The organism is Flavobacterium psychrophilum DSM 3660 = ATCC 49418 (assembly GCF_002217405.1).
GTDB classification, from domain to species: domain Bacteria; phylum Bacteroidota; class Bacteroidia; order Flavobacteriales; family Flavobacteriaceae; genus Flavobacterium; species Flavobacterium psychrophilum.
Genome location: NZ_MUHE01000002.1, coordinates 1 through 57,671 on the forward strand (window position 1 = coordinate 1; position 57,671 = coordinate 57,671).

The window sequence follows — 57,671 nt, forward strand, 5'->3', positions numbered from 1 at the left end:
CTTTAAAACTTTATGACTTTCGACTTTAAGATTAATTTAACTAAAAACAGGAATTATAACCATTTATCAAACTATCATTTGTAGTATTTTTGTATCAAAATAAAAATAAATGGCTAGGTTCGTAGAAAACGATTTACCAAAATCGAAAATAAATGCAAGTTCACTAAATAAAGCAAAATTAATCTTCAAATATGCTGGAAATCATAAATGGAAATTTTATGTAGGCTTATTTTTCTTACTACTAACGAGTATTACCGCATTAGCCTTCCCGAAATTTTTAGGACTCTTGGTAGATTGTGTTGCTAATAAAGATGCCGCTAAAGCCAATAAAATCACTTTGGGATTATTCGGAATTTTAATCTTACAATCTTGTTTTTCTTTTTTCAGATTGTCATTATTTATCAATTTTACCGAAAATACCTTGGCAAATTTACGATTTGCCTTATATCAAAACCTGATAAAATTACCCATGTCTTTTTACGCTCAAAAGCGTGTTGGAGAATTAAATAGTAGATTAAGTGCCGATATTTCTCAGCTGCAAGATACCTTAACTAGTACAATTGCCGAATTTTTACGTCAATTTATATTAATTATTGGCGGATTTATCATTTTAGCAACCATAAGCCCAAAATTAACTTTAATGATGATGTCTATCGTTCCTGTAGTTGCAGTTGCGGCAGTAATTTTTGGAAGATTTATCAGAAAATACGGAAAAAAAACACAAGACAAAATTGCCGAAAGCCAAGTAGTTGTTGAAGAAACACTGCAAGGCATAACCAATGTAAAAGCATTTGCAAACGAATGGTACGAAATAGAACGTTACAAAAATAAAATAAACGAGATTGTAAAAATAGCCATAAAAGGCGGGCAATATCGAGGGTTTTTCGCTTCATTTATTATCATTTGTCTTTTCGGAGCAGTGGTTTCGGTGGTTTGGTATGGCGTTACATTAACCATTTCTGGCGAAATGAAAAATGTAGGCCAATTAATCTCATTTGTACTGTATTCTGCATTTATAGGAGCATCTTTTGGAGGCATTGCCGAATTGTATTCGCAACTACAAAAAGCAATCGGATCGACCGAAAGAATTTTCGAATTGTTAGAAGAAACTCCAGAAAAAATAAGCGGTATCCAATCATCAATCAAAGAAAAAATAAAAGGTGAAGTTACTTTTCAAAATGTAGCTTTTACTTATCCTTCTCGAAAAGAAATTCAGGTTTTAAAAGATGTAAGTTTCAAAGCAACTTTTGGTCAAAAAATAGCCATTGTTGGACCAAGTGGGGCAGGAAAATCGACAATTTCATCCTTATTACTACGTTTTTATGATATAGAAAGTGGAACAATTCTTATAGATGACAAAAATATTTATGATTACGATTTAGAAAATCTTCGTGGCAATATGAGTATTGTGCCGCAAGATGTGATTTTGTTTGGTGGAAGCATTAAAGAAAATATTGCTTACGGAAAACCCGATGCCACCGAAGAAGAAATTATCATTGCTGCCAAACAAGCCAATGCACTCAATTTTGTAAACGGATTTCCTGAAAAATTTGATACCATAGTTGGCGAACGAGGCATTAAACTATCTGGAGGACAACGCCAACGTATTGCTATTGCTCGTGCTTTACTAAAAAATCCTAGTATATTAATTCTAGATGAAGCCACTTCTTCTTTAGATAGTGAAAGCGAAAAACTAGTTCAAGAAGCACTAGAAACCCTAATGGAAGGACGAACTAGTATTATCATTGCACACAGGCTATCGACTATTAGGAATGCAGATGCCATTTTAGTTCTCGATAATGGTATCATTGCAGAACAAGGAACGCACAAAGAACTTATCGAAATTGAAAACGGAATTTATAAAAATTTAAGTAATTTACAATTTCGGGATTATTAAAATTTACCTTTTTAGGAAACAATAAATTTAAACTATAATCTTAATAACAACTATGTGCTTTTTTTTGAAGATGAAATGTTGTCTTTAACTCATTAAAGACAACATTTCATTTGCTATATTAATCCTCATTAGACCATAATATATAAAATACACTGGCTAGATTAAAAGCGTTTGGTCTGTTTCTAATTTTAAAATTTGTTTTTACTGACACCGAGTTTTTCGTTGTGTCAATCAGCGTGTCAAAAATCCTGTCTTGTTGGGTAAATAGCATAAATCAAAGTTGTAAAAAAATTAACAAAAAAGCACATAATACAAGGCTTCCCGAGTATTGTGTGCTTACATTGATTTGCTTATTTAAAGGCAATAGTGATCGCGCCAGGATTCGAACCTGGGACCTACTCATTAGAAGTGAGTTGCTCTATCCAGCTGAGCTACGCAACCATTAAAATTTATTCTCTAGACAACTAAAAATTGTCGGGGTGGCAGGATTCGAACCTGCGGCCTCCTGCTCCCAAAGCAGGCGCGATAACCGGGCTACGCTACACCCCGAGAGCTAAAAAAAGCGGAGAGTAAGGGATTCGAACCCTTGGTACAGTTTCCCATACGCATGTTTAGCAAACATGTCCTTTCGGCCGCTCAGGCAACTCTCCTGTAAGGAAGTAATTCCCTTCTCTTAAGCGGTTGCAAATGTAAGACATCAAATGAATACTACCAACATTTTTTTCGTTTATTTTTATTTTATTTTAAAAATAAATTCAAACTATTTAATAATCAATACCATACAACAAACACAAATAATTTATTAAAACATAAATAAGTCTTAAATTTAAAAAAAATCATTAAGAAGCGCAAAATCTTTTTAAATTTAGTAAATTCGCAACTGTAATTTAAGAACATTTCAAAAATGAAAAAAGTAGTTATAGTATCAGCAGTTCGTACTCCTATTGGAAGTTTTATGGGAGCGTTATCTAGCGTTCCTGCGCCACAATTAGGCGCAATTGCCATTAAAGGTGCATTAAACAAAATAAATCTTGACCCAGCTTTGGTTAATGAAGTATATATGGGTAATGTAGTACAAGCTGGTGTCGGACAAGCTCCTGCCAGACAAGCAGCCATTTTTGCTGGTTTATCTAACGATGTTGCTTGTACAACTATAAACAAAGTATGTGCCTCTGGAATGAAATCTGTTATCTTAGGCGCACAAGCTATTATGTGTGGCGATGCAGAAATCGTTGTAGCTGGTGGTATGGAAAACATGAGTATGATACCGCATTACGTTCATTTAAGAAATGGTGTGAAATTTGGACCTACTTCTATGCTTGATGGTATGCAAAAAGACGGATTGGTAGATGCTTATGACCAACAAGCTATGGGTGTTTTTGCTGATTTATGTGCTACTGAATATAAAATTTCTCGTGAAGACCAAGATAATTTTGCCATTCAATCTTACGAGCGTTCTTCGAAGGCTTGGGATGCTGGAAAATTTGATAACGAGATTGTTCCCGTTACTATCCCACAAAGAAAAGGCGATCCAATCGTAGTTTGTAAAGATGAAGAATATACTAATGTAAAATTAGATAGAATTCCAACACTAAATGCAGTTTTCACCAAAGACGGAACGGTTACTGCAGCCAATGCATCAACAATAAATGATGGCGCAGCAGCCATGGTATTGATGAGTGAAGAAAAAGCATTAGCAATGGGATTAAAGCCATTAGCGTATATAAAAGGGTATGCAGATGCAGCACAAGAACCTAAATGGTTTACAACTGCTCCTGCAAAAGCATTACCATTGGCTTTGAAGAAAGCTGGATTATCTACATCTGATGTGGATTTTTTCGAGTTTAATGAAGCTTTTTCAGTGGTTGGATTGGCAAATGCTCAAATTCTTGGTTTAGATAATGATAAAATTAATATAAATGGTGGTGCCGTTTCTTTAGGTCATCCGCTTGGCTGTTCTGGAGCAAGAATAATTGTTACTTTGATAAACGTTTTAGAACAAAACAACGCCAAAATTGGTGCAGCTGCTATTTGTAATGGTGGTGGTGGTGCTTCTGCCATTGTAATTGAAAGAGCTTAATAAATTTTGAATAATAAATTTTAAAATTTACTGTGCTCCCCTAGCCCTGATTGCAGCGAAAATCCTTTTTGTTTTTTCCTTTAAAAAACAAAAAGATTGTAGCGAAAAGCAGGATTAGCTTCAAATAAAAATAATACAAATGATGAATTTTGGGTTTTAATTGATTCAAAATTCATCATTTAAAATTTAAAATAATTTTAATGTTTGGAATTTGTAATTTAGCCAATATCCCTTTAAGAATAGAACCCAGCGACCGAAGCGAATTGGTTTCGCAAGTTTTGTTTGGCGAACATTTTAGTATTTTAGAAAAAACTCAGAAATGGTCTAAAATTCGTTTGAATTTTGATGATTATGAAGGTTGGGTAGATAATAAACAATTTACAACAATTACCGAAGAACAGTCTGAGCAATTATCTAAAGACAGTATTATTTTGAGCTCCGATTTGATAGAATATATCACTTGTTCAAAAAACTCATTAATTCCTATTCCTCTCGGATCGTCATTGTCTTTTTTAAATTATGAATCGATAAATAAAGATAATTTTTCGTTTGATGGTTTGAAAATAAATGGCATAAAACAAAAATCAAACCTAATAAATACCGCTTTTATGTATATGAATGCACCCTATTTGTGGGGAGGAAAAACACCTTTTGGCATTGATTGCTCTGGTTTTACACAAATGGTTTACAAACTAAATGGCTACAAGCTATTTCGAGATGCTTCGCAACAAGCAACTCAAGGGGAGGCCTTAAGTTTTATCGAGGAAAGTGAACCTGGAGATTTGGCTTTTTTTGACAATGAGGAAGGAAATATTATACATGTTGGCATTATTATGGACGATAATTACATCATTCATGCCAGCGGTAAAGTGCGTATTGATAGACTAGATCATTTAGGAATTTATAATGCAGATGCTAATAAACATACACATAAATTGAGAGTGATTAAAAAAATCATTTAACCTTTGCAAGTATATGGAAGGAATACCAACTAACAAAAAAATAATTATTTTTGATGGCATTTGCAATTTGTGTAATTCGTCTGTACAGTATATTATAAAACACGACAAAAAAGATGTGTTTAGATTTGTTCCTATACAATCTAAACTAGGACAAAACATCATAAATTATATAGGAATTTCTTCAAAAAATATAGACAGTGTTATTTTGTATAACCCAGGGAAAGCCTATTACTACAAATCGACTGCTGCATTAGAAATTGCAAAAAGTCTTGGTGGCTTTTTTACTTACGCTACCCTTTTTAGGATTATTCCTTCAGCAATAAGAGATATACTTTATGATTATATTGCTAAAAATCGTTACAAATGGTATGGCAAAAACGAATCTTGTAGCATTCCTACACCCGAATTAAAATTGAAATTTTTAGAGTAAATGATATTTATCATAAAAGTATTCCTATTATCGTTTTACTTTTACCAAAACTTAAAAAATTAAACAATGAAAAATTTAATATTACCATTATATTCATGGGGAAATGGCGCATTTATCATGATTATTGTGTTCGGACTTGTTATATTTGGTTTAATTGGGGCTGTTATGCTTATGATGAATACTGATAAAAAGAAAAAAGATAACGATTTATAATATAAACCGTTATCTTTTTTACTTAAAAGATGTAATTTATTCTTTTTCCCACTTCCCTACAACACTTGTAGCTAATGCGTTACCTAATACATTTGTTGCGCTACGAAACATATCACAAAAATGATCTATTGGTAATATTAAGGCAATACCTTCAATAGGAATATCAAACATGCCACAAGTAGCTGCAACAACAACTAAACTTGCCCTTGGTACACCTGCAATACCTTTACTGGTAAGCATTAGAACGAATAACATGGTAAGTTGTGTGGGTATATCAAGATGTACGCCATAAGCTTGCGCAATAAAGATACTTGAAAATGTCATATACATCATACTACCATCTAGATTGAAGGAGTAACCTAGTGGCAACATGAAAGAAACAATTTTATCTTTTATACCAAAACGCTCTAATTCTTCTGTCAATTTTGGAAAAACAGCTTCAGAACTTGTAGTTCCAAAAGCAATAATTAATGGACTTACGATATGTTTTAGCAAAGTTTTCATTCTGTGTCCTAAAAAAACAAATCCAATTAGCAACAGAAAAATCCACAGAGTTGAGATTCCTACTAAAAATGATCCGAAGAATTTAGCATAGGTTAACAAAAGTTCGTTTAGATCTCGAATTGCAAAAACGCCCGAAATAGCACCAAAAACACCAATTGGAGCAAATTTCATGACATAGGTTACCATTTTTAGTACAATATGTGATGTTTTATCTAAAGCATTTACAACTGGTTTTGTAAAATCACCTAATGATGCGGCTGCTAATCCGAAGAAAATAGAGAAAATTACGATTTGTAATATCTCGTTATTCGCCATGGCTTCAACGATACTTTTCGGGATAATATGCTCTACAAAATTTTGGACTGAGAAGCTTTGTGTTTTTTCGGTTACTTCGGTCGCTGCCGAAACATCTATATTAGAAAGTTCTAAACCTGCTCCTGGATGTAAAATATTTACCCAAAACATTCCTATTAATAGTGAAATAAAAGAAGCTGTAAAAAACCAGACCATTGCTTTTCCTCCTATTCTTCCTACAGATTTTATATCTCCTAATTTTGCAATTCCTACAACTAATGTGGTAAATACTAATGGCGAAATTATCATTTGTACCAAACGTATAAAGACTGTTGCTAACATTTTTATATAACCACTAAACTCTTTGGCTGCTGCTGCTGAATAATTATTGTGAATAAAAACACCTAGAATAGCACCTAAAATCATGGCTATTAGAATTTGAACTGTTAGGTTGCTGAAGAATGTTTTTTTTGTTTCGATTGTAGATTCTGTTGAATTCATAGATTATGGTTAAATGTTATTGTTGTTATTTTAGCTCAGATAGCTCCAGAAATTATCTTGCTTTAAAAAGCAAAAGATTATTTCAATTAACGTTTATTTTAATTACAGTTCAGTGAACTTCGCTTGGAACGAATAGCGAAAATAACTCTTAATGATTATTATAAATTTTATTTAAAAGAAAAAAATCAGCCATTACTATTGCTGCCATTGCCTCGACAATAGGAACTGCACGTGGTACTACGCAAGGATCATGACGCCCTTTACCTTGCTGCTCTATTATTTCATTTGTATTTGTGAGTACTTCTTGTTTTTGAATTAATGTGGCCACGGGTTTGAAAGCGATTCGAAAATAAATATCCATTCCGTTAGAAATTCCGCCTTGAATACCTCCTGATAAGTTAGTTCTCGTAGTTCCGTCTTTGTTATAAGGATCATTATGATTGCTTCCTTTCATCTTTGCCCCACAAAATCCGCTACCATATTCGAAACCTTTTACGGCATTTATAGAGAGCATTGCTTTTCCTAATTCGGCATGAAGCTTATCAAATACAGGTTCTCCTAAACCTATTGGTACGTTTTGTATAACACAAGTTATGGTTCCCCCTACTGTATCTCCTTGCTTTTTTATTTCTTTGATATAGTTTTCCATTTTCTCTGCCGAAGCCAAATCTGGACAACGAACGGCATTGGTTTCTGTTAATGAAAAATTTAAATCTTGGTAAGGTTTATCGAGAGAAATATCGCCTACAGAAGATACGAAGGCATTTATTTTTATTTCTGGAATAACTTGTTTTGCAATCGCTCCTGCTACTACTCTACTGGCTGTTTCTCTGGCAGAACTGCGTCCGCCACCACGATAATCACGAATTCCGTATTTTTTTTCGTAAACATAATCGGCATGAGATGGTCGATATGAATCTTTTATGTGCGAATAATCATCAGATTTTTGGTTTGTATTCTTAATTATAAAGCCTATTGAGGTTCCTGTGGTTTTTCCTTCAAAAATTCCTGAAAGAAATTGCACTTCATCTGCTTCTTTTCGTTGGGTAACTATAGAGGATTGTCCTGGTTTGCGGCGTTGCATTTCGATTTGAATAGCGTCTAAATCTACTATTATGTTTGGCGGACAACCATCGATAATTCCGCCTAAAGCTTCTCCGTGGGATTCGCCAAAAGTGGTGATTTTAAAAATTTTTCCGTAACTATTTCCTGACATTATTTTAAGTTTTAAACAAATATAACCTAATCATTAAAAATTATAAAATAATATTTAAATTTAATTTAAAATATCATAATAAAACCTCTAAAACCTCTATATTTAGAATACTCGTTTTATGCCATTTCAGGTAATTTAGATCCTAAAAAAAAGCTAAGCTTCTAAGGCTTTAAGTTTCGAAAAAATCGTACTTAAATCTTAGTTGCTTAGCTTTTTAGAATCTTAGCTGTTTGAGTTTATTTGTTTAAATTCAATTGGTTTAATAATTTCTCAACAACCAGTTTAGATGAAGCTGGGTTTTGCCCTGTAATTAATAAACCATCTTCAACGGCATACGGGTGCCAATCGGCAGCTTTGCTATATGTTGCTCCATTTTCTTGAAGTGCATCTTCTAATAAAAAAGGAACAATTTTAGTTAGCCCAACAGCTTCTTCTTCGGTATTTGTAAATCCAGTTACTTTTTTACCTTTTACCAAAAAATCTCCATTTACTTTTACGTTTTTTAAAACTGCAGGTGCATGACATACAAAGGCAACAGGCTTTTTATTTGTATAAAATGACTCAATAAGAGCAATAGATTTTTTATCCTCTACAAGATCCCAAAGTGGACCATGACCTCCAGGATAAAAAACAGCGTCATAATCAGCTTGATTTACGTTGGCTAATTTTTTGGTGTTTTTTAGTTTTTCTAATAAAACCGTATCGGCATCAAATCGTTTGGTGTCTTCCGTTGCCGATGATGCATCGGCACTTTTTGGATCAATAGGCGGTTGTCCTCCCTTTGGTGTGGCAATGTCTATACTTACGCCTTGGTCTAGTAAAGCATAATAAGGAGCAGCCAATTCTTCTGTCCAAAATCCTGTTTTCTCTCCTGTGTTACCCAATTGATCGTGACTGGTAACTACAAATAATACTTTTTTCATCTTTTTGTTTTTTTGTTTTTGTGCTGTTGCCATAAAGCAACTCAAGGTTAATGCTAGAATAGTGAATGCGGTTATTTTTTTCATTGTTATTTTTTTAAGAATGCAAATTTAGAGCGAATATGGTATTATTAAAAATAATTTAAATTATGTTTGTAATAAATATATTTATATCATGGTCAATCTCGAATGGTACAGAACGTTTAAGTCGGTTTATAAAAACGGAAATTTTTCTTTAGCCGCTAAAGAATTATTTATTAGCCAACCTGCTGTAAGCCAACAAATAGTCATGTTGGAGGCACATGTAGGGTATAAACTTTTTAATAGAAAGTCTAAAGGGGTTGAACCTACTGAATATGCTAAGTTGCTTAATAATCTAATCATTGATGCCTTAGACCGATTGGAAAATGTAGAGAACGGTTTTCGGTCTAAAGCTTTCAATGCAAATAGAGTACTTTCTGTTGGCATTTCCAGACATTTGATGAGTAGTATTGGGAGTGCGTTACTTATAAAATTTGATTTTATCGATTTTACTTTCCATAATAATGATGCGTTGTTTGATTTGGTTAATTCTAAAAAACTCGATTTTGCAATTGTTACCAAAAAGTTTGACACCTTTGATACCATTCAGAAAAAAGTGGGAGCCATCAAACAAGTTATTGTAGGGTCTGCAAATATTGATCTTTCTGTAATAAAAACAAAAATTAAAACAAAAGAGTTGGAAACAATCGAAAATTGGTTGAATGAGCAAAAATGGTACAGCCATGATGCCGAAATTCCTCATATTAAATTATTCTGGTTGCATGTTTTTGCTAAGAAAAGACCCTCGATGATTGCCAATTATATTATTCCGTCAGAATATGAAATGCTGGAAATCCTTTCTAAAAACACAGGAGTAGCAGTTACCTGGAACATTAATGCAAAAAATATGATTGAAGAAAAGAAATTGCAAATGATATGGAACAGTACAGAAATTCCGAGTACAGATGTGTTTTTATTATCGGGTAAAAACGATAATTTGAGTGATTTTTTCGAAGATATTGAATTGGAATTGAAGGGGATTTTTTAAATTAACGATTCTCGTATTGCATACATGATACAGATTTTTTTTACCCTAATTTTGTGTTTATTCTAAAAAAATAGAGCCTAGTATAATATAAAAATATCTTTAATTTAAATTTGATTAAAAATGTTTTTTTTAGATTCTGCTATAGCTTCTAAATATAAATTTTCGTACAAAGGAACTATTTTTTCGACCGAAAATTGTTTGGCAACTTCTAGTGCTTTTTTCTTAAATAAGTTTAAATTATCTTCATCTGAAATAATTTTAAGTGCATTTTCTGCCATTTCGTTTACCGCACCAATATTACTTAAATAGCCCGATACCCCATCAATATTTACCTCTGGCAAACCACCAGAATTACTAGAAATTACAGGAACACTACAAGCCATAGCTTCGAGTGCTGCAAGACCAAAACTTTCTGTTTCTGATGGCAATAAAAACAAATCAGTAAGGGTTAAAATTTGGCTTATCTCGTTACTATTTCCAAAGAAAATTACTTTATCGCTTATGCCTAATTTATCACATAACTTTTCGGCTTTGGCCTTTTCTGGTCCATCGCCAACCATCATTAGCTTTGCTGGTATTTTTTGCTGAATTTTATAAAAAACTTTTACAACATCAGGAATATTTTTTACTTTTCTAAAATTAGAAATATGTGTAATAATTCGTTCTTCTGGTCTTGCCATTACTGAACGCTTGCAGGGAATATTGTCGAGTATTTTATTTTCTAATTCTATAAAATTTGGAATTACTTTTATCTCATTTCTAATATCAAAAAGCCTGAGTGTATCATCTTTCAAACTCTGAGAAACCGACGTTACTTTGTCTGATTTATTAATACTAAAAGTTACTGCCGTCTTGTAATTAGGATGATTGCCTACTAAAGTAATATCTGTTCCGTGCAATGTGGTAACCATAGGAATAATAATCCCTTGGTCTTTTAGCATTTGCTTTGCCATATAACCTGCATAGGCATGAGGAATAGCGTAATGCACATGTAGCAAATCTATTTTATGCAGTTTTACCATATCGACTAATTTGCTGGACAAAGCCAACTCGTATGGTTGATAATGAAACAGCGGATATTCTGGCACATTTACCTCGTGATAATGCACATTTGGGTTTAATAATGCCAAACGAACGGGTTGCCTATATGTAATAAAATGAATTTCATGACCACGACGGGCAAGTTCTAGTCCTAATTCGGTGGCAACAACGCCACTTCCTCCAAAAGTTGGATAACAAACGATTGCTATTTTCATTTTACGAAATTAGTTAAAAATAAAAAAAGCATAGGCGATTTTAGAGAAAATTAACTTAATTTTTTTTTAGATATTACTTGGTTTCTCAATTTCATAAATGGCTTTTCGATAATTAAATTTAGTAAATAAGCACAAATTATACAAGTTACCATACAAATAAACATCATTAAACTACTTTCGGTTTTTACATTTAGATTTTCGAATACATTTTGGGTAATGTGAATTATTCCTTTGTGAGTTAAATAAATGGCAAATGATAATGTTGCTATAAATGTTGTGGTTTTTGAACTCCATTTATACAAAAAACATGTAGGACTTATGGCTCCAATTACTAAAAACCCGTAACCAATGGCAACTAAAGGAAAACCAAAAACAGAAGCATAAAATGTTTGCTCCTCATAACACAAGAAATAAGCAAGTACTAAAATTACTAAACTTAATACTACATTTAGATTTCCTAATGTAGAAATTTTGTTCCATAAATTAGGATAAAACTGATAAATTCCTGCAATTGAAACACCTACTAAAAGCCCATCAAGTCTATTATATGTTGGATAATAAATGTATTTGTACCAATATAACCAGGAATTTTCATCGTTTATTTTTGGAATATAAAAGTTGTTCCAACTATAAATTCGTACTATAAAACCCAAAATAAATAGAATAATTAACAACCAATATCCTTTTTTTAAGTAATTTGAAATTTGAAGAAACATTAAAATTATTGGTAAGAAAAAATAAAAATGTTCCTCTACACATAACGACCAAGCGTGAGAAAAAGTACCGTAATCTTTTAAATTAGCGCCTAAATTTTGAGTAAATGTTAAGAATTTCCAAATAGAAGGCAAACTTTCTTTTTCTCGAAAAAGTGGAAAACAAAAATAAATTGCCACAACAACTAAATAGGCTGGAATAATTCTGAAAAATCTTTTTAAAAAAAAATCTTTGTACAAAATTTTATTTCCTTTTTTAATTTCTAAAAATAATTGTGATGAGATTAAAAATCCACTCAAAACAAAAAACAAATCGACTCCTGTCCAACCAAATTTTGCATAATCAGGGAGCCATTCTGGATATCCAAAAATTGGAATTTGATAATGAAACCAGAAAACCAATACAATAGCTAATGCTCTTAAATGATCTAATCCGTAAAATTTTTGTTTGTTTTTGTTTTCTACAATCACTATGATTTATTTATTAATCTGCTCTTATGAGTAATCTTTTTCTAGTTTTGTTATCTCCAATAACCAAAGTATCACCTCTAAAAGAGAATGGTCTTGGCTGGTCTGTATCAATATAATAAGGTATCGTTCCGCCTTTTACGTGATGTGTTATAACTGATTTTTTTAAATTAACTGAATAACTACCGAAGTAACCAAAAGAGTGATGCCAAATATAATTGTCTAAATTTATTTTGCAAGTTTCACTTGAATCTGCCGAAATATGTAAAGGTTCTTCTGCTGATACATTCAAGTTAACTATCATATTTTTTGTATAAGTAAAGTAGCCTTTTGGTGTTTTCCCAAAAGGGTATATCCACTTGCCTGTTACTGTATCTAAATCCGCAAACGCTACCAGCTTCCAAGTACCTACAATTTTATTTGTTTCTATTTTACTATTTTCAGACTTATTTACTTTCCAATTATTTTGAACGTAAGTATAAAAAAATGCTACATTTAATAAAATCGAAATAGTAAATAAAATTCTTTTCATTGATTTTATTATTAAATTCTATGAGTTCCTAATTTTATTTTACAATTTTATTTAAAAATATTTTCAAAACCAATAGCTACAAAATAAGCTGCTGCTGCTGCGATTAGTCCAATTAAAGTAACTTTAAATGCGCCTTTTACTGGATTTTGTCCAGTTACTTTTGCTTTAAAAAAACCAAAAACAAAAAGGCATATTGTTGTAATTAACAAAGAAAGCTTTAGTCCATTTGACGGTGAATTTGTTAAAAAATAAGCTGACAAGGGCAATAGTCCTCCTATAAAATAAGCAATACCAATAGTTAATGCAGAATTTCTAGCACGTTGAGGATGTGGCGCTTCTAACCCAAGTTCAAATTTCATCATAAAATTAACCCATTTGGTTTTATCCTTTGCCAATTCAGTGGCTAAAATATTTTGTCCTTCTTTGCTTATACCATAATCCGCAAAAATATCCATCACTTCTTGCATTTCTTTTTCGGGAACAGTTTCTACTTCTTCGTATTCTCTTATTAGCTCACTTTGGTAATGCTCTTGCTCGGTTTTTCCAGCTAAATATCCTCCTAAACCCATAGCGATACAACCTGCTACTATTTCTGCAATACCCGCAGTTAAAATTATAGAATTGCTGCTTACCGCACCACTTAAACCTGCGGCAAGGGCAAAAGGAACTGTTAAGCCATCGCTCATTCCAATAACGGCATCAGTAATAAAATCTGAGCTTTTCAGGTGTTTTTCGTCGTGTAACATAGTCTTATTTTATAATTGCCTCGTAAATAATTTTTTGAATATCTTCTCTAATGTTCTCTTTAGACAATTTATTTGATGCGTTCGAATCTGGAAAAGTTCTGTTTGACAAGAAAACATATACAATTTCTGTTTCTGGATCTACCCAAGCCATTGTTCCTGTAAAACCGGTATGCCCAAAGCTTGTTAATGAAGCGCAACCACAAGTTGGCCCTGATGTTCCTGATAACTGTGGCTTATCTAGCCCTAGTCCCCTCCTATTGCCTTGGGCGCAAAAATAACAGGTATTAAAATCATTAAAAGTTTGTTCCGAAAAATATTGAATCCCGCCGTAATTTCCTTTTTGCAAATACATTTGCATCATTTTTGCAATATCTATAGTATTAGAAAAAATTCCTGCATGTCCGCCAACTCCTCCTTGCATGGCTGCCCCCATATCGTGCACATAACCCTGAATTATTTGATGACGGAAATAAGTATCAACTTCCGTTGGTGGGATAACACTTATATCAAACTTACGCAAAGGATTATACAAAGTATTATTCATTCCTAGTTTAGAGAAAAAATTTTCTTGAGATAAGACATCTAAAGTTTGATTGTTTGATTTTTCTAAATATTCTTTAAGCAAAATAAAAGTAAAATCGCTGTATTTGTATTCTTTTTTATCTAACAATTTACTACTAATAATTTTTTTAATTATAGTATCATTGTAATCATTTCTAATAAATAAATTTTCTGAAACTTGGTTTTTAAAATTCTCTGAATAAGTATTATTATAATACTTTTTTAGAGGAATTTTATTAGAATCTAATGTCGATTTATAAAAAGGAATCCAAGCTTGCAAACGGGCGTAATGTGATAATAAATCTTTAAATGAGATAGAATCTTTATTTGTGCCTCTTGCTTCTGGAATCATAGTACCCAATGTGGTAGCTAAATTTATTTTTTTTGCATCATATTCTAGCATTACATTAGGCAAGGTTGATACTATTTTTGTTAGCGATGCTACGTCATAAATATCTGAATTTTTAACTTTTGTTTCATTTTTATAGGTGTGATAACCAAACGATTTTTGGTAAACTACTTTTCCTTTTTTGGCGACCAGAATTTGTGCGCCTGGTGTCATTTTTCCGTCGATGGCTTTTTTTGCAATGGCATCAATTTTAGATAATATTTCAGAATTCATACCCACATTTTCTGGTGTTGTAAATCCTAATCTGTTTGTCATTTTTGTAGTTAATCCATCTCCTTGATTAAAAAAATTGGCAATTGAAACTGGAATTTTGCCTTTTGCTTCGATAGATCCAAAAATTAATTCGGCCGAAACTTCTTGTGCAATATCGCCATTTTGATAGGTTAAAATTAAACCTTTTATATTATCAAAATTCTTAATTTGTAACAAAGTATAAGGTTTTGCAAATATATCGAGAATTACAGTATTGTTTTGTGCTATTTTTTGAATCCAAAGTAATTCTTTTTCGGTAAATTCATGTTTTTTCCAAGCTTTATCAGATTTATGAAAACCTATAATAACGGTAGTATATTGCTTCAAATCCTGATTTAAACTATCAATATTTTCATTAAAAACTTCTGTAACTTCGGCATATTTATTTAAAGTTGATAAGAAAACGTTTCCTGAATCGTCTCCTAATTTTACATAAGCAATTTTGCTTTTAGCCAAATCATTTATGGGCAAAATCGAATCTTTATTTTTTAAAAGTGTAATCGCATTTTCATACAATTTATACTGTAATGAATTGGTAATTGGTTTGTTTAAATCTTTATACAAAGTACTGGTTTCTATAGGCTTGTATTTATCTAAACCTGCTTTATGTTTGTATTTTAATATTTTTTTTACCGAAAATTCTATTCTATCATCTGTAATTAATGTGTCTTTGTAAGCTTGTGTAAATTTCTGAATCGCCGTAGGAACATCTTCTGGGAAAAGCAAAATATCGTTTCCAGCAAGGAAAGCCTCTAGGTCTATTTCGCCTGGTTTTTTAAAATTACTAGCTCCTTTCATGTTTAGTGCATCGGTAAAAATTAAACCTTTAAAACCCAAATGTTTTTTTAAGATATTGGTAACAATATTATAGGATATTGATGATGGATAATTGGCCCTAGTTTCTAAACTTGGTACGTTAAGGTGTGCCACCATTACCGATGCCAATCCTAAATTAAACATTTTTTTGTACGGATAAAATTCTACATCTTCTAATCGTTCTTTAGAAAAATTAATTATTGGCAAACTATGATGAGAATCTGTTTCAGAATCACCATGTCCTGGAAAATGCTTTCCTGTTGAAAAAACACCTTGATTTTGAAAACCTTTCATTAATGCAACGGCTCTTTTAGTTACTTCTTCTTTGTTTTCGCCAAAAGAACGATTGCCTATAATTGGATTGTTCGGATTTGTATTAATGTCTATTACTGGTGCAAAATTAAACTGAATTCCCATTCGCTTGGTTTCTTTGCCCATTTGCTCACCTAATTCTTCAATTAGTTTCATGTCCTGAATGGCACCAAGTGTCATATTCCAAGGATAGCGATAGGTAGAATCTAGTCGCATGCTTAATCCCCATTCGGCATCGTTCCCTATAAATAAAGGAGTTTTAGATACTGCCTGAAAACGGTTGGTTAGTTTTGCTTGACGAACTGGACCTCCTTGAAAGAATATTAGACCCCCAATTTTATAATTTTTTATTAATTTGTCTAACGAGTTAAAATGAATAGAATCTTTGTTAGAGTAGGCTGCAACCATAAATAATTGTCCTAACTTTTCTTGAAAAGTCATGGTGTTGTATATGCTATCTACCCATTTTTTTTCTGAATGATTGTCTTCAAAAAGGTTAAATCCAACTTTCGAAGGATCGATAAATTTTTCAGTTTTAGATTTTGCTTCATTGTTATCGACAGCAATATTCTCGTTACCTCTATTTTTATTTACAGAACAATTGACCATAAATAAAGTAAGTATAGAAAACAATAGAAATTTAAAAACTGAATTTTTCATTATAATATTTTATGATTATCCGCTTTACGGACTATGCGTATTTTACTGCAGATTGCTTTGCCTATTGGCTGTTTCTCGGGTCGCAGATTTTAAAAAAATCTAAATTTATTTAAATAATCTTTTAAAATCTTCGAATATCTGGTAAAAAAAATTAAAAGAAACGACTATGCCAGCTATCTTCTGCGGCAACTTCCCAAGATTCGTTAAATTCTTCGATCGAATTTACTAGGTTATTAAAAACAATAGTAGATCCTGTAACGGCTTTATCTTTGGCCATTTTTTTGAATTCGATTAATGTTTTATGAGCTACAAACTCTCCGTTTTTGAAAGTTACGTTCATTTTGTCTAACAAATCGACTTTGTATTTTTGTTCTAGTTCTTGAATAAACTGAACAGATTTATCGATAGAACAACCTGTTGCAGGTTGCACTTCTGGATTTACTGCAAAAATAATAAATCGATTGTATTTTAGTAAATAGGAGGCTTCAAGACTTGCACCGTGAGCAGACCAATTTTGTATAAATGCTTCTGCTGCAATCTGAATTTCGGTAAATTCCTCATCGGTAAATTTACGGTTGGATTGGTAAATCCAAATTTTAGATTCTAATGGTAGATTTTCGAACGGTATGTACATTTTTTTTTATTGTTAATTGACAATTATCAATTGATAATTATCGCTTAATCCTACAATATACAGCTTTTTTAGATTTCATTATTTTGGCTTTACCAAGAGTTGGGCATTAGGTTGCAAACGAAGTGCACTAAACTCGGATAAAAACAAAAGTATTGTGAGGTAATCTTTTTGAGGCAGAAAAAGTCTCGAAAAGGATGTTTTCTTCAATCTCTAACGCAAAATACTGTAATTAATAGAATTAAGCCGTTGTTATTAAAGGTCTTGGGCGTTTGCTATTAGTTCGGCGATATCCATCACTTTTACATCGGCTTCTCTTTCTTTATTTTTAACACCATCTGTTAGCATGGTGTTGCAAAATGGGCAACCTGCGGCTATGATTTCTGGTTTGGTTTCTAGAGCGTCTTCGGTTCTTTCTATATTAATTTCTTTGTTTCCTGGTTCGGCATCTTTAAACATTTGTGCGCCACCTGCTCCGCAACACAATCCGTTGGCTTTAGATCGTTTCATTTCGACTAATTCGGCGTCTAATTTTTGAATTAATTCTCTTGGTGCTTCGTATATTTTGTTGGCACGTCCCAAATAACACGGATCGTGAAAAGTGATTCTTTTTCCTTTAAATTGTCCGCCTTCAATGGTTAGTCTTCCATCGTCTAGTAATGATTTTAGAAATTCTGTGTGGTGTACTACTTCGTATTGTCCGCCCAGGTCTGGGTATTCATTTTTTAGTGTATTGAAACAGTGTGGGCAAGCCGTTACTATTTTTTTGGCTTCATAAGCGTTTAGCACCTCGATATTCATCATGGCTTGCATTTGAAACAAGAATTCGTTTCCTGCTCTTTTTGCGGGATCTCCTGTGCAACCTTCTTCGGTGCCTAATACTGCAAATTCTACTTTTGCGCGGTTTAGGATTCGTACGAAGGCTTTGGTTATTCTTTTTGCTCTGTCATCGAAACTTCCTGAGCATCCTACCCAAAATAATACTTCTGGTTGTTTGCCTTGGGCTAGCATTTCGGCCATTGTAGGCACTATTAATGTTTCTTGCATAATATTTTGTTTAATCGTTTTTTGCTTAATCGTTTAATCGCTCAATAGATTAAACAGTTAAACAAATAACCAAATTTGTATTGGTGTTGTGCGTCATCGAAGACTTGTATTGTTACTTGTTTGTTTATTAAATTGGTAAATTTTTCTTGGTAACGTGTTGCTTTTACTAAGTGATTATCTATCCAGTGGTAATTGCCTCCTCGTGGTTTTCCCATGAGTATTCTGTGGTATTTGAATCCGTGCTTGTCGAGCCAGATTTTGGTATATTTTCGATATTCTTCGGTTCTTGAGGTAAAAAAATAGATGATGTGTTCTTCGTCGTACCATTTGTTTAGTGTTGCTAGTGCCTCTGGATATAATTGTCCTCTTAGCATTCGTTCTGGTTGTTCGTTTAGAATATCATCGCAAATGGTTCCGCCTATGCCTATTAGATAGTTTTTTATACCCTCAGAAAGTATAGGACTTATGGTTTGTCCGTTTTCTGAAATTGCTATTAGGGTTTTATCTAAATATTCGATGCTCATTGTAATGTTTCTTTACGTTGTATGCTGCATGAGGGATTACTTTGCCAGTTCGCTGTTTTAGGCTCTAGTGAGACGGTATCCTTTTTTTGAGGCTTTTCGCCGAAAAAAAAGATATAGCCCAAAGCCCACCCTTTTCGGGTTACCCCAAAAATATTATTTTATTCATTTTTCCAATTTAGTCGGTCTTGTTGGTTGTATTGCCATGGGGCGCTGTTATTTTCGATATTTGTCATCATAGCATTTAGTGGCTGTGGTGCAGCACTTTGCTCCATGACAAGGTAACGACGCATGTCGATAATAATTGATAATGGGCTAATGTTTACGGGGCATTCTTCAACGCAAGCATTGCAGGAAGTACATGCCCAGAGTTCTTCGGGTGTGATGTAATCGCCTAGTAGGAATTTTGAGTCTGGTATGAATACACCTTTGTTGGCATCGATATTATTTCCTACTTCGACCAAACGGTCACGAGTATCCATCATGATTTTTCTTGGCGATAATTTTTTCCCCGTTTGGTTGGCTGGACATGATGAGGTGCATCGACCGCATTCTGTACAAGTATAGGCGTTTAGTAACTGAACCCAATTTAGGTCTTGCACGTCTTGTGCTCCAAATTTGCTTACAACGGCATTGCTCTCTGGTGCTGGTGCTGCAAATGGATCGGCATTAGGATCCATCATTAGTTTTACTTCTTTTGTTACACTTTCTAGATTGTCGAACTGTCCTTGTGGCTTTAAGTTTGCAAAATAAGTGTTTGGGAAGGCTAGTAATATGTGTAAATGTTTTGAGAAGTATAGATAATTTAGGAATACTAAAATGCCGCAAATGTGTATCCACCATGCACCACGTTCGATCATTATTACTAATGATTCAGACATTCCGTTGAAGATTGGTTCTAAAAATTGCGATATCGGGAATGAACCTACTTTGTGGTATTCACCTACGTTTAATAGTTGTAAGTGATAATCGGCGGCGTTCATTAATAGGAATAATGACATTAAAACTATTTCGAAATATAAGATGTAGTTTGCGTCTGATTTTGGCCAGCCTTTTAAGTCTGAATGTATGAATCTTTTTAGTTTGATGATGTTTCTTCTTATCCAGAATGCGATTACTGCTACTAGTACTAATAGGGCTAGTATTTCGAATGAACCAATTAGTAGGTTATATAATGTGCCTAAAAACGAGAATATTCTGTGGGTGCCAAATAATCCGTCGATAATGATTTCTAGCACTTCGAGATTGATTACTACGAATCCTACATAAACAAATATATGAAGGATTCCTGCTACTGGACGTTTGACCATTTTTGATTGTCCGAGTGCGATCATGGCCATGTTTTTCCATCTTGCTGATGGATTGTCAGATCTGTTTATCTCCTGTCCTAATTTTATGTTTCGGATTATTTTTTTGACATTGATGGCAAAATACCCGATTCCTATAGACAGGATAATGAAGAATAATATATTATCTAAATAGCTCATAAATAGTTATTTGTGTTTTATTTTTTTTGTACTGCTTGTTCTATATATGGTTTTTCTTTTTTGCCAAAAAGAGAAACATTGACATATCTTGTTGGGTGTAATCGTACGTCTTGTAATAATAACTCTAGCTCTTTTGATGCTTTAGATAGGTTAGTGTACATGGCGTCGTCTTTTAATAATTTGCCCATGGTTCCTTTTCCTGATTCTAGATTAGCCACAATAGCATTAACATTAGTTAATGTTGCATCTAGATTTTTTACTGTTGCACCTAGATTTGCTTTGTCTAAATCGGAAGAAATTTTGGCAAAATTTTGGGTAGTTTTGTCTAAATTACCTAGTGCGCTTCCTAATTTTACTTTATTCTCTATTAAAATACCATCAATATCCGATGAAACTTTACCAAAATTAGTCATTGTTTTATTTAATCCTGCAATTGCATTTTTTAAATTTGTTTGTGTTTGAGCATCTAAAACTGTATTTACGTTTGTTATTAGTGCGTCTGCATTTGCTAAAACTTTATCTAGGCGAGCTTGAAGTGGTTCTAGTTTTTGTCCTAAAGCGTCTGTAAGTCCTAATTTTATTCCTGATAACAACTTATCGCCATCGTTAGTTATATTGGCATCTTTATAATTAGGAATAATTGCTATTTGTTTGCCTGCAATAACCCCTGGCTCATAAATTTGTGCGATACTTGTTTTTGAGATTGGAAACTCATCATCGTCTATTTGAAGCTCAACCAGTAGTTTTCCGTTTGTATTAAGTGTTATCGAATTTACTTTTCCTATTACTTTTCCGCTTACTGTTATTGGTGCTGATGTTGCCAACCCTTCTACATTATCGTATTCGACAAATAGTTTTTTGTGACTGTTAAACAAATTTTGTCCTTTTAGGAAGCTGTACCCCCAAATAAATAACAAAATGGAGGCAATAACTAATATGGCGGTTTTAATTTCTCTAGTGATTTTCAAGGTAAATATTTTTAACAAAATTAATAAATTCTTATTACGATTACTTTTTTAATGCTTCATTTAGGCTAATTTTTATTCCGTTTTTAAATACTACTATAAATGCGGAATCATAGCCTTTAGTTTTTGCTTCTAGCAATTGCATTTTGGCCACAAGATAATCGTTTGTTTCTCCATACATGTATTTGTAGTATTCTTTTTCTAAAACAAATGAAATCTTATCTAAACCATTAAAATTTTTCGGTTTTGCTTCAATTTTAGAGGCACTTGCTTTTAGTTGAACTTTAAAAATTACTTTACTTGTATCTATTTTTTTAGTATCTACTATTTTTTTTTGTTCTTTTGATGTGTCTTTAGCCTGAACTGGTAGGGTTACTTTTGGTGTAGAATCTTTTATTTCTGGTTTTTCGTATTTTTTAATATCAATAACTGGTACAGTTCCGCCAAAATATTCGGCTTTCATTCTAAAAACTGCATCGGCAATAGTTTTTGCGATATTTTGTTGTCCTTCTTCAGAATTTAGATAAGTTCCTTCGTCGAGATTAGAAATAAATCCAGTTTCTACAAGGACTCTTGGCATAAATGCTTTGTGTAATACCATAAATGGTGCTTGTGCAACACCACGGGATTTTCTGTTTAACTTATTTTCTAACCCCTCTTGAATTTTACTTGCTAATTCGATACTTTGATCTAAATATTCTTCTTGTGCTATTGTTGCGCTAATTAGTGATTCTGGAGAATTAGGGTCATATCCTGAATATTTTTTCTTATAATTATCTTCTAAAGTAATTACTGCATTCTCTTTTTTTGCAATAGCAAGACTCGATGCGCTTTTAGAAAGTCCCATAACAAACGTTTCAGAACCGTAAGCGTCATTGTTCTTATTTGCATTACAATGTATAGACACGAAAAAGTTTGCGCTTGCTCTATTGGCAATATTAGCTCTTTCAACTAAATCTACAAAAGTATCATTGTTTCTTGTATATATAACCTGCACGTTAGGATCTAGTTCTAATATCTTGCCCAATTTAAGAACTATTGCTAAATTTATATTTTTTTCGACAAAACCATGATATGTTGCACCAAAATCATGATTACCATGTCCGGCATCTAAAACAACTTTAAATTTATAATTTGTTTGTGCTAAAGCATTTGCAACAAAAAATAACGATAAGATAAAAACTAAAGGTTTAATTTTTAATGTAAATTTCATACTTGTCTTTTTTATAAATGACCATAAAAGGTTATAATTTTACTAAATGCTTAATTTTTTTAAAAATAGATTGTAAGTTTGTCACTTCAAAAATTAAGACATATTTTTACAAAAATAGTATTTATAGCGTTGCGTACAAACTTATTTCATATCGTTTTTTTAGCTTTTTTATTAACTTCTAGTTATAACACTTCTTATAGCCAGGAGTTACGAGAAAAAAGCACTTCAATACCCTCTAAAAACCAGAAAGATAGCATAAATATTGGTATCAAAAAAGATAGTGTTACTAAAAAAAAGGCACTACTTGAGGGTCAGATTAAATACAAATCGAAAAATTATGCTAAAATAAATCAAAAAAAGAGGCAAATTACCTTGTATGACAAGGCAGAAGTTTATTATAAAGATATCGAACTCAAAGCTGGAACTATTGTTATAGATTACGAAAAAAGCGAAGTTTATGCCGGAAGAATAAAAGATTCTGCCAATTCATATTCTCAATATCCTTATTTTAAACAAGGAAATAATATTGTCGAACCAGATTCGATTCGATTTAATTTTAAAACAAAAAAAGCCTTAATTTGGAATTCTAGGACAGACCAAGACCAATTTAAAGTAAAAGGAGAAATTACCAAAAGAGAAAATGATTCTGTTTATTTCATAAAAAATGCTCGTTTTACCACTTCGAAAAATTTAGAAGACCCTGAATATTATTTTTTGGCTCGAAAAATAAAATTAGTACCTGGAAAAAAGGTCGTAACAGGATTTACAAATATGGTTATTGTAGGAGTTCCTACTCCCCTTGCCATCCCATTTGCTTATTTTCCGTTATCGAAAGAACGCAGTGTATCAGGAATAATTATTCCAACTTTTGGAGATTCTAATGCGCAAGGCTATTTTTTACAAAACGGAGGTTACTATTTTGCCTTAAGCAAGCACTACGATTTAGCAGTTTTAGGCGATTATTATACAAATGGAAGTTTTGCTTTTAGGGCAGAAACTAGTTATGCAAAAATTTATAAATACCGTGGTAACTTTAGTTTTAAATTTGAAAATCAGATTGCTGGCGAACGTGGTTTGCCAGGATACCTAAAAAATAATATATATAATTTGCAATGGAGTCATGCTCCAGACCCAAAAGCAACACCAAATTCTAGATTTTCGGCATCGGTAAACTTAGGAAGCACTAAATATTTTAAAAACTCATTTAATCAAATAAATACTTCAGCCTCTTTAAACAACACTTTAAGTTCATCTATATCCTACTCAAAAACGTTCAATACAGTACCACAAGCTAATATTGCCATTATTGCAAACCATAGCCAGAACACGAATACAGGTCAGATAAACATGACACTGCCAACTGTAACGGCTAGTTTAGACAGAATATATCCTTTTGCAAAAAGGGCAGAATCTAAAAAAGGTTTTATAAAAAACATTAACTTTACTTATGGCTTATCTGCACGAAACGAGATACAAACAGTCGAATCGTTATTTTTTAAACCACAAATGTTTAATGATGCAAAGAATGGCATGCAACAAACTATTCCTTTAAGTAGTAGTTTTAAAGTTTTAAAACACCTAAACATATCTACATCAAGCAACTATACAGAAACCTGGTATATAAAAACAATCGAAAAAAAGTATAATGCACTAACAAATCTAGTCGATGAAACAACAAAAAATGGTTTTGATGCCTTTAGAACCTATAATTTTAATACAGGCTTAGCAACTACCATTTACGGAACTTTCAACATTAGTAAAGACAAGAAAATTCAGGCTATTCGTCATGTAATGACACCAAGTTTAAGCTATACTTATAAGCCGAGTTTCGAAAAATATTATGACACTTATGCCTCCGATGGAAGCGGAAAAATGGCAGATTATACCCGTTTTGAAAAAGGAATTTTTGGTGCACCAGACAAGTATTTTTCTAATAATTTAAATTTTTCAGTAAATAATACTTTTGAAGCAAAAGTTAGAGATCGTGATTCGACAAAAGTAGAACCAAAAAAAATTATGCTACTCAATAATCTTCAGTTTTCGACAGGATATAACATGAGTGCCCAAAACGGAGCGCAAGCTTGGCAACCTGTTCGAGTTAGTGGTGGTACAAATCTATTTAAAGAAAAAATGAATGTCAATTTTGCTGCCACATTAAATCCCTATGCGATAGACGCAAATGGAAATCCTCTAAATATACTTAATATTAATAATGGTGGGAGTCTTTTTAGAATGACCAGCGCAAATATGACTCTTAATTATTCTTTATCTAGTAAAAAAGATGACAAAAAGAAAGAAGATCCCCTGCATAATAAAGGATTGCAAAACGGAGGAAGAGAAGATGATTTATTTGGTAAAACTACCGATTTTAGTAACAGACAAGAAAGTCAGTTTGGAAAAGATGATAAGGAAGATAGGTTTGCAGGATTCTTTAAAGCTCAAATTCCTTGGGATTTAAAACTAGCTTATTCGCTAACTTATAGTAATGACAAACGAGAGACAAAAATAACCAGTAGCTCACTTATGTTTTCTGGAAATATAGATATTACCCCGAAATGGAAAGCTGGCGTTTCCTCTGGTTACGATTTTGTGCAAAATGGTGTTACTTACACCCAATTGCGTTTTGAAAGAGATTTATTAAGCTGGCGAATGAATTTTAATTGGATGCCTTTTGGAAATCAGGCTTCATGGTATTTCTTTATAGGAATTAGCTCATCGGTACTGAGCGACATTAAGTGGGACAAACGCAATACAGCCGATAAAAAACTTTAATTTCAGATTATATAAACCTAAAAACAAAAGAATGAAAAAAATAATTTTTACAGACAAAGCCCCTGCCCCTATTGGTCCATACAACCAAGCAGTTTTAAGCGGAAATACGTTATATACATCGGGACAAATAGCTATAAATCCTGCCACAGGAAATTTAGTTCTAGATACTATTGAAATAGAAACCGAACAAGTTATGCAAAATCTAAAAGCAGTTCTCGAAGCAGCTAACATGACTTTTGATGATGTAATAAAAACAACCATTTTTATCATGAATATGGAAGATTTTGCAAGGATAAATACTATTTATGGAAAGTATTTTACAGAACAATCTGCACCAGCAAGAGAAACAGTTCAGGTAGCTTGTTTGCCAAAAAATGTAAACATAGAAATATCAGTCATTGCAGTGAAGTAATTTTTGTATATACTACACTTTTTACTCAAATTTTTTATATAAAAACACCCCCGAAACGTATTTAACATTTCGGGGGTGTTTCTTTTTACAAACTCTTTTTAACTATTTTTTTGCTTTTAATGCTTTCGATTTTTCAGTCATATCGAGCGCATTATACACATTAAGTAGCACTCCTTTTATCTGATCATCTCCTACAAAAAGTTCTTCGGCTTTTTCTAAATATGGCAATGAAGATTTGTATAATTCTCGTTTTTTAGCTTTTAATACATCGTATTTTTTATTATCTGCTGGAGTGGTACCAAGCTTATTCATTTGTTCTGATAGCTTTACTTCTCCCTCTAATTTTAAAAGCGCAAGGTTTAAATAAGCTTCTTTATATTGGGGATCAATTTCTATTGCTTTCAAATAATTTTTTTCGGCCTCAGCTTGACCGTCTTTAGCTTTTCCAGAAATAACACCTAAATTGAAAAACAAATCTGCATCATTTGGATTTTTAAGTAAAACCTCACCGATTAATTTTTTATAGGTATCGTAATCCTCTGTTTTTAAATATAAATTTGCTTCAGTAATTATTAGTGAAGTATCGTCTGGATTGGTAAGTTTTGCATCGATAATTGCTTTTTTTGCTCCTGGAATATCATTTTTACCAATATATGATTCGACAATATTCTTATCGATACGCCCTTTTTTAGAAGGGGTTTTCTCTACTTTTGGGTCTGTATGTGTTCCTGTTTTTACGGCAAGATCTCTTTCTGCAATTGTACTAAAAGCATTATATTGGTCATTTAATTTGTTTTTTGCAATATAACTTGTTGATTCTCCTGTATATTTTTGTGCATTCAATTCATTATAATACTCAATTGCTTTGTCGTATTCTTGCCCACTGGTAGCATATTCAGCAGCAATATAAAGTCTTTCTAAATCTTTTTTATCTAATTGATAAATTAAATGTGCTGCTTGAGAAACTTCTTTATATTTTTTTTGACCATCTAGTGTAATTACATATTCCCATAATATGGGTTTGAAGTTTTTTACTGTTTCAATAATTTTATCTGTATAAAGTTTTTTTCCTGTTTTCTTTTCGAAATCTAACGTTGCATTTAGTCCTAAAGATAAATTAGAAATGGTTTGCATGTTTACAAAATTAGATTTTTGTATTGAAGTTGCATTTGCTCCTAAAGCATTTATTTCTAAAATAGGCAACATACATTTATAGAATTCAGAATAAACCTTGTCTTCTTCTTCAATAGCTACGTCTCCAAATTTCATAGCATATTTTTTGTAGTCTGCTAAATCATTATCGGTAATTACTTCTTTTGTATATATTTTTTTTAATGCTTTCATTTCATCCTTTTGCGCAAATGTTGCTAAAGAGAAAAATAACAATCCTGTAATTATTTTAGATTTTGTATTCATTTTTTGTACCAATTATTTTATTTATTTATGGGGTTTAAAATAGGATTTTTAATATCTATTAAAAATCCTATTTTATATATTATTATGCTTCGTCGTCAGAATCATCTTCCTCTTCTTCCGAATCGTCGTCGTCTGAATCCTCATCATCGTCATCATCGTCTGCTGTTCCGTCATCTTCAAGAACTTCTAATACTGGTTTTACTCTTTCGATGACTGATTCTATAACGTTTCCGTCTTCATCAAGTAGGATTTCTTCTACATCGTCTTTCATTACTTTTGTAACGGCTGCGATAGAGTCTTTTCCTTTTAGATTAATTAGTTTTACGCCTTGTGTTGCACGTCCCATTACACGTAAGTCTTCTACAGCCATTCTTATGGTTAATCCAGATTTATTAATAATCATTAAATCATCGGCATCGGTAACTGTATTAATGGAGATTAGTTGTCCTGTTTTTTCGGTAATATTTAAAGTTTTTACCCCTTTTCCACCACGGTTTGTAATTCTGTATTCATCGAGACTAGATCGTTTTCCGTATCCGTTTTCGGCCACTACGAGAATTTCGCTATTCATGTCGTTTACAGACACCAATCCGATTACTTCATCAGATTCATCTTTAAGCCTAATTCCACGTACTCCAGAAGCTGTTCTTCCCATAGGACGGGTTTTAGTTTCTTCAAAACGGAGTAATTTTCCTGATTTAACCGCTATGATTATTTGACTATTTCCGTCTGTTAATTGGGCTGATAATAATTCATCTCCTTCTTTGATAGTAATAGCTGCAACACCATTTACACGTGGTTTAGAATATTTATCTAAAGATGTTTTCTTAACCATTCCTTTTTTGGTCACCATAATCAAATTATGGCTAGTCGTATAGTCTTTATCTTTAAGATCTTGAGTACATATAAATGCTTTTACTTTGTCATCACTTTCTATATTAATCAAGTTTTGTAAAGCACGTCCTTTTGCTGTTTTACTGCCTTCAGGAATTTCGTAAACACGCATCCAATAGCATTTTCCTTTTTGAGTAAAGAACATCATATATTGGTGGTTTGTAGCCACATACATGTGTTCTAAGAAATCGGCATCACGAGTTCCTGCAGATTTTTGACCTACGCCTCCTCTATTTTGCGTTTTGTATTCATTAAGGTTTGTACGTTTGATATAGCCTGCATGAGAAATGGTAATAACTACATTTTCGTCGGCAATTAAATCTTCAATACTTACATCGCCACCAGAATATTCAATTTGAGAACGACGCTCGTCACCGTATTTGGCACGCATATCTTCTAATTCTTCTTTTATTAATGCGGTTCTTAGGTTTACATCGGCAAGCAAAGCTTTCAAATGCTCGATCAATTTCATTAACTCTTCATACTCGGCTCTTAACTTGTCTTGTTCTAGACCTGTAAGCTGACGCAAACGCATTTCTACGATAGCACGTGACTGAATATCAGATAGTTTAAATCTTTCGATTAATTTTTCTTTAGCTTCATCTGTGTTTTTAGAACTACGAATTAAAGCAATTACTTCATCAATATTGTCTGATGCAATGATTAGTCCTTCTAATATATGTGCTCTTTCTTCTGCTTTTCTTAAATCGAATTTTGTTCTACGAACTACTACATCATGACGGTGTTCTACAAAATAATGAATTAAATCTTTCAGATTTAACATTTGCGGACGACCTTTTACTAATGCAATATTATTTACAGAAAAGGAAGATTGTAATTGCGTATATTTATATAATGTGTTTAATACTACGTTTGGTGTTGCATCACGTTTTAAGATATATACGATACGCATACCGTTTCTATCGGATTCGTCACGAATATTGGATATTCCTTCTATTTTTTTCTCATTAACTAAATCGGCAGTACGTTTAATCATGTCGGCTTTATTCACTTGGTAAGGAATCTCGCTCACGATAATGCATTCACGACCATCTACTTCTTCAAAACCAACTTTTGCACGCATTACAATACGACCACGACCTGTTTTAAATGCTTCACGCACCCCTTCGTATCCGTATATGATACCGCCAGTAGGAAAATCTGGTGCTTTAATATGTTGCATTAACTCATCAATCTCGATATCGTTGTTTTCAAGATAAGCTAACGTACCGTTAATAACTTCTGTTAAATTGTGTGGTGGCATATTTGTTGCCATACCCACTGCAATTCCTGTGGCTCCGTTTATTAATAAAGTAGGAACTTTAGTAGGCATTACTTTTGGCTCGTATAAAGTATCATCAAAATTTAACTGAAAATCGACCGTTTCTTTTTCGATATCGGCCATAATTTCTTCCGAAATTTTACGCATTCTAGCTTCTGTATAACGCATGGCTGCTGGACTATCTCCATCTACAGATCCAAAGTTACCTTGACCATCTACTAATAAATAACGCAAAGACCATTCTTGGGCCATACGAACCATGGCATCATATACTGATGTATCTCCGTGTGGGTGATATTTACCCAATACTTCTCCTACAATTCTAGCAGATTTCTTGTGGGCAGATTTTGAAGTTATTCCTAAATCATACATACCATACAAAACCCTTCTGTGAACTGGTTTTAAACCATCTCTTACATCAGGTAAGGCACGCGATACAATAACTGACATCGAATAATCGATGTAAGCTGTTTTCATTTCGTCTTCAATGTTAATTGGAATTAACTTTTCTCCTGTCGACATACTCTATTTATGTTTAATTATATAATTTTAAAAATCCTGCTAATATAAGCTTTCTCGATTATTTTTTACACACAAATGAGTATAATTTTCTTATTTTTATTAACAATATTAAAGACCAATTTGGTTAATAAATAATATTGCTTTTAATACTTATTTCTAAATATTTTTTCGTCAATTAGCTGTCAGTACATTTGGTGCGGAATGATTTTTGCATTTCTATTTGATAAATCACTAAATTTACATTAACAAGATATAATTATGGATGATAATTTTTCACCAAGAGTCAAAGATGTAATTACTTATAGCAAAGAAGAAGCCTTACGTTTGGGTCACGATTTTATTGGTACCGAACATTTAATGCTTGGTATGCTACGTGACGGAAATGGTACAGCAATTTCTATATTAAACAATCTTTCTATCGATTTAAATCATTTGCGTAGAAAAGTAGAAACACTAAGCCCTGCAAATCCTAACGTAATTGTAAGCAACAATAAGAAAAATTTGCACCTTACAAGACAAGCCGAAAGGGCTCTAAAAACTACTTTTCTAGAAGCTAAGGTTTTTCAAGCTACATCAATAAGTACTGCACATTTGCTGTTATGTATTTTGCGTAACGAGAATGACCCAACTACTAAATTGCTTAATAAATTACAAATTGACTACGATGTAGCCAAAGAACAATATTTGAATATGACACCAACAAATAACGAAGAAGATTTTCAAGATAATTTTCCTAAAAACGAATCTTCCTACGGAGATGATTCAGGACAAGATGACAGTATAAAAGCAGATAATTTCAGTAATCCTGCCAACAAATCGAATAAAAAATCGAAAACACCCGTTTTAGACAATTTCGGTAGAGATTTAACCGAAATGGCCGAAGAAGGAAAACTAGATCCTGTTGTGGGTCGTGAAAAAGAAATAGAACGTGTTTCTCAAATTTTAAGTCGAAGAAAAAAGAATAATCCTTTACTTATAGGGGAACCTGGTGTGGGAAAATCTGCTATTGCCGAAGGTTTAGCTTTGCGCATTATACAAAAAAAAGTTTCTAGAATATTATTCGGAAAACGTGTTGTAACCCTAGATTTAGCCAGCCTTGTAGCCGGCACAAAATACCGAGGACAATTTGAAGAGCGCATGAAAGCCGTAATGAACGAACTCGAAAAAAACAATGATATTATCCTTTTTATCGATGAAATTCATACCATAGTTGGCGCTGGCGGTGCCACTGGCTCGTTAGATGCTTCTAATATGTTTAAACCCGCTTTGGCTCGTGGCGAAATTCAATGTATTGGAGCTACAACACTCGACGAATACCGTCAATATATAGAAAAAGATGGCGCTTTAGAAAGACGCTTTCAGAAAGTAATTGTCGAACCAACTTCGGTTGAAGAAACCATTACCATCTTACATAATATTAAAGATAAATATGAAGACCATCATAATGTAACTTACACCGATGAAGCCATCGAAGCTTGTGTAAAACTAACAGATCGTTATATGTCTGAGCGATTTTTACCAGACAAAGCGATAGATGCTCTTGACGAAGCTGGTTCTCGTGTGCACATCACAAACATTGATGTTCCTAAAAAAATTCTAGAATTAGAACGCCAATTAGAAGAAGTTCGTGAACTAAAAAATTCAGTTGTAAAAAGACAAAAATATGAAGAAGCAGCCAAGCTTCGTGATGATGAGAAAAAGCTAGAAAAAGACCTAGCCATTGCTCAGGAAGAATGGGATGATGATGCTAAAAATAACAAAATTATAGTATCCGAAGATAATGTTGCCGATGTGGTTTCTATGATGACAGGAATTCCTGTAAATCGTATTGCACAAACCGAAAGCAATAAACTAGCCCATTTACCAGAACTTATTCAAAATAAAGTAATCGGACAAAACGAAGCAGTACTAAAAATTGCTCGTGCAATACAACGAAATCGTGCTGGATTGAAAGATCCAAACAAACCCATTGGGTCCTTTATTTTCCTTGGACAAACTGGTGTTGGAAAAACACAATTAGCCAAAATTTTAGCCAAAGAATTATTCGATTCTGAAGATGCACTAGTTCGTATCGATATGAGTGAATATATGGAAAAATTCGCTGTTTCTCGTCTAGTTGGAGCGCCTCCAGGGTATGTTGGCTACGAAGAAGGCGGGCAACTAACAGAAAAAGTGCGTCGTAAACCGTATTGTGTGGTATTATTAGACGAAATCGAAAAAGCACACCCAGATGTTTTTAACATGATGCTACAAGTACTTGACGATGGCTATATGACGGATAGTTTGGGACGAAAAATCGATTTTAAGAACACAATTATCATCATGACTTCTAACGTTGGAGCTAGACAATTGAAAGATTTTGGTCAAGGAGTTGGTTTTGGCACTGCTGCCAAAGTTTCGCAAGCAGATGATAACTCGAAAAGCATTATCGAAAACGCACTAAAGAAAACATTTGCACCAGAATTTTTAAACAGAATTGACGATGTTATTGTATTTAATGCTTTAGAAAAAGAAGATATCAACTCGATTATCGAAATTGAATTAAACAAATTATACGCACGAGTTAAAGAATTAGGCTACTCCCTTTCTTTATCAGACAAAGCAAAAGCTTATGTTGCCGAAAAAGGATTTGACAGACAGTTTGGTGCTCGTCCGCTAAAAAGAGCCATTCAAAAATATGTAGAAGATGTGCTGGCTGAGGAAATTATCACCTCAAAAATTGCTTCTGGAGACGAAATATTTATGGATTTTGAAGAAGGAGAAACTGAGTTAAAAATTAGCATTCGAAAAAAAACTGAAGAACCAACAAGTTGATTTTTTTTTTACAATACATTCAAACCATCTTTTCTTAGTATTAGATGGTTTTTTTATTTTAAAAACACACTTTTATAAATTCAAATATTTACTTTTGATTTATTAAAAAACCCATAATATGTTAGCACAAAAACTAATTCTAGGAAGCGAAGAATGGTGTTCGTTTCCAGATTTAAATATTCCAGTTATTAAGGCTCGTGTAGATTCGGGCGCAAAAACATCGGCATTACATGCTGTAAATATTGCACCATTTATTCGTGATAACGAAAATTGGGTAAAGTTCGATATCAATCCAATTCAAAACAACACAAAAACCGTTAAACATTGCGAAGCAAAACTGATAGACAAACGGGTTGTAAAAAGCTCTAGTGGGTATCGTGAACAACGTTTTGTAATACAAACAGAACTAAAAATTGGCGAAGCAACTTGGAAAATAGAAATGACATTGACCAATCGAGATTCGATGGGTTTTCGTATGCTTTTGGGTCGTGAAGCCATGAGCGGAAGGGTTTTAGTAGATCCTGAGCAAAAATATTTATTAGGACAACCCAGTTTAGAATCGATAAAAACATTTTATCATAATTCTGATGAAGTAAAAAAAGGACTAAAAATTGGGCTTCTTGCTAGTAATCCCGAACTATATAGTAACAAACGTATCATGGAAGCTGGTGCCATGCGAGGTCACGAAATGCATTTTTTAAATATAAAAGAATGCTACATGAAACTCGATGCCACCAATCCTGAAATTCATTATCGTGGCGGAAAAGTATTAAACAATTTTGATGCTGTAATTCCTAGAATTCGACCAAGTATCACTTTTTACGGTTGTGCGCTCACGAGACAATTTGAAGCCCTGAAGATTTTTTGTTTAAACTCCTCGGCAGCCATCACACAATCTCGTGACAAATTATACTCGCTACAATTACTCCTTAATCATGGTATTGATATTCCAACCACGGGTTTTGCAAATTCGCCTTTAGATACTGACGATCTGATAAAAATGGTTGGTGGCTCACCACTTATCGTTAAACTATTAGAAGGAACACAAGGAAAAGGGGTTGTTTTAGCAGAAACAAAAAAAGCAGCCGAATCAGTTATTAATGCCTTTAAGAGCTTAAATGCCAATATATTAGTACAAGAATTTATCAAAGAAGCAAACGGTAAAGATTTGCGATTATTTGTAGTTGATGGTAAAGTTGTAGCTACAATACAACGAGAAGCTTTGGCAGGAGAATTTCGTGCCAATATTCATTTGGGCGGAACAGCATCGGTTATAAAACCAACTGCCGAAGAAAAAAGAATTGCAATAAAAGCTGCAAAAGCCATGGATCTTAAAGTAGCTGGTGTTGATATTATTCGATCTTCAAAAGGACCATTATTGTTAGAAGTAAATTCATCACCAGGATTAGAAGGAATTGAAGGCGCAACGCACAAAGACATTGCGGGAGAAATGATTTTAGCGATTGAGAAAAACTTTAAAACGAAACCCTAATTTTATAAAAATGAATGAATATCTTGAAATAATTATACGAAGTGTTTCTGTATACTTTTTTATGCTAATTGCTTTGAGAATCTTTGGCAAAAAAGAATTATCGCAACTAAACACCGCCGATGTCATTCTAATTTTACTTATAAGCAACGCTGTACAAAACGCTATGGTTGGCGCTAACACATCGCTTCTGGGCGGAATCATAGCCGCTTTTGCTTTGTTTTGTATCAATTATATTTTTAAAAAAGTAATGCTAAAATCTGACTTTATTAAAGATCTAGTACAAGACAAACCAGAAATTTTAATTCATAACGGAAAAACTGAATATAAAACACTTTTCAGATTAGGAATTACTTCCGATGAACTTGAAGAAGCCATCCGAGAACATGGTGTAGAGCACTACAACGAAGTAAAATTAGCAATGTTCGAAATAGATGGGAATATTAGTATTATTTCTGGAAATAAACACTTAAAACAAACCAAACACAAAAGAAGAATACACAAAACGCTAATTTAGCGGAAACATCTCATAAAGTATCTAAGTAAAAAAGTATTAGGATTTGCAAAAACCCTAATACTTTTTTTTAACTACACCTTTTTAAAATAGTGCCAAAAAATAATTGTTAATGTATTTCTGCAAAAGTATCGCCTTGACGAATATCGCCAGTATTATACCCTTTCATAAACCAATATTTACGCTGTTCTGATGTACCATGTGTAAACGATTCCGGAATAACTTGACCTTGCATTCTGCTCTGAATTGCATCATCTCCTACTGCTTGTGCAGCGCTTAAAGCCTCATCTATATCATCTACATCTAGGTATTTTTGATTTTGTTTTGCCCAAACTCCCGCATAAAAATCTGCTTGAAGCTCTAGCGCAACAGATAATTTATTGGCTTCAACTTCGCTCCTACTTTGTTGCAATTTACTTACTTTTCCCGAGGTTCCTAAAACATTTTGAATATGATGTCCTACTTCGTGAGCAATAACATACGCAATAGCAAAATCGCCTCCTTTTGCTCCAAATCGCGTTTGAAGCTCTTGAAAGAAAGCCAAATCCATATATACTTTTTCGTCAGCTGGACAATAAAACGGACCTGATGCAGACGAAGCTCCACCACAAGCAGTCTCTACCGCATCTGTAAACAAGACCATTTTTGGTTTTCTATATGCTACATTATTTTCGGCCAAAACTTTTGTCCAAGTATCTTCTGTGTAAGCAAAAACGGTTTTAACAAACTTGCCAGTATTTTCATCTTCCTCAGATAATTCTGGTGGTTGTGCTTGTTCTGTTTGCTGTCCTCGATTAAATTGTTCTAGAACGGGAATAAACTGATGTGCTTGTTCTCCTCCAAAAATATTAAGCAACAAAATAATAATTCCTAAAACGCCACCACCAGTAACAACTTTTCCGCCTCTTGACATTCCTCTTCTGTCCTCAACGTTGTCACTTTCCCTGTTTCCTATCCATTTCATAACATATAATTTTAAAAATGTTTATACAAATATACTTTTTCCTTTTAATTGTAAAGAAGTCGATAATATTTTTTTTAGCTTAATTCTATTTATTAAAGCGTTTTGTGTTAGCGATTATTCATGTGTCTTTTATTTTTACTCGAATTTAGTGAACTGCATTTGCAATTAAAAGCTGAAACCTTACGAGTAAAGTAGAAACATTAAATCTTAAAAGACTGTTATATAGTAGCATTGAGCGTTTTTTAAAACTATAATCTATTTTTCTCTTCAATCCAACGAGACATATATTTTGTGCTTAGTGCGGTGTGATGTAATAGTAAACGTCCCATGAAATTAAGATTTCTATGATTTTCTAAATTAGATTGTAAAAAACAGACTCTATCTAAAAATAAATTTTCAAATAAATCTGATTTAAATCTATTTTTAAGTATTTCAAATCCGTTTTTTTGGGATTCATTCCAAATCGCTTCCTCACAATATAACAAAACTGCTTTTGAAATAAATGCTAAAAAATCATCTTCAACAAAACCGTTCCAATTATAATTTCCCTTTATTCCTTCGGCACCAATATTTGTAGTAACACTTGGTGTTCCTGCTTGCATAGCTTCGAGTAATTTTCCTTTTAATCCCGCACCAAAACGCATTGGTGCAAGTAAAATCTTAGCATTTACAATTACTTCATTTGCATTTTTGGCACGACCGTGAATAATAAATTTTTCCTTTTTATTGTGCAATTGCAATACTTTTTGAGACGGATAAGCACCATAAATATGCATCGTTGCATCAGGCAATTGGTTTCTTATTTCTGGCCAAATTTTTTCTTTCAATTGTTTTACTGCGTCCCAATTAGGCTCATGAAGAAAATTTCCTATAAATACAAAATCCTTTTTTTGATGAAAATCTAACAACTCATTTTCTAATATAAAATCATAAGACAAAGGCAAATAATGTAGTAAATTAGGATCTATTTTGAAAGTTTCTGCTAAAACTTTTATTTCAAATTCTGATATAATTAATGACAAATCACACCTCAAAACACTAGCAATTTCTCGCTTTGCAATGTCGGAAGCTAATAAATCCGAAAGCTCAAATGCTATATTTTTCTTAACAGCATTTTGACGTGTTAATCGCAAAGAATGCAAATCCTCGGTATCTAAAATTCGTAAGGCGTTCGGACAGTTTTCGTAAACTCGCCAACCAAATTGCTCTTCGATAACAAATCGATCAAAGAGTACAATTTCTGGATTTAATTCATTTATAAAATCATTAAAACTATTTGAGTTTAGTACAATTTTTTTTGTAACAACGTTAATAGATTTTAAGTCATACGAAAAATCACTTTCTTGTGCTGCCGATGCAAAAACGATAGCAAAACCTTTTTTTTGAAACAACGCAATTAGTTGTAACATTCTTGTGCCTGCTGCCGATGATTTTGGCTCTGGCCAAACCAATCCTATTATTAAAAGTGTTTTATTTTTCAATCTAAAAAATTTTATGCAAAATACGATTATTAATTATTTTATTTGAGGTAAAAATCAAAACTAAAAAATGTAATTTTACAATCTTATTTTTTAAGTTATGTTAGGATTAAAATTAAAAACAGACCCACGCTGGGTAACAATTGTAGAATCGAATATACAAGAAATTCTTACCGATCATGCTTGGTGCGAGCAAAAAGCGGCAACAAATGTAATTACAATGATTACTTACAATTCTGAACACGAAGAATTAGTAACCGAATTATTGAAAATTGCCAAAGAAGAAATTGACCATTTTCAGATGGTGCACGATATTATTAAAGAACGTGGATTAACGTTAGGCAGAGAGCGAAAAGACCATTATGTAAACGAATTATTTAAATTTTTAAAAAAAGACGGAAGCCGTAATGATGCTTTTGTAGATAGACTATTGTTTTCGGCAATGATTGAAGCTAGAAGTTGCGAACGTTTTAAAGTGCTTTCACAAAATATTCAAGACAAAAAACTAGCAGATTTTTATAGAGAACTCATGATTAGTGAAGCGGGACATTATACTACATTTTTGGGCTTCGCAAGAAAATATTCAGAAAAAGTAGATGTAGATAAGCGTTGGGCAGAATGGTTAGCATTTGAAGGTGAACTCATCTCTAATTACGGAACAAAAGAAACTATTCATGGTTAATTTTTTTTTATCAGAAAATGAAAATTGAAGAATTCATGATTCCTTGCTTAAGTAAAACGCTCTTTGGCGTAGATTGTTTGGGCTGTGGTACACAAAGAGCGCTAATTTTAGTGCTAAAAGGCAAATTTACAGAAGCTTTTTATATGTTTCCCGCCATTTATACTACTATTTTATTTTTTATAATTCTGGGATTAAATTTTTTTAATAAGTCTAAAAACTACAACAAACTAATCATTTTATTGGCAATTATTAATGCTGTAATTATGATTATTTCCTATATTTACAAACTATTTTAAATAAAAAATCCGTCTAGTCTAAAAAAAACTAAACGGATTTTTTTATAAAAATAAATTTATATAACAGATGAAGCTGCAAAAAGCCCCATTGTAATAAGTCCTATAAACATTAGTGCATAAAATGATAAAACAACAATCATAGTTATACCTAAAAATTTATGATGCGATTTAAGAAAACCAAATCCGTTAGATAACAATTGGCTATCATTATTTTCAATGGCAATTTTTGTGTCATTTGCATATTTATACAAATAATACACAGGGAAAAAATATATTGCAGCAATAATTAAATAAATTATTGATACAAATTCTTGAATAGCACCAAGAGGACTAAACGCCATAGTCTGAGTAGCCATTGGAATCATAGACATAACAGCTCCCATAAAAATAGCTGCTAACACCATAAATCCTATTCCTACAAAACCTATAATAGCTAAAAATTTAGACCATTTTGCGCTTTCTTTTAGAAACTCTAATGCAGAAGTATTCAAATGCATTTCGTTGTTGTTTTGGTTTTCCATCATTATAATTAATTGTTAGTTTTCAAATTGTTTCAATGTTTTAATAATTATAGAAACACAATCTAACAATTGTTCTTCATTCATTACTAATGGTGGGGCAAAACGAATAATATTTCCGTGTGTTGGTTTGGCTAATAATCCGTTATCACGCAAAGCCATACAAATATTCCAAGCGGTATCACTTTCTTCGGTATCATTTATTACGACAGCGTTTAATAAACCTTTACCACGTACTAAGGTTGCAATGGTAGAAGTTTGGATGAATTTTGCTAATTCCGAACGGAAAATTATTCCTAATTTTTCTGCGTTTTCAGCTAGTTTCTCATCAGTAACTACTTGAAGTGCGGCAACAGCAACTGCTGCTGCAATTGGGTTTCCTCCAAAAGTAGATCCGTGTTGTCCTGGTTTAATAACATTCATGATATGGTTATTTGCCAATACTGCCGAAACTGGATAAGCGCCACCCGAAATTGCTTTTCCTAAAACTAAAATATCTGGTTGTACATTTTCGTGGTTTACGGCTAATAATTTACCTGTACGGGCAATCCCTGTTTGCACTTCATCGGCAATAAATAGTACATTGTGTGCTTCACAAAGTGCTTTGGCTTTTGCCAAATATCCTTCTGAAGGAACATAAACACCAGCTTCTCCTTGAATAGGTTCTACTAGAAATCCTGCAATATTTTTTGATGATTTTAAAACATTTTCTAAAGCCGTCAAGTCATCATAAGCAATGCTAATAAAACCTGCGGTATAAGGACCAAAGTTTTTACGTGCATTTTCATCGTTAGAAAAAGAAATAATCGTGGTTGTTCTTCCGTGAAAGTTTCCGTCGCAAACAATAATTTGCGCTTCATTTTCGGCAATTCCTTTTTTCTCGTAAGCCCATTTTCTACATAGTTTCAAAGCCGTTTCTACTGCTTCGGCACCTGTATTCATAGGCAATACTTTATCGAAACCAAAATAATTGGTAATAAACTCTTCGTAAGGACCTAATTTGTCATTATAAAAGGCACGAGAAGTTAGTGTTAATGTTTGGGCTTGGGCTATCATTGCGCCTACAATTTTCGGGTGACAATGCCCTTGGTTTACTGCTGAATAAGCTGATAAGAAATCGTAATATTTCTTTCCTTCTACATCCCAAACGTAAACGCCTTCGCCTTTAGCTAAAACCACTGGAAGCGGGTGGTAATTGTGCGCTCCGTGTTTGTCTTCTAAAGCAATAATTTCTTCTGAACTGATTTTTTCTAATACTGACATGGTGATAATTGTATTGATTTTAGTAATCTCAATTCCTTCTTTTGGAGAGAAATCATCCGTATTTTTGACAAAAATACAAAAAAGGATATAAAGTTTATACCTTTAGTAAGGTTTAACTGTTAAACTCTTTCGGAAAATATTTCTAACAACTTAGTAACTGTATTCCAATTTCTAATGGTTGCGGTTACGTTTAGTTTTTTTTCGATATATTTCTGATCTAATCTGGTTTTTCCTGCGCCAATGTCGTATTTAATGTAAATTCTACTAGAATCGATACTGGCTACATCTGGTTTAAATTGACTAATTTTTAGATCATTTAAAGCCGAAGCATTTAGTTCTTTCGAAATAAATGCGACGTACAATTTCTTTGTATCTGCTTCTTTTTCTTTTAGATAGCTATTATTATTAAAACAATCTTCTAAATCTTGTTTGCCAATAATTACAATAGGAACGTCATGTCCGAAAACTTTAAAAATTTCTTGTTTGATGGTAAAACCTACACTTGGTCCATTTTCTTCTTCGGTATCTACAAATACATTTCCTGATTGTATATAGGTTTGCACATTTTGGAAACCTATATTTTCTAAGGCGCTTTTTAGTGCATCCATTTTTATCATATTGTGACCAGAAACGTTGATGCCACGAAGGAGTGCGAGATGGGTTGTCATTATTTTTTGTTTGTAATTTACGGTAAATTTAAACTAAATCATTAAATATACAACTGAATCGTCCTAAAGGACATTAACATTTTTAAACGAACAGACCTAGCAGATTTTAGAAACCTGTTAGATCTAATTATGCGTTATATTTTATAGACAATCTAGGTCACTGCCCCAGAATGCAGCGAAAAACCCGCAGTGGTAAAACCTATTTTTTCTTGCCTTTGCAAAGCGACCAAAGGAAGCTCTTGCAATGGCTTAGAAAAAAAGGGTTTACCACGAGGATTTGTAGCGAAATGCTGGATTGGGCACAAATAATGAATAATTAATAATTGATAATTAATAATTGATAATTGCAATTGTTATATTTGCAACATGGGAAAAAAAATAACAGACAAAATCGTCTTTGATACGGTAAAAGTCCTTGATGCGGGTGCAAAAGGCGTTTCGGTGGCGAAAGCTCCTGATGGTAAGGTGATTTTTATATCTAATGTCGTGCCTGGCGATGTGGTAGATGTGCAAACTTTTAAGAAGCGAAAGGCTTATTATGAGGGGAAAGCCATTTATTTTCATGAATATTCTGAACACAGAACGGAGCCTGTTTGCGAACATTTTGGGGTTTGTGGCGGTTGCAAATGGCAGAATATGAAGTATTCGCAACAATTATTTTACAAACAGAATGAGGTTTTTAATAACTTGAAAAGAATTGGAAAGGTAGAAATGCCTGAATTTGAAACTATTTTAGGGTCTGAAAAACAATTTTTTTATAGAAATAAAATGGAGTTTGGTTTTTCGAACGCTCGCTGGATGACCGAAGCCGAAATAAAAAGTGATCAGGAGTTTGATGACCGAAATGCGTTGGGTTTTCATATTCCGAAAATGTGGGATAAGATTTTAGACATTACAAAATGTCATTTGCAAGGGGACCCGTCGAATGCGATTAGGAACGAAATTCGTCGTTTTGCGATAGAAAATAATTTAGAATTTTTTAATCCTAGAAATCACGAAGGTTTGCTTAGAACACTGATGATTCGTACGGCTTCGACTGGCGAAATCATGGTTTTAATTCAGTTTTTTGAAGAAAACAAAGTGCAACGTGAGCTGATTATGAATCATTTGGCTGAAACTTTTCCAGAAATTACTTCATTGCAATATGTGATTAATGGGAAACCAAATGATACGATTTATGACCAAGATGTAAAATTATTTAAAGGTCGTGATTATATTTTGGAAGAAATGGAAGGTTTGCATTTTAGTATAAATGCCAAATCTTTTTACCAAACTAATTCTGAACAAGCTTACGAATTGTACAAAATAACTAGAGATTTTGCTGGATTAACAGGAAATGAACTCGTGTACGATTTGTATACTGGAACGGGAACTATTGCGCAGTTTGTTTCGAAACAAGCCAAGAAAGTAATTGGTGTTGAAGCTGTTCCTGAAGCTATTGCTGATGCTAAAGAAAATACAAAACGCAATAATATTAGCAATTGTGAGTTTTTTGTAGGTGATATGAAAAATGTTTTTAATGATGCTTTTATTGCGCAACATGGTCACCCTGATGTAATTATTACCGATCCGCCTCGTGATGGTATGCATGCTGATGTGGTAAAACAAATCTTATCTATTGGGGCCGAAAAAGTAGTGTATGTAAGTTGTAATTCGGCAACGCAAGCCCGTGATTTGGCTTTGATGGACGAAATGTATCAAGTGACTCGTGTACGCCCAGTTGATATGTTTCCGCAAACCCATCATGTGGAGAATGTAGTGCTTTTAGAGAAAAGAAAATAATTTAGCATTCAGAAATTTCTGATTTAGGATTTATGAAAAAACTTAAAATAATTGCTATTGCAGTTTTTATTGCAAACCTGTTTTTGGGCTGCGAGAAAGATGATATTTGTGAAGCTGGAACCCCAACAACTCCTAGAATGATTGTCGAATTTTATGACAACTTGAATCCAACAGCAAAAAAAATGGTAACCAATTTAGGTATTATTGCCGAGGGAATGACAACTGGAATTTTAAAAAATAATGTTAGCAAAATTGAAGTTCCGCTAAAAACTACTGCCGATATTACAAAATATAGTTTTATTTATGATTCTAAAAACACAAATGCTTCTCTTCAAAACACAGACGAAATAACCCTTAATTATACAAGAACTGATCTTTTTATTTCTAGAGCTTGTGGCTACAAAACGGTTTTTAGTTTACTGGATAATCCTAACGGAATTGTAAAAACTATTGATACTGATAATTGGATTAAAGAAATTGTGATTCAGAAATATAAAATTCTTAACGAAGATGAAGTTCATGTTAAAATTTTCTTTTAATATCTTTAAAAAGTCGAAAGTCGAAAGTCATAAAGTTACAAGTCTTTGTTATAAATGGTTACAATATTTTTTTGTTTTTCAAACTTTTGAAAAAAAACAAAAAAATAAAAATCAATACACACAGGACTTTATGACATTAAGACTTTATGACTTGCAACTTATAGCTATTCTCATTTTATTTTTATCATTTGGCTCTTTTGCACAAGATAAAAAGAAAGATACACTAGTGCCAAAAACACAACGATATGGTTTGCGTGTGGGTGCAGATTTGTCTAAACTAGCCAGAACCTTTTATGACAAAAATTATAAAGGAATAGAGTTTGTGGGCGATTATCGCTTAACAAAAAAAATGTATCTCGCGGCCGAAATTGGTAACGAAAATAAAACTACCGAAGAAAATACTGTTAATTTTACAACCAAAGGAACTTATTTTAAAGTAGGTTTCGATTCTAACAATTACGAAAATTGGTTAGACATGGAAAATATGATTCACATAGGTTTGCGCTATGGTGTGAGTACATTTAGTCAAGAACTAAATAGTTATAAGATATACAATACAGATACGTATTTCCCTACCGCCCTACCTGTTGCAGCTGGTACAAAATATGACGGATTAACCGCTCAATGGGTTGAAGTCGTTGCTGGTATGAAGGTAGAATTATTTAATAATTTGTATGCTGGATTTAGCGTACGAATGAATTATTTAGTTGCTAACAAAAAACCTGATAATTTTGATAATTTGTATATTCCTGGATATAATAGAACGTATGACGGAAAATTTGGTGCAGGTTGGAATTATACGATTAGCTATTTTATTCCTTTGTATAAATCTAGTGGCAAAAAAAAAGTAAATCCTAAAAAGAAATAATTTCTCTTAATATAGGAATTATTTCTTTTTTCCAAGAATTATTCGAAAAGCAATGCGAAAATCTGGATAAAAATTAGAAAAACAAACTTTATAGAAAAATACGAAACTTTAAATTTGCCAGCATCGTACAAAATTTTTCGAACTTTTGTTTAGTCGAAAATACTGGTGTCAGTAAATGGAAAATTGCTGAAATGTGAGAAAATTAGCCAAAACTTTAAACAAACAAAGAGATGAAATTTATTAAATTAGTTTTAACAATATCGATAATTAGTTTTAGCTTGACTTTAAATGCTCAAATTAATGACAGTTTGTTTAAAAAAACATTTGAGAATAAAAAATTTAAAACAAATCAAATAATTGGTTTAAAAGACTTTAAGTATAATCCAAACGTTTCTTATATAGAATTACAAGAACCAAATGACAACTATCCTTATGGAAATATAACAACATTTGAAAACGGGAAATTTACTTCTGGTAATATTGGATTTTGTGGAAATGAATGTAGAATAACCGTTTCGGGAAATTATTATATTAAACGAAATAAAATTTATTTATTTCTTCAAACAATATCATTTTGGAAAGATTGTAAAAATAGGCCTACAGAAAATATTAATAAAGAAATAGGAAAATTTACTTGGAAAAAAGATAAAAACGGCAAAATAAAACTAACAGCCGTAAAATAAAAAAATTATAGAAACACAGTTGCTACAAGAGATTTGGCAATCGAAAAATTAGAAAAGAAGGTTTAATTTAACCCCAAACCACTTGTAGCAATGAGATGTTAATACTTAAAAAAACTGTGATAATTTAGTTATTCGTAGTACTTTTGAAGCATCTAGTTATAAACCTTACTTTATCTGCTTAAATCCTTTGATAAAAATCCATTTCATAAATAATTTCTCGCCTTCGTTAGTTTGAATAGTTTGAAATTTTGGAGCCAAAAGTGTTCCTACCACAAAAGCAGTAATTGGAATAAAATAACCTTCTAGATTTGTATAAATTGCTACTAAATATCTTGTTGTAAAGAATATAATGGCAAAGCCAAGAAAATTATAAACGAATGATTTTGTTTTTTTGTTCATGCTTTTAAATTTTGATGAGATTTCTCCTTCGTCGAAATGACAAGATGGTATTTATTTTAAATTTAATTACAAATCGTTACTCTCTGAAATCTGAAACTTCGTTCTCTTACTTCCTTCATACATTTCGTATTTTACCAATCGAGCTTCTAAACTTCCGTTAAAAAGTTTAATTTTTCGTGAAGGCTTTAATCCTACAAACTTTAATGCTTCCAGATTTGCGGTAATAAACCAAGCATTGGTATTGGGATAACTTTGTTTTAAAGTATCGCCAATTTCTCTGTAAAAACGTTCCATTTCGATATCTAATCGTTCACCATAAGGTGGATTAAAAACCATGTGCAACTTCCCTTCTGTATTTTTTTCTGTGTTAAAGAAATTTTGCTCAGAAATGGTAACATATTCATCTAGATTAGCATTTTTTATATTGGCAATCGCTTTCTGAACGGCACTTGGCGCTTTATCGTGGCCTACAATTGTATAATGAAATTCTTTAATTTTCTTTAGTAACGAATTCATAATATTATCGAACAATTCATTATCCCAATCGTTCCATTTTTCGAAAGCAAATTCCTTACGATTGATGTTGGCAGGAATATTGCAAGCAATCATAGCGGCTTCGGCAAGAATAGTTCCCGAACCACACATAGGATCTATAAAATGTCCTTGACCTTCCCAACCAGAAAGCAACAACATTCCGGCTGCTAAAACCTCATTTATAGGAGCAATATTGGTTGCTGTTTTATAACCACGTTGGTGCAATGAAGCGCCAGAAGTATCTAAAGCCACAGAAACTTGGTCTTTATCTATGTGAATATTGATTCTCAAATCTGGAAAATCTTTATCTACACTAGGACGAATACCCGTTTTTGCTCTAAACTGATCTACAATCGCATCTTTACATTTCTGAGATACAAATTGCGAATGCTTAAAATAATCGGAATGCACCGTTGTATCTATCACAAAAGTCTGATTGGTGTTTAAATATTTCGACCAATCTATTCCTTGCATATTTTTGTATAAATTTTCGTCACTTTTTGCTCTAAAATAATAGATAGGTTTTAGGATTTTTAGTGCCGTTCGCAACGACAAATTGGCTTTATACATAAAACCCTTATCCCCAGCAAAACTTACCATTCTAGTACCCATTTCTACATCTTGAGCACCTAATTGGGTTAACTCTTTTGCTAATATTTCTTCGAAACCAAAAAAAGTTTTGGCAATCATTTTAAAATTTTCCATTTTTTAATATCAATGTCAATTACAATAATGAAACCCTAAATCAAAACTTACGGAATCTCTATGCAATAGTTATTTTTCTGCAAAAATACACTAAATTTGCAGTTATAATCGAATTCAAAGAACAAACAATGTTAGAATCTGAAAAATCCAATACCTCAAATCTAGAACCCAAACAAAAAAATTGGTTTGCCACCTGGTTCGACTCACCTTATTATCACATACTTTACAAAGATAGAAATTTACAAGAAGCTCAGGTTTTTATGGATAATTTGACCCACTATTTAAATCTTCCAGAAGGAGCAACTGTTTTAGATTTAGCTTGTGGCAAAGGGCGTCATGCGATTTATTTAAACCAATTGGGATTTAATGTTTTAGGCGTAGACTTATCACCAAATAGTATTGCAGAAGCGAGTAAAAATAATAATATGCACTTAAATTTTAGAGTTCACGATATGCGTGAGCCATTTGAAGAAAAATTTGATGCTATTTTTAATTTATTTACTAGTTTTGGTTATTTTGAAAGTGATGCCGATAATTTAAAAACTTTAATTTCTATAAAAGAAAGTTTATCAGAATATGGTTTTGCCGTTATCGATTTTATGAATGTTAATCATGTAATCGAAAATCTTGTTCCTGAGGAAGTAAAAACGGTTGATGGCATCAATTTTTATATCAAACGTTATCTAAAAGAGGGTTATATTTACAAAGAAATTAATTTTGAAGATAAAGGAGAAAAACACCATTTTACAGAAAAAGTACAAGCGATAACCTTACAAAATTTTGAACAAATGATGGAAGAAGCTGGTATTTATTTATTAGACATTTTTGGTGATTATAAATTGAAAAAATTTCATAAAACCGAAAGCGAACGATTAATAATGATTTTTAAATAAAATAAGGATTATTTGGTTATTCGGGGATTTGGTTATTCGTAATGAGCAGCCAAATAACCAAATCCACAAATCCACGAACAAACAATTAAATGGAATATCTTTTACCTCTATTATCTGTTTTATTAGGTTTTGCAATTGCTTTATTTTTCAGACCGAAGAACAAAACCAATCTGAAATTATTATTGGCTTTTAGCGGTTCTTTCTTGTTGGCATTAACTGTGATTCATTTATTACCAGAAGTTTACGAAAGTAAAAACCATGCTATCGGGATTTATATTATGATTGGAATTTTGTTCCAAATTATACTCGAATTTTTCTCGAAAGGCGCAGAACACGGTCATGTGCATGGTCATGACAAACTAACACAAATGCCATGGGCACTTTTTATCAGTTTGTGCTTGCATGCTTTGTTAGAAGGATTTCCAGTAGGTCACCACCATGATTTAGCCATAGGAATTGCGATTCACCACTTCCCTATTGCTATTATTTTGACCACTTTTTTCTTGAATGCACAGCTCAATAAAGCGACTTTATTTTTATTTATGATAACCTTTGCAGTTATGACTCCGTTAGGTACTTTAGTATCTGAAAGTTTCCCTGTTTTAAACAAATATTACACACAAATAACCGCTATTGTTATTGGAATATTATTTCATATTTCATCGACTATTATTTTTGAAAGTAGCGAAGGACACAAATTTAATATTGCTAAAATTTCGATGATTATTTTAGGCATTGGGTTGGCATATTTTATTTAAAATCGAAAGTTTATTTTTACATTTAAAAACTAAAATAAAACAAATAGTATGGGATTATTTTCTGCCTTATTAGGAAACGCTGGAGCTGTTGATCAAGCTACACTAACAAAAGAATACGCAAAACTTCTTATTGAAGGAGAAGAGATAGAATTGGGATTTAAACTTATAAGAGATACTTTTATCTTTACTAACAAACGATTGATTCTAATTGAGAAACAAGGTTTAACAGGAAGTAAAACAGAATATAAATCGATTTCATACAAAAGCATTTCAAGATTTAGCGTTGAAACTGCTGGTACTTTTGATTTAGATGCCGAATTAAAAATATGGGTTTCAAGTGAAACTATACCAAGTATCAAAAAACAATTCAACAAATCGGTAAATGTTTATGATGTACAAAATGTACTTGCCTTTCATGTGCTAAAATAAATTTCAAAACTAACTTGCCAAAGTTTCAATAGCTGAATTATGACTTTCACAAAAACCACCGAACAATCTTCAAAATACGAACATTTAGAAAAAATGTCGGTTCATGAATTGTTAGCTAATATTAATAATGAAGATAAAACTGTTCCTTTAGCAGTCGAAAAAGCGTTACCACAAATAGAAAAATTAGTTACTAAAATTGTTGCCCAAATAAATCTTGGCGGTCGGTTATTTTATATTGGAGCAGGAACTTCGGGAAGATTAGGAATTGTAGATGCGTCGGAATGTCCGCCAACTTTTGGTGTTCCTTTCGATTTAGTAAACGGAATCATAGCTGGTGGAGACAAAGCCATTCGCAGAGCAGTAGAAAATGCCGAAGACAACACGACACAAGCTTGGATCGATTTATGTGAATTTGATATTAATAAAAATGACGTAGTCATTGGAATTGCAGCTTCTGGCACCACTCCTTATGTGATTGCTGGATTAGAAAAATGCAACGAAAACAACATTATAACAGGTTGCATTACTTGTAATGAAGAAAGTCCGTTGTCGCAAACGGCACAATTTCCTATCGAAGTGGTTGTAGGTCCCGAATTTGTAACTGGAAGTTCTCGCATGAAAGCTGGAACGGCTCAGAAACTGGTTTTGAATATGATTTCGACAGCAACCATGATTCAACTAGGGAAAGTAAAAGGCAACAAAATGGTCGATATGCAGTTGAGTAACGACAAACTCGTAGATCGTGGTGTTAAGATGATTATGAGCGAAATTAAGGTGAGTTACGAAGAAGCTTCGGAGTTATTGAAAAAATATGGAAGTGTAAGAAAAGCCATAGATAATTTTAATTAGAGGAGAGAAAACAGATAAAAGACATCATGTTTAAAATTAGAATTATGCGTTTTTTTCTTTATTGATACAATCTCACACTTAAAAAATTAATAAATCAAAACATTATATGTCAACAAATAAAGAAATATTATTTAAAGGAATAAAATACATTGCATGGGCATTACCGTTGTACTTTATAGGGCCATCAATTATTTATAATGCTTTCGTAAACAAAGGAAATATATGGCATTATTTAGTATTAGCAATTGGAATTATCGCTTCTTTTTTTGCTGTATTTTTAACGTTTAGAGGATTAAAAACAATCATGCAAAGTTTATTTGATGGAAACAAATAGTCAATATCTTGAAAGTATAAAAAAGCAGTTTTTATACTACAAAACACTGGGCGAAAAAGCAATAGAACAATTATATACTATTATACATTAAAACAAAGGTCATACCATTATTGAAGTCATGACAAACATTTAGCACACTAATTAGATAAACTAAAATAGCCCTGATAGAGGCGATATCCTTTTTGTAGAGCCTTTTCGGCGAAACAAAAAGATAAAGCCGAAAGCAGGATAAAGCTCCTAAAAAAACATGAAAAAATTATTTATACTTCCTTTGCTCTTATTATTAGCTTCTTGTTACAATCAGGAACGAAATTGCAAAGATTTTAAAACTGGAAAATTTACCTTTACGCAAGTGATTGATAAAGTTAAAAAAACATCGACTTTCCAGCGCACCCAAAACCTACAAATAGAAACTTTTGAAGGAAAAACAGATACCGCAACAGTTCGCTGGGTAAACGATTGCGAATGTATTTTGCAAAAATTACACCCCAAGAATATGCAAGAAAAAAAGTCGATTTCGATGAGAATAATGACAACAAACAAAAAAACATATACTTTTGAATATTCTTATGTAGGAGAAGCAAAAAAAGAAATAGGAACTGTAACAAAAACAGATTAACTACGTATAATTACTTTAAACACTAAATATTTACCCAAAAATGATAGAATTATTAACAAACCCTGATGCTTGGATTGCCTTACTAACATTAACTTTTTTAGAAATTATTTTAGGAATAGACAACATTGTATTCCTATCGATAGTTTCTGGAAAATTAGCTGAAAAAGATCAGCCAAAAGCCCGTAGAATTGGACTTTTGTTAGCTATGGCGTTTAGAATTATATTGCTTTTTGGAATTACTTGGGTATTGGGATTACAAAAATCGATTTTAGATATCAATTTAAGCTTTTTCTCAGCACATATAACAGGGCAGAGTTTAATTATTTTTGGTGGTGGTTTGTTCTTATTATACAAATCGGTATCAGAAATTCACCATAAAATGGAAGGAGAGGAAGAAGAAGGAACAGCAAAATCAGGAAATACATTAGTGGCAGCTATAATTCAAATTGCGGTATTAAACTTAGTTTTTTCGTTTGATAGTATTCTAACCGCCGTAGGATTAATTAGCATGAAATCTCCAGCTGAAGGCGGATTTGGTTATGACGGAGCACTAGCTATTATGATTTTAGCCATTATAATTTCGGTAGTAATTATGATGATTTTTGCAGGCCCTGTAAGCAAATTTGTAAATAACCATCCGACAATTCAGATTTTAGGATTATCATTTTTAATATTAATTGGTGTCATGTTATTAGCCGAAGGTTCGCACTTAGCTCATTTCCGTTTTGGCAATGATGTCGAAGTAGGGTCTATACCAAAAGGTTATTTATACTTTTCTATTTTCTTCTCTTTATTTGTAGAATTTTTAAATTTACGAATGAAAAAAACTAAAAATCCTGTAAAATTACATAACAGCACAATAAAAGATAAAGAATTAGAAAATTCGGATATAACAGATTAATTAGTTACCCCTTAAAAACAATTTAATCATTTTAAATTTAACAATTTACCTTAAATTATTATGGGGTTATGCTTTTGTAAAATTGACGAAAACAGCCCCATAATAACCAAGCAAAGAGAGCCAATTTAGTAGTATTACACAAGTTTGAAAACACACAAATAGCAATACCTATAAATATTTAGGGCAATCGTAGTAATAGCGCCAACAATATCACATTTAAAAAGAAACCACGCCTTAGGATTAAACTTCCTAAAAGGCGTGGCTGGTGATATTAATAGCACACTTTTATCTGGTATCCTCTAAAAATGAGATACAACCAAATAAAAGCACAAATAGTGCTTTGTTTTTAATTCTTTAATTTTTTAATAAATCTAAAAACTTAAAAAGAGTTTTTTTAGGGAATGGCTATTTAATAATCAGCTTTTTAATTACCCATTTAGTATCTTCTATAATTTTTACCATATAAATTCCTGAAGCTAAATTTAAGTTCAGCTTGTCATTGTTTTTATAACTTCCTTTATAAACATTTAAACCAGCCATAGAAGAAATTTCAATTTTAGCTTCATGAGTTAATCCAGAAATTGTAATAAAATCTTTAGTAGGATTTGGATACATTGCTATTTGCAATTCGTTAAAATCTGGTCTTGATAATGTAACAGACCATGGCAAACCTACTTTAGGTCCCCAGATATAATCTGCTAAATCGGGATAATCAATAAAAGGATTTCTATTTAGTTGCCAAGTATAAATATAATTATTTCTATTCATTTCAAAATCATCAGATGTATCATTTCTATTCCACTGCAATAATGAAGATAAGTCTCCTATTTGTCCTAAAATTGTATCTATAGGATTTCCGTTAATAATATTTAAACCATTATAGCGAACTGCCATATAAAACAATGATCTTGCCACATCTCCTTTCCAAGTGCCTGGATTTCCTATTGGTCCGTTATAATCGACTCCGTAATTTCGATTATTTCTTGAAGAATTTTCCTGACCATCTACGGCTCTAATATGATGTGCATCTGCGTGTCCCGTAGAAATATTATTAGGACCTGGCATTCCGGAAGTATTCCAAACATTTATTCCTTGTGGTGTATTTGAGGTGGCATCTGCAAAACCGCCTCTGGATTGACAATATATGTGCTCTCGATTCCATTTTCCTACAATACTATTTCCTGTTTGATTATCTATTTTAGACCGAGGTGCTTCATTATAAATTAACCAAACTTGATTGCTGTTTTCTGGATTTTGGTCTGCAACTTTTAAAATATCATAAATATCTCCATAAACGTGAGCATGAATAACAGATGGGTTTGCAATTATATCCTGCAATCCTTGTTTTAATGCGGCACCAGATAATCCTTCTATCGACGAATAATATCCTACTGGAGCTGTACTGGCAACTAATCCTCTAGTAGGGTTTGCGGGACTTCCAAATGGTAAAGTCACAAAATTAATGTCATTTACCCTAATAATTATATTATTATTATACAAGCTATATCCAGTACGCAAAGCACCTACAACAATTTTTATTTCTTCGTCGCCGTCATTAATTCTGTCATTTAAAATTGGTATTACTGTACTACCAACTGTTTGGCCAATAGGAATTGTTATTGATGTGGTTCCTGAATAATCTGCGGTTGTAAAAGCACCATTATTTAAAGAAAAATTAATAACCAGATCACTTCCTGTAACTGCATTTGTTGTGCTAAAAGTGACTGTAAGCGATTGCCCTTCTGTTATTGTAGATACATTAGTTGTTAATCGTAAATAATTTAATACAATTCCTGAACCGTCATTATTCATTCCTGGAGTTGGTACTTTCAATTCATAAGTCCCATCATTTTTTCGTTGAATAGATTGTGTAGCTGGCAAAGAATTTAGGTTTTCATTAATGCAAGTAGTAAGTCCTAAAATTGTCATTAATGCAGTTGGTTTTGTTGTGGCGGCATTAGAATAGGCTAATGCATCTATCAATCCACTCGCGTGAGCTGTTGTATTTATTGGAAAATCTGTAGCGTCACCTAAATAAAGAGCAGCAACATCTGGGCCGTTTTGAATCGTTGTAATTGGCAGAATAAATGCGGGAGTTGGCGAAACTTGAGGGTTTCCAAAATGAATAATTCCATTTACATCTGTCGAATATCCATCTAAATCTAGGGCATAATAACTACCCGTTCCAGCATAAGGAGCGCCGCCCGCATTATAAAAAACCAAAACATAACCATCTAATAGAAAATTTGATGTAACAGATTTTAGCTCTATAAACTCTAAAACATCGGTACTGGGAGTATCTGGATCTAATTCGTTAATCACAACTTGCGAAAATCCTGAATTACAAAATAAAAGTAGTAAAAGTAGTTTTTTTATCATTTTATTAGCAGATTATATATGTTATTGAAAAATCAATAAAACATAGGTTAATTAGTTTACTAAAAGACAAATATTTCGTACATTATTAAATTATTACTACATAATTTAACCCTAAAAAACCCAGTCTTTAGGGTAAAGATACAGCGTTTATTTCGGTTTTACAAGGTGGTTTCAAACGAGAACTAATTTAGCAGGGTTAGGTGTTAGAAAATTGGTTACTGTTTAGATAAAAATATGCGAAAAAATAAAAAAAAACATGGCTAAAGAGTGGTAAGGGCTTCAAATTTATTAAAAAATTAAAATTCAAAACACATTCAACAAAAAAACACCAACACAAAACCTTTTATAATACCCGTTAACAAAACCATAACTAACTAAAAATGAATAGTTTGTTTTTATTGTAAATTAATTTTAAAATTCAGATTTAAAATTATCTAAAAAAAGTATTATTACACTACATTGCAGTATAAATTTATATCATATTGGCTCGAAACTATAATTTTTGCACTAAAACTATCTTTTTATTTGCTTTTTTACTCCTAATAACAAGAAATTATGGGCAACAGCAAACTAAAATGACTGTTGTATTAAATGAAGTTTCCCACAGCTTAATCGTTACGCAAACCATACAATTTATAAATAATTCGGACAAACCGCTCTCAAAATTGGTACTTAACGACTGGAACAATGCCTATTCTAATAAATATTCTCCTTTAGGCAAACGTTTTTCGGACGAATATGTTAGAAATTTTCATTTGGCTCCTAATAGAGATAGAGGAAATACTACAATAACTAAAATACTCGTAAATGATTCTATCGCACAATACAATCGTGCTAAAAATCATCTTGATATTATAGAAATAGTTTTAAAAAACAGTCTTAAAACGTCAAAATCTGTTACGCTTACTATAGAATATAGTTTAAAAATTCCTAACTCAAAATTTACTCGTTTTGGCTATAATGATGGCAAATATATTTTAAACAACTGTTTTTTATCATTGGCACGACTAGCCAGCAACGGACAGTTTGCTTATTACAGCAACGAAAATCTTGAGGATATAGCCAATGCAATTTACACAACCATAAATATCGATTTTGTAATTCCCAAAAGCTATGAGATAACTTGCAATTTAAATTTTAGCAATCAAACTGAAAACGAGACAACTAAAACGATCCGTTATAAGAATCAGAATAGCGATCAAATTCAATTAGCGATCGAAAAAAATAACAGCTACGAAAGTTTTAAGAATGACAACATCGAAGTGCAAACAAATTTATCTGAAACGAAACTAAATGGTATTCAAAAAGCGATTATTATAGATAAAATTGTAAATTATGTTACCCATAATTTAGGCGAAATTACTGAGAAAACAATAATGATTTCTCAAGCAGATTATGAGAGAAATCCTTTTTATGGATTAAATCAATTACCCGCTTTTATTAGTCCTTTTCCAAATGACTTCTTGTATGAAATAAAATTCCTAAAAGCATATTTGTATAATTACCTAAAAGCATCATTAAAAATAGATCTAAGAAAAAGCGGTTATATATTTGATGCAATTCAGGTGTATATGATGATGAAATATATTGATGAAAATTACCCCGAATTAAAAATGCTAGGCAATCTTTCTAAATATAAAATTCTGAAAGGCTATAATTTAGTAAATGCAAACTTTAATGAGCAATATAAGTATTTATATTTGCTTATGGCAAGAGATAATTTAGACCAAACTATAGGCGAATCTAAAGAAAGTTTTATCAAATTTAACGAACAAATTGCAGGAAAATACAAAGCAGGATTAAGTTTTAAATATTTAAACCTGGTACTAAAAGACAGTACTGTTGAAAATAGTTTTAGAGAATTTTTGGCTCTAAATAAAGAAAAACAAACTACTTCTTCTGATTTTGAAACTATTTTGAGCAAAAAAGCCAATCAAAATATCGATTGGTTTTTTTCTAATTTAATTAATTCCAGAAAAATTATCGATTATAAATTTGGCACAATAAACAAAACTAAAGACCGTATTTCTATAACCATAAAAAATAATTCTAACGCAATAGTTCCTATAACTATAACTGGATTAAAAAACAAAGAAGTTGTTTTTAGCCAATGGCTATACAACGTAAAAAATGATACAACTTTTGCTATTTCTCGAAATATTGCAGACAAATTAGTATTAAATTACAACAATAGTATCCCTGAATTTAATGCCAGAAATAATTACAAATCCCTAAAAGGCTTTTTATCGCTAAACAGACCCTTACAATTTAATTTTTTTAAAGATTTAGAAAACCCTGCTTATAATCAAATTTTTTATTTACCAGAAATTACCTATAATTTATACGACGGAATAATTACATCATTAAGTTTACACAACAAATCATTTATAAATAGAACATTTATATACGACGTTAGCCCAAGTTATTCTTCAAAAACCAAGTCGTTTACTGGTTATGGAAGCATTGCTTTTAGGCAACAATATAGAGATAAAAAATTATACGAAATAAAATACGGATTAAGCGGTTCTTACTATCATTACATTCAAAATGCAGCTTATTTAAAAATAAACCCCGTAGTACAATTTAAATTTAGAGATTCTGATTTGCGAAGCAACAAAAGGCAATATCTTACTTTTAGAAACATATTTGTAAACAAAGACCTAGCACCTATTACCAGCGCAACAAAAACAATAACCACAGATACTCCGCTACGTTATTCCGTTTTTAATGCAAGATATTCTGTTAGTAATTCAGAAATTGCAAAAGGTTTTGGTCTAGGAACAGACCTACAATTTTCAGGCGATTTTGGTAAAATTTCGACCGAAATTGGTTATAGAAAACTTTTAGAAAACAACTATCAATTCAGTTTACGATTGTATGCAGGCACCTTTATATACAAAAATACCAGCACCGAATTTTATAGCTTCGGATTAGATAGACCCAAAGATTATTTATTCGATTATAATTATTACGGTCGCTCAGAAAGTACAGGATTGTTTAGTCAAGAAATAATAATTGCCGAAGGCGGTTTTAAATCTAAATTTGCAAATCCGTATGCAAACAAATGGATGACAACCATAAACGCTACTTCATCAATATGGCACTGGATAGAAATGTACGGAGATATAGGTTTGTACCAAAACAAAGGACAAAACCCTAAATTTGTTTACGATAGCGGTTTACATCTTGATCTTGTACCAGGTTATTTCGAGCTATTTTTTCCCATATATTCTAGCAACGGATTCGAAATGGGACAAAAAAATTATCAAGAAAAAATTAGATTTACAGCCTCATTTAACCCTAAAACACTTATTGGGCTTTTTACACGAAAATGGTTTTAATATTTCAGTGTTTCGATTCTGTTTTTAAACAAAACTTACAAAAAACAATAATTAAAAACATATAATGTAATTTTATGTTTACAATTTACAAAAAATATATTAATAATTCAATAATATTTTTCGCTACATATATACAACATAACTAGTTTTTACTTAAATTTGTCATCATTACATTTCATAATTTATGACACAAGTAGAAGAAAAACAGCCCTTAACTTTTGAAGATTTTAAGACCGAAGTTATACAAGATTATACCATCGCAACCACAAGCCGCGAATGCAGTTTACTAGGAAGACGTGAAGTTTTAACAGGAAAAGCCAAGTTCGGAATTTTTGGAGATGGTAAAGAAATCCCACAATTAGCAATGGCAAAAGCCTTCAAAAATGGAGATTTTCGTTCGGGATATTATCGTGATCAAACCTTTATGATGGCGATTGGACAAATGACAATGCAACAATTTTTTGCAGGTTTGTACGGTCATACAGATTTAGCACATGACCCCATGAGTGCTGGTCGACAAATGGGCGGGCATTTTGCTACACATTCATTAGACGAAAATGGAAATTGGAAAAACCTAACACAACAAAAAAACTCTAGCGCAGATATTTCTCCCACAGCTGGGCAAATGCCTCGCTTATTAGGACTCGCACAAGCATCAAAAATATATAGAAACGTTTCTGGAATAAACCAAACCAATTTTTCCGAACAAGGAAATGAAGTAGCTTGGGGAACTATAGGAAACGCCTCCTCTTCTGAAGGTTTATTCTTCGAAACCATCAATGCTGCGGGCGTTTTACAAGTACCAATGGTCATGAGCGTTTGGGACGACGAATACGGAATTTCGGTTCATGCACGCCATCAAACTACCAAAGAAAACATATCAGAAATCCTAAAAGGTTTTCAACGTGATCAAAAAAATAAAGGCTACGAAATTATTACTGTAAACGGTTGGGATTATCCAACACTAGTAGAAACCTACCAAAAAGCTTCTGTCATAGC

General features: G+C 32.4%; 50 protein-coding genes and 3 tRNA genes (1 of these 53 running past the window's edge). 26 read left to right on the forward strand and 27 right to left on the reverse strand.

The window, feature by feature from the left end:
- Positions 1-109 precede the first annotated feature (109 nt).
- Positions 110-1,897, forward strand: coding sequence for an ABC transporter ATP-binding protein (locus B0A57_RS00045; RefSeq protein ID WP_034098062.1), 1,788 nt, complete (start codon positions 110-112; stop codon positions 1,895-1,897).
- A 367-nt stretch (positions 1,898-2,264) separates the two neighbouring features.
- On the opposite strand, the gene B0A57_RS00050 is transcribed toward B0A57_RS00045, so the two are convergent.
- From B0A57_RS00050 to B0A57_RS00060, 3 genes are all read right to left on the reverse strand, one after another.
- A tRNA-Arg gene (locus tag B0A57_RS00050) sits at positions 2,265-2,338 on the reverse strand.
- Between the two features lie 33 nt (positions 2,339-2,371).
- Positions 2,372-2,446: transfer RNA gene (locus B0A57_RS00055), tRNA-Pro, on the reverse strand.
- Positions 2,447-2,460: 14 nt separating this feature from the next.
- Positions 2,461-2,547: transfer RNA gene (locus tag B0A57_RS00060), tRNA-Ser, on the reverse strand.
- Positions 2,548-2,801: 254 nt separating this feature from the next.
- Between B0A57_RS00060 and B0A57_RS00065 the strand changes: the two genes are divergently transcribed.
- From B0A57_RS00065 to B0A57_RS00080, 4 genes are all read left to right on the forward strand, one after another.
- Complete coding sequence (locus B0A57_RS00065; RefSeq protein WP_034098055.1) at positions 2,802-3,977, forward strand: acetyl-CoA C-acyltransferase; 1,176 nt, start codon at positions 2,802-2,804, stop codon at positions 3,975-3,977.
- 200 nt (positions 3,978-4,177) lie between these two features.
- On the forward strand, positions 4,178-4,939 hold the full coding sequence (locus tag B0A57_RS00070) for a C40 family peptidase (protein ID WP_011962928.1): 762 nt from the start codon (positions 4,178-4,180) through the stop codon (positions 4,937-4,939).
- Between the two features lie 13 nt (positions 4,940-4,952).
- Positions 4,953-5,369 carry a thiol-disulfide oxidoreductase DCC family protein gene (locus tag B0A57_RS00075; RefSeq protein WP_034098053.1) on the forward strand — a complete coding sequence of 139 codons (417 nt, stop codon included), beginning with the start codon at positions 4,953-4,955 and terminating at the stop codon, positions 5,367-5,369.
- A gap of 66 nt (positions 5,370-5,435) precedes the next feature.
- A complete protein-coding gene (locus B0A57_RS00080; protein ID WP_011962926.1) occupies positions 5,436-5,582 on the forward strand; it encodes a hypothetical protein in 147 nt (48 codons plus the stop codon).
- A 36-nt stretch (positions 5,583-5,618) separates the two neighbouring features.
- On the opposite strand, the gene B0A57_RS00085 is transcribed toward B0A57_RS00080, so the two are convergent.
- From B0A57_RS00085 to B0A57_RS00095, 3 genes are all read right to left on the reverse strand, one after another.
- On the reverse strand, positions 5,619-6,881 hold the full coding sequence (locus B0A57_RS00085; protein ID WP_034098051.1) for a dicarboxylate/amino acid:cation symporter: 1,263 nt from the start codon (positions 6,879-6,881) through the stop codon (positions 5,619-5,621).
- 148 nt (positions 6,882-7,029) lie between these two features.
- Positions 7,030-8,097: a chorismate synthase gene (aroC, locus tag B0A57_RS00090; RefSeq protein ID WP_034098049.1), complete on the reverse strand. Its 1,068-nt coding sequence runs from the start codon at positions 8,095-8,097 to the stop codon at positions 7,030-7,032.
- A gap of 236 nt (positions 8,098-8,333) precedes the next feature.
- On the reverse strand, positions 8,334-9,104 hold the full coding sequence (locus tag B0A57_RS00095; protein WP_034098047.1) for a type 1 glutamine amidotransferase domain-containing protein: 771 nt from the start codon (positions 9,102-9,104) through the stop codon (positions 8,334-8,336).
- 88 nt (positions 9,105-9,192) lie between these two features.
- On the opposite strand from B0A57_RS00095, the gene B0A57_RS00100 reads away from it, so the two are divergent.
- On the forward strand, positions 9,193-10,086 hold the full coding sequence (locus B0A57_RS00100; RefSeq protein WP_011962922.1) for a LysR family transcriptional regulator: 894 nt from the start codon (positions 9,193-9,195) through the stop codon (positions 10,084-10,086).
- Between the two features lie 104 nt (positions 10,087-10,190).
- Here the strand turns inward: B0A57_RS00100 and bshA are convergent, their stop codons facing one another.
- The 11 genes from bshA to B0A57_RS00155 form a co-directional block, all read right to left on the reverse strand.
- Entirely contained in the window at positions 10,191-11,342 is a 1,152-nt protein-coding gene (gene bshA / locus B0A57_RS00105; protein ID WP_034098045.1) for an N-acetyl-alpha-D-glucosaminyl L-malate synthase BshA, read from the reverse strand.
- A 50-nt stretch (positions 11,343-11,392) separates the two neighbouring features.
- A complete protein-coding gene (locus B0A57_RS00110) occupies positions 11,393-12,526 on the reverse strand; it encodes an acyltransferase family protein (RefSeq protein WP_052079094.1) in 1,134 nt (377 codons plus the stop codon).
- Positions 12,527-12,539: 13 nt separating this feature from the next.
- Complete coding sequence (locus B0A57_RS00115) at positions 12,540-13,055, reverse strand: lipocalin-like domain-containing protein (protein WP_011962919.1); 516 nt, start codon at positions 13,053-13,055, stop codon at positions 12,540-12,542.
- Positions 13,056-13,102: 47 nt separating this feature from the next.
- Positions 13,103-13,801 (reverse strand): VIT1/CCC1 transporter family protein, encoded by a 699-nt coding sequence (locus B0A57_RS00120; RefSeq protein WP_011962918.1) that lies wholly within the window; start codon positions 13,799-13,801, stop codon positions 13,103-13,105.
- Between the two features lie 4 nt (positions 13,802-13,805).
- The gene (locus B0A57_RS00125; protein WP_038466384.1) at positions 13,806-16,811 is read right to left on the reverse strand and encodes a glycoside hydrolase family 3 N-terminal domain-containing protein; all 3,006 of its coding nucleotides are present in this window, start codon (positions 16,809-16,811) and stop codon (positions 13,806-13,808) included.
- Positions 16,812-16,962: 151 nt separating this feature from the next.
- Positions 16,963-17,445: a hypothetical protein gene (locus B0A57_RS00130; protein ID WP_011962916.1), complete on the reverse strand. Its 483-nt coding sequence runs from the start codon at positions 17,443-17,445 to the stop codon at positions 16,963-16,965.
- Between the two features lie 252 nt (positions 17,446-17,697).
- Positions 17,698-18,489 (reverse strand): (Fe-S)-binding protein, encoded by a 792-nt coding sequence (locus B0A57_RS00135; protein WP_038466381.1) that lies wholly within the window; start codon positions 18,487-18,489, stop codon positions 17,698-17,700.
- Positions 18,490-18,530: 41 nt separating this feature from the next.
- Positions 18,531-19,013: a hypothetical protein gene (locus B0A57_RS00140; protein WP_034098039.1), complete on the reverse strand. Its 483-nt coding sequence runs from the start codon at positions 19,011-19,013 to the stop codon at positions 18,531-18,533.
- 158 nt (positions 19,014-19,171) lie between these two features.
- On the reverse strand, positions 19,172-20,497 hold the full coding sequence (locus B0A57_RS00145) for a (Fe-S)-binding protein (RefSeq protein ID WP_034098038.1): 1,326 nt from the start codon (positions 20,495-20,497) through the stop codon (positions 19,172-19,174).
- A gap of 17 nt (positions 20,498-20,514) precedes the next feature.
- Positions 20,515-21,465 (reverse strand): MlaD family protein, encoded by a 951-nt coding sequence (locus B0A57_RS00150; protein ID WP_034098035.1) that lies wholly within the window; start codon positions 21,463-21,465, stop codon positions 20,515-20,517.
- 40 nt (positions 21,466-21,505) lie between these two features.
- Entirely contained in the window at positions 21,506-22,675 is a 1,170-nt protein-coding gene (locus B0A57_RS00155; protein ID WP_011962911.1) for an N-acetylmuramoyl-L-alanine amidase family protein, read from the reverse strand.
- A 78-nt stretch (positions 22,676-22,753) separates the two neighbouring features.
- Here B0A57_RS00155 and B0A57_RS00160 point away from each other — a divergent pair, with 78 nt between their 5' ends.
- Positions 22,754-25,447, forward strand: a complete 2,694-nt coding sequence (locus tag B0A57_RS00160) for a putative LPS assembly protein LptD (RefSeq protein ID WP_034098033.1) — start codon at positions 22,754-22,756, stop codon at positions 25,445-25,447.
- Positions 25,448-25,478: 31 nt separating this feature from the next.
- Positions 25,479-25,859 carry a RidA family protein gene (locus tag B0A57_RS00165; RefSeq protein ID WP_011962909.1) on the forward strand — a complete coding sequence of 127 codons (381 nt, stop codon included), beginning with the start codon at positions 25,479-25,481 and terminating at the stop codon, positions 25,857-25,859.
- Between the two features lie 102 nt (positions 25,860-25,961).
- Here the strand turns inward: B0A57_RS00165 and B0A57_RS00170 are convergent, their stop codons facing one another.
- A complete protein-coding gene (locus tag B0A57_RS00170) occupies positions 25,962-27,275 on the reverse strand; it encodes a tetratricopeptide repeat protein (protein ID WP_034098031.1) in 1,314 nt (437 codons plus the stop codon).
- An 82-nt stretch (positions 27,276-27,357) separates the two neighbouring features.
- A complete protein-coding gene (gene gyrA / locus B0A57_RS00175) occupies positions 27,358-29,973 on the reverse strand; it encodes a DNA gyrase subunit A (protein WP_034098029.1) in 2,616 nt (871 codons plus the stop codon).
- 258 nt (positions 29,974-30,231) lie between these two features.
- Between gyrA and B0A57_RS00180 the strand changes: the two genes are divergently transcribed.
- The 3 genes from B0A57_RS00180 (at position 30,232) to B0A57_RS00190 (ending at position 34,793) form a co-directional block, all read left to right on the forward strand.
- A complete protein-coding gene (locus tag B0A57_RS00180; RefSeq protein WP_034098027.1) occupies positions 30,232-32,787 on the forward strand; it encodes an ATP-dependent Clp protease ATP-binding subunit in 2,556 nt (851 codons plus the stop codon).
- A gap of 118 nt (positions 32,788-32,905) precedes the next feature.
- Positions 32,906-34,279, forward strand: coding sequence for a 30S ribosomal protein S6--L-glutamate ligase (rimK, locus tag B0A57_RS00185; RefSeq protein ID WP_011962905.1), 1,374 nt, complete (start codon positions 32,906-32,908; stop codon positions 34,277-34,279).
- Positions 34,280-34,289: 10 nt separating this feature from the next.
- Positions 34,290-34,793, forward strand: coding sequence for a DUF421 domain-containing protein (locus tag B0A57_RS00190; RefSeq protein ID WP_011962904.1), 504 nt, complete (start codon positions 34,290-34,292; stop codon positions 34,791-34,793).
- Between the two features lie 106 nt (positions 34,794-34,899).
- Here the strand turns inward: B0A57_RS00190 and ypfJ are convergent, their stop codons facing one another.
- Together ypfJ and B0A57_RS00200 are read right to left on the reverse strand one after the other, a co-directional pair.
- A complete protein-coding gene (gene ypfJ, locus B0A57_RS00195; protein WP_034098024.1) occupies positions 34,900-35,754 on the reverse strand; it encodes a KPN_02809 family neutral zinc metallopeptidase in 855 nt (284 codons plus the stop codon).
- Positions 35,755-36,002: 248 nt separating this feature from the next.
- Positions 36,003-37,235, reverse strand: a complete 1,233-nt coding sequence (locus B0A57_RS00200; RefSeq protein ID WP_034098023.1) for a glycosyltransferase family 4 protein — start codon at positions 37,233-37,235, stop codon at positions 36,003-36,005.
- A 97-nt stretch (positions 37,236-37,332) separates the two neighbouring features.
- Between B0A57_RS00200 and miaE the strand changes: the two genes are divergently transcribed.
- Positions 37,333-37,914 (forward strand): tRNA-(ms[2]io[6]A)-hydroxylase, encoded by a 582-nt coding sequence (miaE, locus tag B0A57_RS00205; protein WP_011962901.1) that lies wholly within the window; start codon positions 37,333-37,335, stop codon positions 37,912-37,914.
- A 17-nt stretch (positions 37,915-37,931) separates the two neighbouring features.
- Positions 37,932-38,210 carry a DUF2752 domain-containing protein gene (locus tag B0A57_RS00210; RefSeq protein WP_034098021.1) on the forward strand — a complete coding sequence of 93 codons (279 nt, stop codon included), beginning with the start codon at positions 37,932-37,934 and terminating at the stop codon, positions 38,208-38,210.
- 56 nt (positions 38,211-38,266) lie between these two features.
- Here the strand turns inward: B0A57_RS00210 and B0A57_RS00215 are convergent, their stop codons facing one another.
- From B0A57_RS00215 to B0A57_RS00225, 3 genes are all read right to left on the reverse strand, one after another.
- Positions 38,267-38,734: a DUF5362 family protein gene (locus tag B0A57_RS00215; protein WP_034098019.1), complete on the reverse strand. Its 468-nt coding sequence runs from the start codon at positions 38,732-38,734 to the stop codon at positions 38,267-38,269.
- A gap of 12 nt (positions 38,735-38,746) precedes the next feature.
- Positions 38,747-39,991 carry an ornithine--oxo-acid transaminase gene (gene rocD / locus B0A57_RS00220; RefSeq protein WP_011962898.1) on the reverse strand — a complete coding sequence of 415 codons (1,245 nt, stop codon included), beginning with the start codon at positions 39,989-39,991 and terminating at the stop codon, positions 38,747-38,749.
- A gap of 119 nt (positions 39,992-40,110) precedes the next feature.
- A complete protein-coding gene (locus B0A57_RS00225; RefSeq protein ID WP_034098017.1) occupies positions 40,111-40,659 on the reverse strand; it encodes a DUF1697 domain-containing protein in 549 nt (182 codons plus the stop codon).
- A gap of 366 nt (positions 40,660-41,025) precedes the next feature.
- Between B0A57_RS00225 and rlmD the strand changes: the two genes are divergently transcribed.
- The 4 genes from rlmD (at position 41,026) to B0A57_RS00250 (ending at position 44,531) form a co-directional block, all read left to right on the forward strand.
- Positions 41,026-42,441, forward strand: coding sequence for a 23S rRNA (uracil(1939)-C(5))-methyltransferase RlmD (gene rlmD / locus B0A57_RS00235; RefSeq protein WP_034098006.1), 1,416 nt, complete (start codon positions 41,026-41,028; stop codon positions 42,439-42,441).
- Between the two features lie 32 nt (positions 42,442-42,473).
- On the forward strand, positions 42,474-42,980 hold the full coding sequence (locus tag B0A57_RS00240) for a DUF6452 family protein (protein WP_034098004.1): 507 nt from the start codon (positions 42,474-42,476) through the stop codon (positions 42,978-42,980).
- A 130-nt stretch (positions 42,981-43,110) separates the two neighbouring features.
- Positions 43,111-43,848, forward strand: a complete 738-nt coding sequence (locus tag B0A57_RS00245; RefSeq protein ID WP_011962891.1) for a DUF6048 family protein — start codon at positions 43,111-43,113, stop codon at positions 43,846-43,848.
- Between the two features lie 230 nt (positions 43,849-44,078).
- Positions 44,079-44,531 (forward strand): hypothetical protein, encoded by a 453-nt coding sequence (locus tag B0A57_RS00250; protein ID WP_034098002.1) that lies wholly within the window; start codon positions 44,079-44,081, stop codon positions 44,529-44,531.
- A gap of 165 nt (positions 44,532-44,696) precedes the next feature.
- Here B0A57_RS00250 and B0A57_RS00255 read toward each other — a convergent pair whose 3' ends face one another.
- Entirely contained in the window at positions 44,697-44,930 is a 234-nt protein-coding gene (locus B0A57_RS00255) for a hypothetical protein (protein WP_011962889.1), read from the reverse strand.
- Between the two features lie 66 nt (positions 44,931-44,996).
- Positions 44,997-46,169: a THUMP domain-containing class I SAM-dependent RNA methyltransferase gene (locus B0A57_RS00260; protein WP_034098000.1), complete on the reverse strand. Its 1,173-nt coding sequence runs from the start codon at positions 46,167-46,169 to the stop codon at positions 44,997-44,999.
- A gap of 128 nt (positions 46,170-46,297) precedes the next feature.
- Between B0A57_RS00260 and B0A57_RS00265 the strand changes: the two genes are divergently transcribed.
- The 7 genes from B0A57_RS00265 (at position 46,298) to B0A57_RS00295 (ending at position 50,952) form a co-directional block, all read left to right on the forward strand.
- Complete coding sequence (locus B0A57_RS00265; RefSeq protein WP_034097999.1) at positions 46,298-47,062, forward strand: SAM-dependent methyltransferase; 765 nt, start codon at positions 46,298-46,300, stop codon at positions 47,060-47,062.
- Between the two features lie 89 nt (positions 47,063-47,151).
- Positions 47,152-47,820 (forward strand): ZIP family metal transporter, encoded by a 669-nt coding sequence (locus B0A57_RS00270; RefSeq protein ID WP_011962886.1) that lies wholly within the window; start codon positions 47,152-47,154, stop codon positions 47,818-47,820.
- Positions 47,821-47,868: 48 nt separating this feature from the next.
- Positions 47,869-48,249 (forward strand): PH domain-containing protein, encoded by a 381-nt coding sequence (locus B0A57_RS00275; protein WP_011962885.1) that lies wholly within the window; start codon positions 47,869-47,871, stop codon positions 48,247-48,249.
- 39 nt (positions 48,250-48,288) lie between these two features.
- On the forward strand, positions 48,289-49,098 hold the full coding sequence (gene murQ / locus B0A57_RS00280; protein WP_034097998.1) for an N-acetylmuramic acid 6-phosphate etherase: 810 nt from the start codon (positions 48,289-48,291) through the stop codon (positions 49,096-49,098).
- A 106-nt stretch (positions 49,099-49,204) separates the two neighbouring features.
- Positions 49,205-49,432 (forward strand): DUF6095 family protein, encoded by a 228-nt coding sequence (locus B0A57_RS00285; RefSeq protein WP_034097997.1) that lies wholly within the window; start codon positions 49,205-49,207, stop codon positions 49,430-49,432.
- 247 nt (positions 49,433-49,679) lie between these two features.
- The gene (locus B0A57_RS00290; protein ID WP_034097995.1) at positions 49,680-50,051 is read left to right on the forward strand and encodes a hypothetical protein; all 372 of its coding nucleotides are present in this window, start codon (positions 49,680-49,682) and stop codon (positions 50,049-50,051) included.
- A gap of 40 nt (positions 50,052-50,091) precedes the next feature.
- A complete protein-coding gene (locus tag B0A57_RS00295; RefSeq protein WP_011962881.1) occupies positions 50,092-50,952 on the forward strand; it encodes a TerC family protein in 861 nt (286 codons plus the stop codon).
- A 405-nt stretch (positions 50,953-51,357) separates the two neighbouring features.
- On the opposite strand, the gene B0A57_RS00300 is transcribed toward B0A57_RS00295, so the two are convergent.
- Complete coding sequence (locus B0A57_RS00300; protein WP_034097992.1) at positions 51,358-53,331, reverse strand: endonuclease; 1,974 nt, start codon at positions 53,329-53,331, stop codon at positions 51,358-51,360.
- A 575-nt stretch (positions 53,332-53,906) separates the two neighbouring features.
- On the opposite strand from B0A57_RS00300, the gene B0A57_RS00305 reads away from it, so the two are divergent.
- Entirely contained in the window at positions 53,907-56,672 is a 2,766-nt protein-coding gene (locus B0A57_RS00305) for a gluzincin family metallopeptidase (protein WP_011962879.1), read from the forward strand.
- Between the two features lie 184 nt (positions 56,673-56,856).
- Positions 56,857-57,671: the 5' end (the start) of an alpha-ketoacid dehydrogenase subunit alpha/beta gene (locus B0A57_RS00310; protein WP_011962878.1), read on the forward strand. 1,588 nt of this gene lie beyond the right edge of the window; only the first 815 of its 2,403 coding nucleotides appear in the window; the start codon lies at positions 56,857-56,859; its stop codon lies off the right edge, out of view.

Bases quoted from the DNA above. Each gene is read 5' to 3' on its own strand.
- B0A57_RS00045 (WP_034098062.1), top strand. From the start codon at position 110: ATGGCTAGGTTCGTAGAAAACGATTTACCAAAATCGAAAATAAATGCA.
- B0A57_RS00065 (WP_034098055.1), top strand. From the start codon at position 2,802: ATGAAAAAAGTAGTTATAGTATCAGCAGTTCGTACTCCTATTGGAAGT.
- B0A57_RS00070 (WP_011962928.1), top strand. From the start codon at position 4,178: ATGTTTGGAATTTGTAATTTAGCCAATATCCCTTTAAGAATAGAACCC.
- B0A57_RS00075 (WP_034098053.1), top strand. From the start codon at position 4,953: ATGGAAGGAATACCAACTAACAAAAAAATAATTATTTTTGATGGCATT.
- B0A57_RS00080 (WP_011962926.1), top strand. From the start codon at position 5,436: ATGAAAAATTTAATATTACCATTATATTCATGGGGAAATGGCGCATTT.
- B0A57_RS00085 (WP_034098051.1), bottom strand. From the start codon at position 6,881: ATGAATTCAACAGAATCTACAATCGAAACAAAAAAAACATTCTTCAGC.
- aroC (WP_034098049.1), bottom strand. From the start codon at position 8,097: ATGTCAGGAAATAGTTACGGAAAAATTTTTAAAATCACCACTTTTGGC.
- B0A57_RS00095 (WP_034098047.1), bottom strand. From the start codon at position 9,104: ATGAAAAAAATAACCGCATTCACTATTCTAGCATTAACCTTGAGTTGC.
- B0A57_RS00100 (WP_011962922.1), top strand. From the start codon at position 9,193: ATGGTCAATCTCGAATGGTACAGAACGTTTAAGTCGGTTTATAAAAAC.
- bshA (WP_034098045.1), bottom strand. From the start codon at position 11,342: ATGAAAATAGCAATCGTTTGTTATCCAACTTTTGGAGGAAGTGGCGTT.
- B0A57_RS00115 (WP_011962919.1), bottom strand. From the start codon at position 13,055: ATGAAAAGAATTTTATTTACTATTTCGATTTTATTAAATGTAGCATTT.
- B0A57_RS00120 (WP_011962918.1), bottom strand. From the start codon at position 13,801: ATGTTACACGACGAAAAACACCTGAAAAGCTCAGATTTTATTACTGAT.
- B0A57_RS00125 (WP_038466384.1), bottom strand. From the start codon at position 16,811: ATGAAAAATTCAGTTTTTAAATTTCTATTGTTTTCTATACTTACTTTA.
- B0A57_RS00130 (WP_011962916.1), bottom strand. From the start codon at position 17,445: ATGTACATACCGTTCGAAAATCTACCATTAGAATCTAAAATTTGGATT.
- B0A57_RS00135 (WP_038466381.1), bottom strand. From the start codon at position 18,489: ATGCAAGAAACATTAATAGTGCCTACAATGGCCGAAATGCTAGCCCAA.
- B0A57_RS00140 (WP_034098039.1), bottom strand. From the start codon at position 19,013: ATGAGCATCGAATATTTAGATAAAACCCTAATAGCAATTTCAGAAAAC.
- B0A57_RS00145 (WP_034098038.1), bottom strand. From the start codon at position 20,497: ATGAGCTATTTAGATAATATATTATTCTTCATTATCCTGTCTATAGGA.
- B0A57_RS00155 (WP_011962911.1), bottom strand. From the start codon at position 22,675: ATGAAATTTACATTAAAAATTAAACCTTTAGTTTTTATCTTATCGTTA.
- B0A57_RS00165 (WP_011962909.1), top strand. From the start codon at position 25,479: ATGAAAAAAATAATTTTTACAGACAAAGCCCCTGCCCCTATTGGTCCA.
- B0A57_RS00170 (WP_034098031.1), bottom strand. From the start codon at position 27,275: ATGAATACAAAATCTAAAATAATTACAGGATTGTTATTTTTCTCTTTA.
- gyrA (WP_034098029.1), bottom strand. From the start codon at position 29,973: ATGTCGACAGGAGAAAAGTTAATTCCAATTAACATTGAAGACGAAATG.
- B0A57_RS00180 (WP_034098027.1), top strand. From the start codon at position 30,232: ATGGATGATAATTTTTCACCAAGAGTCAAAGATGTAATTACTTATAGC.
- rimK (WP_011962905.1), top strand. From the start codon at position 32,906: ATGTTAGCACAAAAACTAATTCTAGGAAGCGAAGAATGGTGTTCGTTT.
- B0A57_RS00190 (WP_011962904.1), top strand. From the start codon at position 34,290: ATGAATGAATATCTTGAAATAATTATACGAAGTGTTTCTGTATACTTT.
- ypfJ (WP_034098024.1), bottom strand. From the start codon at position 35,754: ATGAAATGGATAGGAAACAGGGAAAGTGACAACGTTGAGGACAGAAGA.
- miaE (WP_011962901.1), top strand. From the start codon at position 37,333: ATGTTAGGATTAAAATTAAAAACAGACCCACGCTGGGTAACAATTGTA.
- B0A57_RS00210 (WP_034098021.1), top strand. From the start codon at position 37,932: ATGAAAATTGAAGAATTCATGATTCCTTGCTTAAGTAAAACGCTCTTT.
- B0A57_RS00215 (WP_034098019.1), bottom strand. From the start codon at position 38,734: ATGATGGAAAACCAAAACAACAACGAAATGCATTTGAATACTTCTGCA.
- rocD (WP_011962898.1), bottom strand. From the start codon at position 39,991: ATGTCAGTATTAGAAAAAATCAGTTCAGAAGAAATTATTGCTTTAGAA.
- B0A57_RS00225 (WP_034098017.1), bottom strand. From the start codon at position 40,659: ATGACAACCCATCTCGCACTCCTTCGTGGCATCAACGTTTCTGGTCAC.
- rlmD (WP_034098006.1), top strand. From the start codon at position 41,026: ATGGGAAAAAAAATAACAGACAAAATCGTCTTTGATACGGTAAAAGTC.
- B0A57_RS00240 (WP_034098004.1), top strand. From the start codon at position 42,474: ATGAAAAAACTTAAAATAATTGCTATTGCAGTTTTTATTGCAAACCTG.
- B0A57_RS00245 (WP_011962891.1), top strand. From the start codon at position 43,111: ATGACATTAAGACTTTATGACTTGCAACTTATAGCTATTCTCATTTTA.
- B0A57_RS00250 (WP_034098002.1), top strand. From the start codon at position 44,079: ATGAAATTTATTAAATTAGTTTTAACAATATCGATAATTAGTTTTAGC.
- B0A57_RS00255 (WP_011962889.1), bottom strand. From the start codon at position 44,930: ATGAACAAAAAAACAAAATCATTCGTTTATAATTTTCTTGGCTTTGCC.
- B0A57_RS00260 (WP_034098000.1), bottom strand. From the start codon at position 46,169: ATGGAAAATTTTAAAATGATTGCCAAAACTTTTTTTGGTTTCGAAGAA.
- B0A57_RS00265 (WP_034097999.1), top strand. From the start codon at position 46,298: ATGTTAGAATCTGAAAAATCCAATACCTCAAATCTAGAACCCAAACAA.
- B0A57_RS00270 (WP_011962886.1), top strand. From the start codon at position 47,152: ATGGAATATCTTTTACCTCTATTATCTGTTTTATTAGGTTTTGCAATT.
- B0A57_RS00275 (WP_011962885.1), top strand. From the start codon at position 47,869: ATGGGATTATTTTCTGCCTTATTAGGAAACGCTGGAGCTGTTGATCAA.
- murQ (WP_034097998.1), top strand. From the start codon at position 48,289: ATGACTTTCACAAAAACCACCGAACAATCTTCAAAATACGAACATTTA.
- B0A57_RS00285 (WP_034097997.1), top strand. From the start codon at position 49,205: ATGTCAACAAATAAAGAAATATTATTTAAAGGAATAAAATACATTGCA.
- B0A57_RS00290 (WP_034097995.1), top strand. From the start codon at position 49,680: ATGAAAAAATTATTTATACTTCCTTTGCTCTTATTATTAGCTTCTTGT.
- B0A57_RS00295 (WP_011962881.1), top strand. From the start codon at position 50,092: ATGATAGAATTATTAACAAACCCTGATGCTTGGATTGCCTTACTAACA.
- B0A57_RS00300 (WP_034097992.1), bottom strand. From the start codon at position 53,331: ATGATAAAAAAACTACTTTTACTACTTTTATTTTGTAATTCAGGATTT.
- B0A57_RS00305 (WP_011962879.1), top strand. From the start codon at position 53,907: ATGACTGTTGTATTAAATGAAGTTTCCCACAGCTTAATCGTTACGCAA.